This is a genomic window from Siphonobacter sp. BAB-5405 (assembly GCF_002872335.1).
Lineage (GTDB): Bacteria > Bacteroidota > Bacteroidia > Cytophagales > Spirosomataceae > Siphonobacter.
The window spans coordinates 288,358-346,028 of record NZ_NJAG01000007.1; the positions used below are offsets into that span (position 1 = coordinate 288,358).

Below are 57,671 nucleotides of genomic sequence, written 5' to 3' on the forward strand. Positions count from 1 at the left end.
GCCTGCGTGAAAACAGGCTCATTATACGACTCCCAAAAAAAGCCGCGTTCATCTTCAAAAATCCGGGGGAAAAGTTCAACTAATCCGGTTAGGTGACCAGGACGAAATTCCATGCAATGAGCGAAAGGGTTGCGAGTTTGAAAATAGCAAGACAATTTTGCCAGACAAAAATAGAAAAATCCTTAACCCAGCTGTGTTTTTCTTAACGAAAGTTTACGCAGCGGTTTGCTGAATGTATTGTCGGATTCCTGATGCTCAGCAAGGATCGCCATATCACCCTTTTTCATTTTCCCGTGACTCGTTCTGAACTTTTCGCTCAAATCAAAGCCAAGTCCTCCTACCTCTGCGTGGGTCTGGATACGGACATCCAGAAAATACCCGCTCACCTTCGTGCGGAACCCGATCCGATTTTTGCTTTTAACCGGGCTATCATCGAAGCTACGCAGGCGTACGCCGTCGCTTACAAGCCCAATCTGGCTTTTTACGAAGCTCTGGGTCCGAAAGGCTGGGAAAGTCTGCAAAAAACGTTGGAAATTATCCCGAAGGAATGCTTCACCATTGCGGATGCCAAGCGGGGCGATATTGGGAATACGTCCGGGCTGTACGCCCGGGCTTTTTTTGACAAATCGGCTTCCGGACTGGATTTTGATTCGGTAACCGTTGCTCCGTACATGGGCGAAGATTCCGTGAAACCTTTTCTGGACTTTCCGGGCAAATGGGTGATTCTACTTGCCCTGACTTCCAACGCCGGAAGTGCTGATTTCCAACGCCTCGAAGTCGTTAAAAATGTGGAAGCCCCGCATGCCCGAGCTTTATTTGAGCAGGTCTTGATGACCTCCCAAAACTGGGGCAGCCATGATCAGCTCATGTACGTAGTCGGAGCTACCCGTGCCGACCAACTCCAGCGGATTCGCGAGCTGGTTCCCGAGCATTTTCTGCTCGTTCCCGGTGTAGGAGCCCAGGGCGGTAGCCTGGAGGACGTGTCACGCTATGGCATGAATCGCCAGTGCGGCCTGCTGGTCAATTCTTCCCGAGCCATCATTTACGCCTCTTCGGGTGCTGATTTTGCCGAACGGGCCGCGGATGAAGCTCGTAAGGTACAACAGGAAATGGCTGGGTATTTAGAGGAATTTTTATAGGCGAATTTCTTAAATAATCTGGCGGATTACATTCTTGATATTCAACTCCACAATATCAACCATGCTGTTACACTTCAGATACAGTTTGTTTTGGTAGTAATCCGCCAGTCCTTTTTTCAAGGCTACAATATTTTCGGGCGTAGACAGCGGATTTCGGTTTGCTACGTCCCGTAAATGAGCCAGTCGGTGCCTTTCGCTGCGAATGCGGTGTACGAGCATGGACCGTTCCTCCTGTTGGTACTGCCAGACGGTCTTATCCGTCAGGTGCTCCATCGCCAGTTTCACGTACGGCAGGTTTTCCTTGAAAAACTGGGGCATGTATACCCGGCGATTCCCTTCATAGAATTGCTGATCGAAATCAATACAGCGAATCCGAAACTGAAAGTCATCATAATCAGGTGTAATCTGCCAGACGAAATTGTACGAACGCATGTCGCCCAGTAACATGATCAGGCAACGTTCGTTAAACTTCACAAACTCTTTGGCAATCCGGATCCGATTGTATTCGGTATTCTGCATGTATTTATGGTGAAAAATGTCACCCGGAATGCCCGCAATGTGTTCTTCAACCAGGGTCGTATGATCGACAAGGTAATTGACGTGGTTAGGCGAAAGCGTGTGTTCCAGTTCCAGCCCATAGATCCGGGAAGCGTCGGCCTTTTTGACGTAGAAGTAATCGTATACGTCGTTTAAGCGATTCACAATTCGAATCCGGAAGGGATGCGTGTTTCCAAAGGTACAGTAGTCAATCCGGTCAATGTATTTATGCTCGACGATATGAATATTTCCCGAAGTATTCAGCATGGCGTACATTTTCTTCAGGCCATTGTGAATCCGGTCGATGTCGTAGGGCGGATAGACAGGAGATTCCCAGAGGGTATCTTTTCCGTGTTTATCAATCACTGGAATCGTTTCCCGAAAATTCATCAGGTCGTTATAGCCAATGGGAAGCCGGACCTCCCGCTGATAGACATGCAGGTATTTATGCAGTTCCGCACTAATTGGGAAAATAGGCTTCTTCTTATGAATAATGACGTCCTGACTCATATCCTTTTTAAACAAAGATACTGTTTCTTCCAGCTTCAAACTAACTAACCGTAGCTAGGAATCATCCCTTTTCTATCGGTAATCAACAAATTCAACCTCTGACTTCCAAAATAAAAATTGACAAAAATCAATTTTTATTAACTTAATACAAACGTCTGATATTCAGTTATTTATTAAATAATTCAACCTTTATAATACGCTTTGATTATACAAAAATTAAAACTACGTTAAAACCATATTAAAATTATGTAGTTAGGTTAGCAATAGTTTAACAAATGTTAGTGCCCTGAACCCACACCGCCATTCCTCTATCGCTAACGCTTTCAAACTTCCTGCTAAACATGGTACATGCGTACAAAGGCATCCGCAAGGTCGGAGCCATCCTTACTCTGGCTTCCCTCGTCGCCCTGCAATCCTGTACAGATCACCGCACCCCACCAGACCCACTGCCTAATCAGAAGTTTTTTGGTCTTACTGCCGGCAATCAGTTGCTGGAACTCAACGTTCAGTCGCCCAACGCTCCTACGCGAACCCTGAGGATCGGCGTTCCGCAAAATGAACGAGTATTAGCCATCGATTTTCGTCCGGCCACGGGTCAATTGTACGCGGTAACCGACGCCAGCAAGCTCTATACCATCAACCTGACGGAAGGAGCTGCCGCCGGTACCGCTACACAGGTAGGTTCTCAGCCTTTTTCGCCCGCCCTCGATGGTACCGAAGTAGCCTTTGACTTTAACCCTACCGTCGATCGCATTCGTCTGGTTACGAACAAAGGTCAAAACCTGCGACTGCATCCCGAGACGGGAGCTACCGCAGCAGTAGACGGAATGATTAACGGCATTAGCGGAGCGACCATTACGGCGGCCGCCTATACCAATAGCAAATCAGGAGCCACGAGTACGGTTCTGTACGATATTGATCCCGCTACCAATCAGTTATATAAACAAGATCCGCCCAACAATGGGACGCTCGTTCCGGTAGGTCCCCTGGGACTGGACGTAGAAGCCGTGGGTGGCTTTGACATCGCTCCGGATAATTCCTTTACGCTGGCTTCCGTGAAAGTGGAAGGCAAATGGGAAATTACGCAGGTGGACGTAGGAAATGGCAGCCTGAAAAAACTGGGCGACCTGAGCCAGGAATTATTAGGTATTGCCCTTCCTCCACAGGCGGTAGCGTACGCAGTAGATGCTGCAAGTAATGAATTACTGATTTTCAACCCGATGGATGCCTCCTCCGTAGTGGCCAAACCGATCACGAATATTCAGCCCGGCGAGAAAATTCTGGGCATTGACTTCCGTCCGGCTACGGGTCAGTTATATGCCCTGGGTAGTACCAGTCGGGTTTATATTCTCAACACTTCATCGGGAGCCGCTGCATTAGCGGCCGGTACGGGTGAGCTAAGTGTGAAGCTAGAGGGTACGGATTTCGGCTTTGATTTTAATCCGGTAGCAGATCGCATCCGCATCATCAGCAATACGGGTCAGAACCTGCGGGTAAATCCAGCAGATCTGGTCGCTACCGTTGATGGAAAACTCAACCCCGGTACACCTACGGTGACCGCTTCGGCGTATACCAACAACTACGCCGGTACCACGGCTACGACGCTTTTCAACATTGATACCAATACCGATCAACTCACCCGGCAGGTACCCCCGAACGATGGTACGCAAGTAGCCGTAGGGGCCACGGGCGTAGACGCAACGGGTGCCAACGGTTTCGACATTGGCGGTACGACGGGCAATGCCTGGGCTCTGCTTCGTTCCGGTGGTAGCACGTCTCTGTATAAGGTAAACCTGACTTCGGGTCAGCTAACGCCAGCGATTCCCTTTAACCGCAGCGTAAGCGGCTTTGCGTTAGGACTTGGTTTTTAAGTTTTACGTCAAGAAAGTAAAAAGGTACGGATGCTTATCCGTACCTTTTTTTGTTAAGACAAATACATAATAACGGCCTGGTTTTGTTCGGCAGCTTTCGCGTAAAATTCTTTTAAATGTTGAAAAGCATTCAATACATAGTCGGCTTCAATTTCCTCCCAATAGCCCGGATAAATATCTAAGGCATTCATTTCTTCCGCATTGAAACGACTTCTTAAGACATCATCCGTCAGCAGGTTTAGAATTCCCAGTGATTCCTTTACATCCGCCGCGGTTAAAAACCGGGGTGAAACCATGGCATACTCTAAAGGCACATCTAGGCTATGTTTCCCACAGATATGAACGGTTAGCGGGTTCGAGAATGCTTCGCTTAAGGGTTTACCCGTTAATAAGTAAATAATTCCTTCCCAAGCCTTATCAACATCCGTTCGGGATTCTTCGGGCAAGTGTTCGTTAGGCTCATCCAGATCACTTTTCAGCAAGTTTTCTTCGCCCAATTTTTCATTAATCTGATACTGCCTCAATCGATGCTCACTGACGCGGAGAAACCAAAGTCCTAAACTCATACAAGTGTTTTATAAAATGATAATTAATTGGTGCGTATTTATAACGGAAGTCCCATCATCCGGGGACGTTCGCTTATCAAAATATACAGTGCTTTTCCTTTTACGTAAGCGTTAGAAAAAGGCCCAGTCATCCGACTATCCATGTAAACCATCCGATCATCGGATACCAGAAAAAGAGCACCTTTGGGTACAACCTGAGTAGCCTGATTAAAGGACGAATCCAAGGAAGCCAACACAGCCAGCCAGGGTTTTCGGGAAGCCATTACGTCAGAAATCAAGGGATACAGGATAGGTTATTCACTCGCACAAAAATAGTGGCTTCCTTTCCACGAAAGCCCGATTACGGAAGTCAATTTTTAGCAATACGGGATAACGTATAGGCCTTGTTTCTCATCAAATGAACGTTACCTCTGCCTTTTGTTTTCCATAAATGGTTTGGGAAATACCGCTTTCCTTAGCAATTTCGTTGGTTGTTTTACTGAGCTATCAACTAAACTATGAAACTTAAACAGTTGCCGCTAATGTTAACACTAACGGCTGGACCCCTGCTTGTGCAGGCTCAGGGTCCGAATGTTATTGTTAAGTCCGTACCTATGGAAGAGAACCCTCTGTTACAGGCATTTAATACGCCTTTTGAAACGCCTCCCTACGATAAAATCAAAGTAGAACATTTCCTCCCCGCCCTGAAAGAAGGGATGGCTCAGGGTCGGAAAGAAATCGATATTATTGTTCACAACGCCTCCAAACCCACCTTCCAGAATACGATTGTGGCTCTGGAAAATGCGGGCCAGCAACTCAGTCGGGTCACCCCCGTTCTGTTTCACCTGAACAGTGCCGAAACTTCGCCTGAATTACAGAAAGTAGTTCGTGAAACTTCTCCTCTACTGACCGAGTATGGCAATGATATCTCCCTGAACGAGAAGCTGTTTGCCCGCGTAAAGGCCGTTTGGGATGAACGCGACAAGCTGAAACTCAACAAAGAAGATCAGATGTTGCTGGAAAAAACCTACAAAGGTTTTGCCCGCAACGGAGCCAATCTGTCGGAAGCCGACAAGAACAAACTCCGGGCCATCAACAAGGATTTGTCGCAACTGTCGATTGAATTCAACGAACACAATCTGGCCGAAACGAATGAGTACAGCCTGGTAGTAACCGACGAAAAACAACTGTCGGGACTTCCTGATTTCGTTAAGGAAGCCGCGAAAGCCACGGCCAGGAAAATGAATAAGGAAGGCTGGGTATTCACGCTCCAGGCTCCGAGTTACGGTCCCTTCATGCAGTACGCCGATAATCGGGAACTGCGGAAGGAGCTTTGGCTGGCGTACAATAAACGCGGCTTCAAGGGTGATAAAAACGATAATCAGGAAATCATCCAGAAAATCGTGAAGCTGCGGTACGAAAAAGCCAAATTGCTGGGGTATAAAACCTGGGCGGACTACGTACTCGAAGAACGCATGGCGGAGAATCCGACGAAGGTACTCGAATTCGAGAAAAACCTATTGAGCTACGCCAAACCCGCCGCCGAGCGTGAAATCAAGGAACTGACGGACTTTGCCAAATCACAGGGCTATACCGAACCCGTGATGCAACGCTGGGATGCGGGTTACTACGCCGAAAAGCTCAAGAAGGAGAAATACGCCATCAACGACGAGTTACTGAAACCTTATTTCAAACTCGAAAACGTACTGGATGGTCTCTTTAAGCTGACCAACAAACTGTACGGTCTGACGTTTAAGGAACGCAAGGATATTCCGACCTGGAATGAAGAGGTAAAGACCTACGAAATTCTGGACGATAAGGGTAAACTGCTGGCGATCTGGTACGGTGATTACTTCCCCCGCCCCGGCAAACGGGCCGGTGCCTGGAACTCCGGTACGCGTTCCCAGCATTTCGAGAACGGTAAAGACATTCGTCCGCACGTACTGAACGTTTGTAACTTTACGCGTCCAACCGAAACGATGCCTTCATTGCTGACCTTCCGGGAAGTAGAAACCCTCTTCCACGAGTTCGGTCACGCCCTGCACGCCATGAGTTCACACGTAAAGTACGACGCCTTGAGCGGTACGAGCGTATCCTGGGATTTCGTGGAGTTGCCCAGTCAGTTCATGGAAAACTTCTGTCTGGAACCCGAAGTACTCAAGCTGTTTGCCAAGCATTATCAAACGGGCGAAGTGATTCCGCAGGAGTACATCGAAAAACTGAAAGCTTCGTCTAACTTCATGGCGGGCGTAGGTACGGCTCGTCAGATTAACCTGGGTCTGACGGATATGGCCTGGCACGGACAGGCTCCCACGGGTGAAAGCGTAGCTCAGGTGGAAGCCAAAGTAGCGGCCCAAACGGAAGTGTATCCGATTGTGGAAGGTACGGCGATGAGCCCGGCTTTTGCTCACATTTTCGCGGGTGGTTACTCGGCGGGTTATTACTCGTACATGTGGAGTGAAGTACTTGACGCCGATGCGTTTGATTTGTTCAAGCAAAAAGGCATCTTCAATAAGCAGGTAGCCAATTCATTCCGTGACAACATTCTGTCGAAAGGTGGTACGGAAAAACCCATGGAACTATACAAAAAATTCCGGGGCCGCGAACCGCAACCGGATGCGATGTTACGTCGCTCAGGTTTGATTGTTCAGTAAGCTTAATTACTTTATTTAAAAGCCGGTTTTCTGTAAAAAGAAAATCGGCTTTTTTTATACTTGTTCTTACACAATTCTCTACTTCATGGATGTTTTAATTTTTTAATGTATTGTGAATTTTAAAATAAACTTGCGAACGTTTCAAAGCAAATTGCATATTGCAACTTTAATCACTATAAACCCCTCCTAACATGTCCTTTTTACGTTCTGCTGTTGCGATTTTATGTATTTCAACGTTTGCATTTGTTAGTTGTTCAAAAGATGAAGACGATGCTTCAAATCCTATTAAAAGGTCTGATTTAGTTAACAAAACTTGGGTAGGCAATGGCGTTGATGTCAAAGTAGATAACAAAACGCATTCATTGGAAGGTGATTCTGAAATTTCTACAATTACTATGCTGTTTAAAGATAACGGCGAATATGCCGGTATGGAAGATGGCGAAGAATTATCTGGTAAATGGAGTCTTACAGACAATGTTTTAAAACTTAGTATCGATGGCCACGAAGAAAGCGTTAACATAACCAGCCTTGATGGAAAAAGTTTAAAACTAATGGTAGGTGAAAAATTGGATATTTCCAAAAATCCAGTAGAATATATGAATCTTGAGAATGAAGATTTTGTCGCTTACTTGTTGGGCTTTACAGTATTAGCAGAAAAAAAGGTTGACATCACTAAAGTTACCAACAAACAGATGGACGTTATTCTAGTGATGAAAGCTAAGTAATTTAAGCTTTCACTATTTCTCAAACGGCTCGCCTACCCGCGAGCCGTTTCTTTTTATACCCTCCGATCATTTTGTTCTCACCTACTTTTCATAGGTTTGGTACATGGAGGAACTGCAATCGCTCATACAATCCGTATCGGATGCGTCGTACGCTGAAAAGCTGGGAGCTTTTCTGGACAAACACTACGGAGATACCCAAACCCGTACCTATCACAACTGGGAACACATCCATCAGATGATGGCCTTATTCCGGACCCATCAGCCTCAGCTGCACGATCCCGAGGCGGTATTGCTCACGATCTATTTCCACGATGTGATCTATCAGCCGCTGTATACTAACAACGAACTGCAAAGTGCCGAACGGGCTCAGGAATGGCTGTCCAAAACGGACCTCCCCACGGAATCCATCCGCAAAGTATACGAGTACATTCTTTCCACGAAAACGCACGCCAACCACACTGAAGATCAGGATCTGGACTATCTGCTGGATTTTGATTTGTCCATTCTGGGTAGTGAGCCCGATCGTTATCGCCTGTATGCACAACAGATTCGACAAGAGTTTCACGAAGTTCCGGAGCTGATGTACCGCGAAGGTCGGAAACGCATTCTGGGCGTCTTTCTGGCCATGCCTTCCATTTTTAAAACGGAAGCTTTTCAGCATCAGTACGAACAACAGGCCCGCACCAATATTGAAGAAGAAATCAAGCATTTGAGCGAGGCGGCAATCTGAACCTTTCGCGGAAGGGTTTGTTGCTTTTACAGAAACCTTTCTTCTGATTTTTGAACATGGCAGATCATCAACTATACGACGTAGTCATCATTGGCGGCGGTCCGATTGGACTGGCCTGCGGACTGGAAGCTCAGAAAAAGGGGCTTCGATACGTGATTCTGGAAAAAGGCTGTCTGGTCAATTCCATTTATAATTACCCTGCCAACATGACGTTTTTCTCCACCAGCGACCGGCTGGAAGTGGGTGGCGTTCCTTTTGTATCCAACAACGCCAAACCGACACGATCGGAGGCTTTGGAGTATTACCGCCGCGTGGCGATGTCATATCAATTGAATATCCGGCTTTTTGAAAAAGTAGAAGCCATTGAAGACCATACACAAAGCATCGACGCGATTGAACATCGTCAGTATCTGGTGCGAACCAGCAAGGCCGCTTACCTCACGGCTAACGTGGTGATTGCCATTGGCTTTTACGATACGCCCAACCTCATGTACATTCCGGGCGAAGATTTACCGAAAGTAACGCACTACTACCAGGAACCGCACTTCTACGCGGGCATGAACGTACTGGTCGTTGGAGCCAATAATTCGTCCGTGGATGCGGCTTTGGAAACGTATCGCAAAGGAGCGAATGTGACGATGGTGATTCGGGCGGGTGAAATTGGTCGTCGGGTGAAATACTGGGTGAAACCGGACATTGAAAACCGAATTGCTGAGGGGTCCGTTAAAGCCTATTTCCACTCCAATCTGACGGAGATTCGGGAAACGGAAGTGGACATTCAGACGCCCGATGGTCTGGTCACCATTCCTAATGATTTTGTGGTAGCGGCAACGGGTTACCAGCCTAATTTCGATTTTCTGACGGGCTCCGGCATCGTACTTTCCGACGACGAAAAGCGGTATCCTTCCTACGATCCTGAGAACCAGGAAAGCAATAAACCCGGCGTTTATCTGGCGGGCGTTGTGTGCGGCGGCATGGATACACACGTCTGGTTCATCGAAAACTCCCGTATCCACGCGGAGAAGATTATCGAGAAAATCAGTGCGGAGCGGCTGGCTGTAAGTGCATGAAATAAGGAGTGAATGACAGAATGAGCGAATGGAGAGGAGACGTCATTGATTCCGCAGATAATGGACTCTTTTATGGCTCGGATCCGTATTTCAACACTCATTCTATCATTGCTTCTCCTAGCCCCGGATTGAAATCCGAGGCTGGTATATGGGTCAGTCCTACGGACTTTTTTCGTAGAGGTTTGGTAACCTTCCTTAGATTTGAAGATGGGGGTTAGGACTGAGGAGCTCGCCTCAACAACGACCAACGATCACTATTAACCATCAACTACCAACGATCCATGTCCGTCCTTTCCAAGCTGATTGATCATGCCCTGCTGCACCCTACCCTGACGGATGCCGAACTGGAAGCCGGTTGTCGGCTGGCGGTTCAATACGACGTGGCCACGGTTTGCATTAAGCCTTATGCCGTTTCCAGTGCAGCCCAATGGTTAGCGGGTAGCCGTGTAGGCGTCTGTACGGTAATTGGTTTTCCGCACGGCAGTAATGCCATGGCGATAAAAGTAGCCGAAACCATCCAGGCTTGTCGGGACGGTGCTACGGAAATTGATATGGTGGTGAATATCGGAAAAGTACTGAGTGAAGACTGGACCTACGTTCGGCAGGAAATTCAGGCCGTTCAGGAGGCCTGTCAGCAACAGGAAGCCCTTTTAAAGGTCATTTTTGAAAATGATTTTCTTCCAGCCGATGCCTATAAAATCAAACTCTGCGAAATCTGTACGGAAATCGGCGTAGCCTTTGTTAAAACTTCTACCGGTTTCGGATACGTCAAACAACCCGATGGTTCGTTCCAGTCACAGGGAGCCACGCTGGCAGACTTACAACTTATGCTTGATCACATCGGCCCGAACGTCGCCGTTAAAGCTTCGGGGGGTATCCGCACGCTGGAGCAGGTACGCCATTTACAGGCCATGGGCGTGCAACGCATCGGCACCAGCTCGACGAGTTCAATTTTGAATGAAGGAATGATGGAATGAATGAGTAAGTGTAAATCTCGACTACTCTTTTTATTGCTCACTCAGTCCATCAACTTACAACGATAAACCAACAACTAACGAATGCTCGACCTCGGCTTTGTATCGGCTATTTTGCCGGATTATAACCTCGAAAACGTCTTAAAATTTGCCTCCCAGCACGAGTTCAAATGTGTGGAAATCATGTGCTGGCCAAAGGAAAATTCCGAAGCCCGCCGATACGCGGGCGTCACCCACATTGATGTAGACGATCTGAACGACCAAACCATCGCTACGATCCGCAACCGTACCAAGGAATACGGCGTTTCGATCTCCGGTCTGGGCTACTACCCCAACCCACTCGATCCTGATCCGGAAAAAGCGGAGTTCTACCGGGAACATATCAAGAAAATCATTCGGGCGGCAGCTCAGTTGCGTATTCCCGTAGTAAACACGTTCATTGGGCGAAACCCGAAGCTGACGATCACGGAAAACCTGAAGCTCTTTGCCGAACACTGGCCCGCGATTGTGAAAGTGGCCGAAGAACACAACGTCAAGATTGGTATCGAAAACTGTCCGATGTGGTATACCGACGACGAGTGGCCCGGCGGCAAAAACCTGGCGACGACACCAGCCATCTGGGATCGGATGTTTGAGATTATTCCATCCCCTATTCTGGGACTGAACTACGATCCAAGCCATTTGATCTGGCAGATGATGGACGAGATTCGTCCCATTTACGATTACAAAGACCGCCTGCACCACATTCACCTCAAGGATGTGAAAGTATATCGTGAAAAACTCAATCGGGTGGGTATTATGGCCAATCCTTCCGAGTACCATTCGCCGAAATTACCCGGCCTGGGCGACGTAAACTGGCGGGGCTTTTTCGCGGCTCTCACCGACGTTCGGTACCGTGGTCCGGTGGTGATTGAGGTGGAAGATAAAGCCTACGAAGGCAGTTTGAAAGATGTACAAACGGCTATTCTGACTTCCCGAAATTACGTACGGCAGTTTCTGGGTTAGTGAATGGCCACAAAGGCACGAAGTTTCACTACGAATGATTCTATTTTACTACGTTTTAGCAAGCTGTCTTTTACCTTAATTTCTTAGTGAACCTTCGTGCCTTACGTGCCTTCGTGGCTAAACGCCCGATTGCAACGCCAGATATTCCGCCACCAACGCCAGCGAATGTGCCGGACATTCCCAGTTGATATGGCTCAGTTTCCAGGAGGCCAGCCAGCGGGTTTGAGGATAATAATTCAGTAGCGGGGCAATGGAAAAATAATGGTTCCGGCTTTTCTGAATCAGCGTTTTCAGGGACCAATCGGCGGGAATAAGTGCCGGTACCGTTTCGCCCAGTCGCAGCAATGTCGTCGCCAGCATGATCTGGTCCATGAACGTACGGCATTGATACGCTTTCATATCCTGAATCAGGCGTTCCCGGCAATCTGGCAGTACGGGCACCTCTGCCAGCAGTCGGCCTACGTGATACATAATCAGCGGCGTAGTGGCATAGTATGCCGACAGTTCCAGCGGATTTTTCAGGTACTCCCCCGAGCGGATGCTGTAGTCAATAAACACCAGTACATCCTCATCAAACGCATCGAGTGGTAAGTGTTGGCGAAAGACCCAGAGCAGTACGTTCGAAAGCGTGCTGGTATCGAAGTCAATCGGCATGTTTTCGCCAAACCAGGTCGAGTAGATTTTTTTCTTCCGAAAGGCCTGCGGTCCCGTTTCGGCCCAACCCTTGACCGTATTCGCGTGAGCCCGTAACTTGGCCTTCAGCCATTGGTTTTCTTCCGGCGTTCGGGGCGTAATCAGGTAAATCATGACCGTATCATCTACATCGTCGGGCAACTTAAAGTGCCGCGTCCGGTGCATAAGTCTACCGTTTGGGAAGTGGCGGGACGGTTGGGTTTGGTAGAAATTATACGTCGCCAGCCCATCTTTGTTTTGGTAGAGCGGGTACGTAGCAGCGGCTTGGGTCGTTATGGTATCGACGCATTGCTGACTTTCGGGTGAAAGCCGGGTACGGATTTCCTGAAGTGTAAAAACCGTAATGGCCGTAAAGAAGATATTGGAATCTTCACGGCGGTATCCGAGTTCTGTTTTGAGTCGCTGACTCGGAAAAAGTCCGGCGGGGTAATACGCGTCGCCTTGGGATTGAAGCGACAAAAGGTGTTTTAGTATAGCATCAAGCAAAGCCCTCATACGGTACAAAGAAACGGGTTACCGCTCACATGTACCCGGCTCTGCTGAAATTCATCCCAAAATCTCCGGATGAGTGATCCGGGAATTTACCGCTGATCCCATCCGGTTTCGTTCCATCCGGGGCTCGTACCATTTTTGTAGAATATTCCGGAACATCTTAACCTGCTACGCTAGCGTTAAACTCGTACTTAACATTATATCTATGACACCCACCAAAAAAGGAACCTTTGTTCGTAAAGCGAAAGACATCACAATTGGCGGTACTCTAACGCTCGCTCTGCTCACCGGAGCGATCACTTTACAAAGCTGCGGAAATAATTCAGAGGAACGGCAGTACGAAACCCGCGAGGAAACCACTTTCGGTAAGGGCGTACGTACCTACATCACCGAAACCAGTCCGGGCGAATTTAAAATTACAGATGAAGTATCCGTAGCTGCCGATAGTGCTCAGGCCATTGTTCGGTACTACGACGGCCACCGCGATACGCTGACGGCTCAGGCTGCCAAGGCACTCATTGACAAGGAAGTCATTAACAATCAGCAGTATCACGCCGGACATAGCGGCTTGGGTAGTGCTCTGCTTTGGGGGGGTATGGGCTATTTCCTGGCCAATTCGCTCAACAACCGACGGTATCAGCAATTCCAGACGCAGTACGGCGATCAGCAACGTTCCCGGTTTTACACGAATCCGGCGGTCTTCAGCCGTTCAAACAACGTGCGTCAGGAAGTACAAAGCTCCCGCCGGACCCAAACGGTACGCACATCCCGTCCATCGGGTGGCCGTAGCGGATTCTTTGGCGGTAGCCGCAGCCGTAGTTATGGTGGCTAAGCGTACGTATCTATTGAATACTTGTTGAAGAATATCCCCTCAATCGAATGAAAATTAAAACCTTACCTACGGCTCCAGAAGCCCCGCTTCGTCAAATTGGCTGGGACTGGATGCTGGGTTCCGATACACTGCCTTACCTGACTCATGAGTTGGTAAGTATTAACCAGACCGAGGCTCAGGCGTATTATGACGCGGCCAATGATTTGTACGAACTATTCGTAGAAGCCGGACAAGCCGTGATTGATCAGGAACGTTTTGCGGAACTGGGCATTCCCAAAAACCTGATTGAACTGATCAAACTCTCCTGGAACGACGACCGCCATTTACACCTGTACGGTCGCTTCGATCTGGCGGGAGGCATTGACAGTAAGCCCATTAAACTGATTGAATTCAATGCCGATACGGCTACCTGCATCCCCGAGACGGGCATTGTGCAGTGGGCCCACCTGAAGGCCAACGGCCTCGACGAAGCCGCTCAGTTTAATACCTTGTACGAATCGCTGGTGGAGAACTTTGAAATTCTACGGAATCTCAACTCTGACCTGACACCTACCCTACTGGTGTCGGCCATGCGGGATACACCCGAAGACGACGCCAACGTACAGGTGATTGGCGAAGCGGCCAAAGAGGCCGGTTTTGATGTAGAGTATGCCTACGTGGATGAAGTGGAATTTTCGCCAAGTGAAGGCCTCTTTCGCCAAAATCCGCAAAATGGCACATTTGAACGCTTTGATTTCTGGTTCAAGCTCGTTCCCTGGGAGTACATTGCCTGGGAAGAACCGGATCTGGCGGATATTCTGACGCAGGTGGTTAAAAACCGGAAAACGGTAATTATCAACCCCGCATATACTCTGCTATTCCAGTCCAAGGCTATTTTGAAAGTTCTCTGGGAATTGAACCCCAATCATCCGCTTCTGCTGCAAACGCAGGCCCAACCCTTAGCGGGCAAGGCTTCGGTTCGGAAAGTACTCTTTGGTCGGGAGGGGGCCAATGTGGAAATCCTTGATCCGCAGGGAAAAGCTACCGACCAGGCCGAGGGTGAATACGGAGAGCAGGATTCCGTCTATCAGGAATACGTAGAATTTCCGGTGGATTCACAGGGTAATCGCTATCAGGCGGGGGTTTTCTTCGCGGGAGAAGGTTGTGGGTTGGGTTTTCGTCGGGGCGGGAAAATTCTGGATAACTCCGCTCAGTTCTCGGGCCATCTGGTGGAGTAATTCGTTTTCTGTTGTCCGTTTGCTGTTTTCAGTTTTTGCCACAAGGCATTACGTTTCACAAAGACATTCCTGCCACACGCTTGCACCAATTTAAAACCGTCATGGAATGATTGCTGCAGCAATGGTTCAGCGTCTCCGACGCGAAATATCACAAAATCACTTTTTTTAAGACCACAATACGAAACCCCAGCATTATTCGGAATAAGCTTCCTAAATAACGCCGGGGTTTCCTTACGCCATCCCACTGAAAACAGTAAACTAAACTACTCGTGGTGACTCATTTTGCTGTCTTTTTTGCAGCAGGCGGGCAGTTTTTCGTAACCTTTCGCGTCGGCGGGTACGGTGTCGGCGTCGTAACCCGTTTTCGTGATCGTTTCCTTAATCTGCTCTTCGTTCGTTTTCTTGGGGTCGTACGTTACCGTTACGACTTTATCTTTTAAATCCAAATTGGATTCTTTAACTCCTTTCGAAAAGGCCAGATTCTTTTCAATCCGGGCTTTACACATGCCACAAATAGCTGAAGTTTTGATTTTTACGGTTTTGGGTTCGTCCTTCGCCCAAACCAGTCCGCTCAGCAAGAGGCAGCAGGTGAATACGAGTGATTTTAACATAAGCGTTGTGTTGATTAAGTGATAAACAAAGAGGGTTTTCAAATCATTCCGTCATTTTTCCTTTTGTTATTTCATTCGTAAAAATGACGGCATCCCGACTGGTTTGAAGCCAGTCGGGATACACTATTAAGCGGCAACCATGCCTTCGCATACTTCCGCACAGTGGCGGCAGGCTTCGGCACAGCGTGCACAGACTTCGTCGCCGTGCTGGGCGTGCTTTTCGCATTCGGCTGCACAGGCTTTACATACTTCTGCACAGAGTTTACACAGATTCATGGCAAACTGAGAATCCCGGGCACACAACCGGGCACAGGTCGTACAAATTTCGGCACAGTCCCGGCATAACTGAATACACTGGGTACGGTCCATGTGATGATCCATCTTCGTTACACAATTCGTAACGCAGGCTTCGCAGGTTTTCACGCAGGCCAGACAGGCCTCGATACAAGCTTCCCTATTCATAAGCAATCAAGGTTTGGTTGGTATACGGTTTGAAATGTAAGCGTTGAAGGAGGTTTGATCCTTTTTACATCTTCAGGCGGGTTGGCGTGAGTCGCACATACACTTGACCCGATACGGGCGTACTTCCGTATAAGTTGTTCAACGCCTGATCTTTCAAGAAAACCGTACCCTGCACCCCAGCGACCAGCCACAACTTACCAACCTGAGCCACCTGATGATTGTACCCCAGACTCAGGGCATGAATATTATACAGGGCATTGCCGGGTATCACTAACTCTTCAGCCGATTTCTGTACCCATTCGTACCGACCGTACAAGGCCCAGGTGGCGTGCTGCCAGTTGGATTCCAGTAATACTGAATGTTCCTGATGATGGTCGCCCGCGTCGTTGTAACCCCAGGAAGCCGTGGTACCCAGCCAGCTCGTTTTGCCCAGGGTTTTCAGGTGCTGTACGGACGCAGTCGTTCGATTCACATTTTCGCTGGGATGAAGTGATTCCGGGGAATGAATGTAAGCTCTCGAAGCCTGTAGAGACCAGTCCATGGAAGGATTCCAGGAAACCCGGTAGCTGTACGAATCAAAGCGGGGACGATCGAAATTGTACCGATTTTCGCCGGGTTCGCGGCCCGTAAAGCTCGATCCTTCCAGTTTCACCTGCCCTACCCGTACGCCCAGCGTTGCTACTCCGTACGTAATGTGCGTCGCATCTTGCCAGTGGTGACTCAGGGTAGCGTCCGGATTATTCCAGGCCGAAAAACGGTGCATGAAGGCGACGGGCCCTAATGCCGGTTCGCCCGGATAACCGACGTAGGCCGACACATCTACCTTCTTACTCAATCGTTGCGTATAGCCGATGGTCAGTCCGGAAATCAGATCGTGCGGGTGTTGCCGATCAATCAAGGGTCGATTATTCCAGCTTTCCCCCGTCTGAAATAAGAGTGGATACCCATTCCCGCCTTCCGTCAAGGGATCGAGCGAAACCATCAGCGTAGCCGCAAAAAGTCCGTTTTTACCCACCTGCCGCTGAGCCATCCCCATCACCCAGTTCGGTGCCGAGATTCGGTTATCCTGCCCTCTCTTTCCGGAATTCGTGAAATTCTGGGCGGTATACCGCAGGAAAACACTTCCGTGAACCATGTACATCCACTTCGACCGATGGGCCATCCAGGCGTACAAAGGTGTCGCATCGGGTTGCCAGCCCGTACCCGAACCATTCCGGTTCATGGGCAGGCTCAGCGAGTACAAATGCGTCATGGTATGCTCGTGCATACGTCCATGAGCCGTGGAATCATGGTGAACCATCGGCTTTTGCGTACTGTCGGCGTGCATGTGGTGCTGCTCATGTTGAGCCCAGACCGAGCTTGATACGGTCAGCAATCCAATAATGAGGTAACTTTTCATGGCTTTGTAGGGAAAAACTGGGTTCGTTTTCCGGATTCAACAAAAGTACTTACGCACCGTATCACCCTTTTTACAGGATTCTGGATGGCTTTTGTACCATTTGGTCAGATCTGATCGAGTGATTGTCGGCTTACGTCCTCGCTACTACGAAACTGACTGGGCGTTACTCCCGTCACTTTTTTGAACTGATTCGATAAATGAGCGACGCTGCTGTATCCCAGTTCATCGGCAATTTCACTAAGGTTGCGTTCCCGATAGCTGAGTAATTCCTTCGCCTTCTCGATTTTCAGTCGAATCACGTACTGCTCGATGGTTTGCTGTTCACTTTCCGAAAACAGCTTACTCAACGCACTGTACTCGCGGTTAAGCTGCTCAGCCAGATAGTCCGACAGGTTCTGCCGGGCGGGCTGGTTGATATACGCCAACACCAGCCGTTTGATCTGGGTGACGAGCTGCTTGCGTTTGTCTTCCAGGAGTTCAAAGCCCAGTTGTTCCAGTCGCTGTTGCAGGCGGGACCAGTCCGGCACGTCACCGTTCACTTCCACTTCACCCAGCTCCACCCCTTCGGGCGTCATGCCCAGGTCTTCAAAGGTTTGCCGAACCACCATCCTGCAGCGATCACAAACCATGTTTTTGATATATAATTTCATTGTTTCAGTTGTCGGTTTGCGGTTGACGGTTTTCAATTAAAATGGCTGTCAAAACCATACCCTTTCAAAACGGCAGCTCTCAAAACTTTATGTGAATCGTAGTTCATTGAAAACTGAAAACCGTCAATTGAAAACTACTTTACTCCCCAATCTTATACCGAAACCCCACGTAGATCATTCTTCCAATGACGGGACCCCAGACCATGGAGGCGTCGAAGTTTTTTCCGAACGGATCGTTTGCTCCGATAATTGGATTTTTCTGAGTGAAATTAGCCAGGTTTTCACCCCCTACATACAAGGCCCAGGTTCGGAAATTCTTGGTTACCTGAGCATTAAAATTGGAGAAAGCCGGAGCGTATACGGAGGTCAGTGTACCGTCGTGACTATGATCGGTATTTGGAATCCGTCGCCGACCGTTCCACTGCCAGGTAAAGTCTACTTTCCATTTTTCGTATTTGTCACTCGCCCAACCCACGTTGAACAACACCCGATCCCGGTTGACGAACATCTTGGGTAAGAGTACCGTTTCGCCGCCGGGCGTTTGTACGCTTTGCTGAACGTCGAACCAGCGATACGCCAGTTTGACTTCCGTACGCGGTAGCGGCTCGATGTTCCATTCTACCTGAAAACTATTGGCGAAACTTGCTCCCCGCAGGTTGTACACCGAAATCCGGTCCGCCGTTTCCATATCAATAATGAGCTGGTTCTGGAAGTCCGTTCGATAAAAATCCAGCGTGAAGTTTCCCTTGCGGCCAAACCATGACAAGTCTTTCGTCAAGCCCGCTCCGTAGTTCCAGCTTTCTTCCGGGTTCAGCCGCCGATCCAGTACCGACCACGTGCGGGAGTTGACGAGCATCCCGTAGTTTTCGGCTACGGCATTCGCTACCCGCCAGCCTTTTCCGGCACTCAGTCGTAGATCAAATTCAGCGGGCAGGTGGTACAATAGGTGTACTCGCGGCGTAAACCGGGTTCCGTACAGATTGTGAAAGTCCACCCGGCCACCCGCTACCAGCGTTAGTTTCTCGGGAATGGTGTAGGTATACTCGCCGTATAGGCCCGGTACGAGTTCTTTCCGCGTAAACGTTGAATCCTGGAAACGCTCGTTGTAATCATCCAGCATGAAACTGGCTCCGGCCTTGTATGTATGCCGCGTATCGCCGATGATATTCTGATAAATCAGGTTTCCGTACAAAGTCTGCTGGATACCCGAATAATTTCGCAATCCAAACCGGGCCGACGCATCGTGGTAGACGCCATTCAGAATTAACGCCACCCCTTTGTAAGGTTTGGAAGGAAACAATTGGGCAGTCTTGCTGAACACTTCCACGCGACGGGTCCGGTTGCCGAACTCGTACACGCCGGGACGATCTTTTCCGGCTTGTGTCTGTCCACCCGTCCGATCTTCGTACAAAGCCTTCACGCCAAATTGCGTCATCCAGCGGTCGGACTGATACTTCCAGCGATTGATCACATTGGCCTGCGAGTACAGCGGCACATCCAGAAAGCCGTCGCCGTTTTTGTCAATGCGGTTTTGCAGCGTACTGCCATGACTCAGTAAACCCACCGACCATTTTTCGTTGAGTTTGCGAGCCAGATTCAGATTCAGTTCACCCCGACCAAAGCTGTTGACGTAGCCGTTCAGAAAAAGCTGGTCCGGCCCGTCGGGTTTGGCCAGCTCGATATTAATGGCTCCGGTCATGGCTTCATAACCATTCACGACGCTACCCACGCCCTTGGATACATCGATGGAGCTGATCCAGGTGCCCGGCGTATAATTCAAACCGAACGTCGTATTCAGGCCCCGGATGTTGGGAATATTTTCGGTATTGATCTGGACGTAATTTCCGGCCAGTCCGAGCAGTTGAATCTGCTTGGCTCCGGTTACGGCATCCCCGTAGTTGACTGATACGGAAGCATTGGTTTCAAAGCTTTCCGAGAGGTTACAGCAGGCGGCTTTTGCCAAAGCTTTGCTTGGTGATAATTTCCGTTTGAATGGGATTGAGGCGGTCGATACTGGTAGCCGAACTCGTGACGGTTACTTCCTGTAACTGGTTCGTCGATTTCAGATAAATTGTTATCGAAGTCAGCGAATCAATCGTTAAAGTATCGCTTTGGTAACCCACCAGCGAGACTACCAGTCGGCGTTGATCGGCAGTTTTTGGAATGGAAAAGGCTCCCTCCGGATCGGTTTGCGTATGAATGGACGTACCGAGCCAGTAGACGTTCGCTCCGGCCAGCGGCTCGTTTTTACTGTCGGCCTCGGCTACTTTTCCCGTTAACGTTTGAGCAAAAGCAGCCGAAACACTCCACAGGAGCACTACTCCAGTGAATCGTATTCGCTGAAAAAACATAACAATGATGGCTTTGTTGAACAAGAAGGATTCGTCTTCGAAGCCAGGCTCCGAAGGTTACGATCAACCAGCCGTACTCAAATCAGGAAAGATTGGACAAAGGAAAGCAGGGTACGCCCCGCCAGCGGGACCGCCGCCCGGGCCGAAGCCGTGCCGTAGAGCAGTGACTGAATGGCTTCAGTCAGTAACTGAAAGAACGTAAACGCAAAATGAGCCGTAAACTCTACGACCATTTTCACGAATTTGGCCGCCAGCTTGGTTAGCGACGAAGTATACGGAACGTGTTCGTACCGTACTTCTTCTTCACAGCATTTCTGCTTTTTGAAGGTCTGGTGTGTCGGCGTTGAACTGCCTTGCTTCGTACAGGCAGGGCAGCTCTTTTTTTCCATCGACACCAGCGATACTTTCTTCTTGTTCCGGATATGGCACGTGTGCTCCACCAGGCCGAAACCAGTAGAACTGATCAGGACGATCAGCACCATAAAGACGTTAAACAAGCGGAAAAGTAACGACGGTTTCATGCCGTAGATGATTTAGGTACAAAGGTAGATTGTATTTCCGTATCTCGCTGATTTTTCAATCGTTTTGTAAACAATCTCCAGAATTATGTAAATCCTCGCTAAGCTTTTCTCTCTAGCTCTTTCATTCTTTGGATAATCCTGTACTAATCTAAAAATACGAATAATTAAGGGACAAAGGCTAGTTTATAAGTCAGGAGGTCTATTTTTGTCAGTCAAAGCATTCTAAAACCGCTCTTCATGGCTCATTCTACACTAGCCGCATCGGAACAAAAAGCAAAGTTTACCGAGAAGAAATACCTCGTCACACTCGTTTTTGTTACTTCTTTATTTATGCTCTGGGGCTTTGCAATCTCCATGGGCGATGTGCTCAATAAACACTTTCAGAACGTTCTGCACGTATCCAAGGCTGACTCCGGACTGGTCCAGTTTTCCATTTTTGGAGCGTATGCCATTATGAGTGTACCCGCCGGTTTGTTCATGAAAAAATTCGGCTATAAAAACGGCGTACTGCTGGGTCTGATTCTGTACTCGTGCGGGGCCTTTTTGTTCATTCCGGCGGCGAGTTCGGAATCATTCGGGTTTTTCCGGATTGCCCTGTTCATTTTGGCCTGCGGACTGGCGACGCTTGAAACCGTAGCCCACCCCTTCGTGGCGGGTCTGGGCGACGAACGTACGAGTGACCAGCGAATCAACTTCGCCCAGTCTTTCAACGGTCTCGGTACCATCATTGGACCCCTCGTTGGTACGTATCTTCTGTTACGGGAAGGCAGTGAAAGCCACGATCTTGAATCGGTGAAATCTCTGTATTTGATTATTGGTTTTGTGATTGCCGGGATTGCCGTGCTGTTTTCGTTTGTGAAAGTTCCGGTATTTCAGGATGCTCACGCCGTATCGCCCGAGGCGTACGCAGCCCATCCCGAAGCCTTTAAAAGTGAGAAAAAGCTTTTTCAACACCGTCATTTTGTGTGGGCGGCCATTGCTCAGTTTTTCAACGCCGCGGCTCAGGGCGGTACCTGGGCGTACTTTATCAATTACGGTCACGAGAAAATGGGCTTCTCTGATGAAACGGCTGGTTACTACTTCGCCTTTAGTATGGTGATGATGACCGTAGGTCGTTTTGTAGGAACCTTCCTGATGAAATACATTGCTCCGAATAAACTGCTGGCTGCCTTTGCACTAGGTAATATTCTGATGTGTCTGATCGTGGCTCAAAGCTTTGGCTGGCCGTCGTTTATCGCTCTGCTGATGCTGAACTTCTTCTTTAGTATCATGTTCCCCACGATCTTCAGTCTTGGATTGAAGGATCTGGGTCGCCATACGCAACAGGGGTCTTCATTCATTTCGATGGGTGTGGTTGGTGGAGCTTTCTTTCCCTACATCATGGGAACGATTGCTAACACGGACGTAGCTTCGGCGTATTATCTGCCCATCATCTGTTACGCGGTAATCTTTATTTTTGGTGCGAAATTCGCCAAACCAACGGCTTAATTTTGCTGTAAATCACTGCGAAAAAGGCCCTCCGGTTTAAACCGGAGGGCCTTTTTCATTTCGTACAAGGGAGTTGGAAACTGCCCTAGGGTGGGTACAGGTTTGGAAACCTGCACCAGTATACCTAATGTATGCAAGCCCGCAACCCCGGAGGGGTTCAATCTGAATAGCCCCGTATGCAATGCGGGGAACGACCAGCCCGGTAGGCTCAGCCTATCAACGTTTACATCCGTAGCGAATGCTACGGGCAACCCATCGCTGTTTTCCTAACTACTCCTCCCCAAACAGTCCCATCCCTTTCAACCTTTTTATTAACGGATCTTCCCAGATATTTCCAACATTGACCTTCTATTTTCGCTCCGTCAATCCTTACAGAAAAGCTATGAAAATGTTGGTGGTGGAAGATGAACAGGGCCTGGCCGAAAGTATTTCGGCTTATTTATCGCGGGAAGGATACCGCTGTGAAATGGCCGCTACCTACGCCGAAGCCGATGAAAAAATGTATTTGTATGAATACGACTGCGTCATCGTAGACCTGACGCTACCCGGCGGTGATGGCCTGCAACTCATCGAAACGCTCAAAAAGCGAACGGCCTCGACGGGGATCATCATCATTTCGGCCCGTAATGCTCTGGAAGATCGAATTAAAGGGCTGGAAGTAGGCTCAGATGACTATTTGACCAAACCCTTTCACCTTTCCGAACTCAATGCCCGCGTAAAATCCCTGATCCGGCGGCGAAATTTTGGCGGCCACAACGAAATTCAGTACCGTGAAATTCTGGTACAGGTTCAGGCTCGTAAAGTGTTTGTGAATCAGCAGGAAACGGTGCTTTCCCGCAAAGAATACGATCTGTTACTCTACTTTCTGGCGAATATTGACGTAGCTCTCACCAAAGCTTCCATTGCCGAGCACCTCTGGGGCGACCACATCGACTCCGCCGATTCGTTGGATATGGTGTATTCGCACATTAAAAACCTGCGTCGCAAGCTCGTCGAAAAAGGAAGTGGCGATTATATTCGATCCATCTACGGCATTGGCTACAAATTTGGAACGGCATGAGATTGCTCGAAAAAACCAACCGGATCTATCTGCTCTTTTCGGTGATCCTGTATCTGGCTACGGCTCTGGCGTTCTACGGAATTATCAAGTGGCTCATTTACGATGAAGTAGAAAACCGGCTGCTGGTGGAGAAACGGGATTTCCAACTCTACATCCAGCATTACGGCTGGACGGCTAACTCGTACTTCGTCGAAAACAAAATCGAAGTAGAGTTAGGCTCTGTACCCTCGGGCTTTAAGGAATCGTTTAAGGATACCCTGATTGAAGATCGGTATACGCAAAAGCTGGTCCCCTTTCGGCAACTGACGTTCTACGAATCCATTAAAGGCGTTGAGCATCGGGTGGCCATTCGCAAATCCATGATTCAGTCGTACCGGCTGATGGAGGCGATCACGTTCACGATGGCCACGGTACTGGCTCTACTACTCGCGGGAACGTACTGGTTCCAGGATCGCCTCTCGGGACGCATCTGGCAGCCTTTTTACGAGACGCTATCCCGCATCAAGCAATTTGATTTAGTACGCGGACAACACTTGCAGCTGGATCAGCCCGACATCATCGAATTCAGGGAACTCAATGAAGTGTTACAGAAAATGTCCGATCAGATTCTGCACGATTATCTGCATTTGAAGGAATTCACCGAAAACGCTTCCCACGAATTACAAACTCCTCTGGCCCTGATTACGGCCAAAGTAGAAGAATTGATTCAATCCGAGCATCTGACGGAAAACCAGACCCGCTGGATTCAAACCATTTACGAAGCATCCCTACGCATGTCACGACTGTATCAGGGCTTGCTATTACTGGCCAGGATTGAAAACCGACAGTTTGCCAATGAACAACCCATCAATCTCAGTGATCAACTACTGGAGAGATTGCGGGACATGGAAGAGTTGTTTCAGTACAAGGGCATTCGGCTGCATACGAATATAGACGCTCCGTTTTGGGTTAACCTGCCCCCCGTACTGGCCGAAAACCTGATTACCAATCTGGTGAGTAATGCCTTACGCCATAACGTGCCACAGGGAGAAATCTGGCTGTACGCCACCGATTCTGACTTGTGCCTGAGCAATACGGGGCATCCCCTGCAAAATGCCCCTAAGGATTTGTTTTCCCGCTTTAAAAAAGAAGGGGTTTCTTCGGAATCGGTGGGTCTGGGTTTATCGATTGTAAAAGAAATCTGCGATCAGTATGGTCTGCAGATTCACTATACCGAACAGGAAGGCATTCACAAGTTCTGCCTGAGTAACAAGACGGTCGTTGCATAAAAAAGGTCCCGATGATGATTCACCGGGACCTTTACTAACCGATCTGTTATTACTGTTGTACGATTTTCACTACGACAAAATCTTCTCTGCCCGCATCCGCTGCCAGAAAACTTCCGACGTCCAGCCGAACAATGTCAACACCCGCCCGGGTAAGATAGGCCTTGATACTATTGGCTTGTTTGAATGCGTTTTTCTTGTTGGCAGCCTGCCGCGTTACGCCCGTAAACTTGAGCTGCAAACTGGGATACTTCTTCATTAGTGCAACCAAACCATCCATCGCCGGCGTGGATTGGGGCGTTAGTTCGTTCGTTAGCGGATCAAAAGAGATGCCTTCAAAAACAAACGTTTTCCCTGCTTTACTAAGCGGGTTGTTCAAATGCTGCGTCAGCTTTTCGGCTAATGATTCACCGGCAGGCGTCGTGACGGGCGTTGCATTGGGTGTCGTGGCGACCTGCGTTGTATCCGGGTATCGGGCCGTCGAATCCGTGGGCAAGGCCACTTCTTCGGTAGCCGTCGTATCCTGCAGGGCCGCCGACTGTACCGTGTCACCGTAGTGTTGCCAGGCGTAGTAACCGCCACCGAGTACGGCCAGCAAAGCTACCCCGCCTACAATCGCCTTCCAGGGAAAGGTGGGATTCTCGGTCAGATCCGCGTAAGGATTATCAGTTTGGGGACGACTTCGGGTACGCGATACAACTTCGGCTTCGGCTTCTTCCGTGGGCGTTACGTAACCAATGCGTTCCATATCTTCAATGGAAAGCGTCGTTACGACTTTGTCCAGTAATTCGGGATCGGCCTCTTTGGTCAGGTAATCTTTCTGCGTACGCAGGATCATAGCCAGTCCAACCGGGTCCAGATTTTGATCTTTTACCTGTTTGCCCAGAATATCCAGGGTCAGGTACGACAATGCACCCAGCACGCTGGTTGCCGAGGAACTACGAATGCGGGCATGGCTGGCAATCATAGCGATAAGAATGCTCCGTTTATCGGGCAATAAGTGGCTGAACAGATTACTTCCTTTCTGGATAATCTGACTAGCCTGATCCCGATCCCGAAATTGAGCAGACAGGGGTCCTAAGTGATTGCCATAGAGGTTTTCCCGCTCAATGGCTTTGTACATGGCCTTTGCCCCACTCTCGGTCGATGACCTTTTCAAAAAAGCAGCTACTACGGACAAAGCCGTTACCTCCGCTGCCTGCCGGGTTTTTCCGGCATCTTCATTAATATGGGAAGCCATAGCCTCCACCAGATCGGCGGAGAGATAGTCTTTCAGGTACGAAAAAATGTTCATCGGTAGTAATTAGGAGGTTCGGTTTCTCATTCCCAGCCATCATCCGATTTCGGCTTGGGCTTCGCTACAGTCTTTTTCTGAGCAACGGCAGTTTTTCCTCCTCCCACTGAAGTAATGGGTTGATCTTTTTCAGCCCGTGTGAAAACTCTACTTACGATTTTCCAGTCGTTTCCGATTTTCATCAGCGACAAAAAGTCAACAAATTTAAAAGACTCCAGCTGCATTTCCAGTACGGCCGAACCCGCCGTACCCAAATAACTGTAGGATACAATCCGACCCGTCCAGTTGGCTCCACTTTTGGGCGTACGACCAATAAACTCCTTTACGGGCGTGCTCGTGACGCGGCCATTGGCCAGACTACGCAGGTTTGCCGTGGGGTAAAATGCCCGGTTCAGACTGGCCGTATCGCCGGTTGCTCCGCCATCAATATAGTTTTGGAGGGTTTCCTTAATCGCAGCATCTTCGCTTTGAGCCTGAGCCGTAAAGCTTGCCACAACAAGCGTGAGAATGGGTAAGAGCGTCTTCATGAGTGGTTGTATCTGTTAGCCTGGAATAATGGCAAAACAATATTTTTTTTAGCGTAGTAAAAAGCTTTCGTTAAACAGTTTTTGGTTCCTGCTGTACTTTCAGTAGTTGCTCAGCAATTCGCTGAACACTCGCTTCCAGCGAATGAAATTGAAAATTCAGGCTTTGTTCCAGTTTGGTACTGGGGTAGAAAAAGTGTAATTGTGAAGTACGGGCCGTCTCTTTGGTTACTAACGGTTGCTTCTGGGTGAACACGGCTTTGAAGGCTTCCCACCGCCACGCTACCTCGGCCAGCAAGGGTGTAACGCCGTAGCGGGGGGCATTCTTGCCCATGTACTGAGCAATTAATTCAAAAAAATGTTTGTAGGATGTTTTGCCGCCATTTACGATGAATCGTTCATCCTGAATGTCGCTTTGCAGTAGCTGGTAGATCGCTTCGGCTACATCCAGTACATCGACGTAATTCAGCGTACCATTCGTGTAGAATGGCTTTTCATCGTATACGTACTTAAACAGAGCGGTACTACTCCGGTGCCAGTCGCCCTCGCCAATCACCACGCTGGGGTTGACGATGACGGCCGGTAGGCCTTCGGAAATTCCCCGCCATACTTCCAGTTCAGCCTGGTATTTCGAGATGGCGTAATGGGAGTTCAGCGGCGAATCTTCCCATTTCTGGTTTTCGTTTACGACCGTGGGCCGATCCGGATTCGTACTCTGTTGAGCGGGTCGGCCCAAGGCAGCCACCGAACTGATGTAAGCCAGTTTCTGAATTCCGGCGTGCAGACAGGCATTAACGACGTTAGCCGTACCTTCCACGTTAACCTGATATAATTTTGCTTTTTCTTTCGGCGAAAAGGATACCATTGCCGCGGCGTGTACGACCTGCGTACAACCCTGAAGGGCAATTTCGAGCGAAGATACGTCCAGTACATCGCCCTCCACCCACTCGATTTCTGATTCCACGTCCTGTACCAACGACAGGTCACTACCAGCCCGGCGAATGGCCCGTACGGAAATCCCTTCCGCAAGAAATTTTTTAGCTATAAAACTACCAATCAGGCCATTAGCCCCGGTGAGAAGAATCATTCGATTAAGCAGAAACGATACTACTGTCAAGAAGAGCCGGAGCCCGGTCAGCGGAAATTGGTTCGGTATTTGACCGCCCTTCCGTACTGATGAGTCAAAAGTACGCATTTTTGGGAATTGCTGAACTTCGTGGCTCGTATCTATTCGCTGAACGGAGTCCTTTAAAAATGTTTACTTTTGCGGCTCTAATGACCCTTTTTTCATGTCTGAGAAGAAATTTAATCGAACCACCGTCACCGCGGCTCTCATCTACGCCAATGGTCCCATTCACATCGGGCACCTGGCGGGATGCTACGTGCCGGCTGACGTATATGTACGCTACCTGCGAGCCAAAGGCCAGGAGGTAGCCTTTATTTCGGGCACCGACGAACACGGCGTCCCCATCACGATTCGGGCCCAGAAAGAAGGAATTACGCCTCAGGAAGTTGTTGATAAGTATTACACCCAGATCAGTAAATCGTTCGCGGATTTCGGGATCAACTTTGACATTTATTCCCGTACCTCCAAGCCGGTACACCACGAAATGTCGCAGGATATTTTCCTGCAACTGTACAACCAGGGCAAATTCGTGGAGGAAGTTACCGAGCAGTACTACGATGAAAAAGCGGGTCAGTTTCTGGCCGATCGCTATATCGTGGGAACCTGCCCCGTATGCGGCAACGAAAACGCCTACGGTGACCAGTGCGAACGTTGTGGCAGTACGCTGAGTCCTCGGGAACTGATCAATCCCCGCTCGATGCTGTCGGGTGAAACGCCGATTCTGAAAGCGACCAAGAACTGGAACCTTCCCCTCGACGCCATGCAGCCCGAATTGGAAGCCTACGTGGCCAGTCACCCCGAATGGAAAACCAACGTAGCTGGACAGGTACGCTCCTGGCTCAACGAAGGTCTGAAGCCCCGAGCGATGACGCGGGATCTGGACTGGGGCATCAAGGTACCCTTACCCGATGCGGAAGGTAAAGTGATGTACGTCTGGTTTGATGCTCCCATTGGTTACATCACCTTTACGAAAGAACTGAAAGGGGATGATTGGGAAAAATGGTGGAAAGCCGACGATACGCGACTGGTTCACTTCATCGGAAAAGATAACATTGTCTTCCATTGCCTGATTTTCCCGGCGATGCTGATGGCCGATGGACGGTTTATTCCTGGTGCGGATAATGTACCGGCCAATGAGTTCATGAACCTGGAAGGCGATAAAATCTCGACCTCCCGAAACTGGGCCGTCTGGCTGCACGAGTACCTGGAAGATATGCCCGGCAAGCAGGATGTACTTCGCTATGTACTGATTGCCAATGCTCCCGAAACGAAAGATTCAGAGTTTACCTGGAAAGATTACCAGACCCGGAACAACTCCGAGCTGGTAGGAATCCTGGGTAACTTTGTGAACCGTGCCCTGGTACTCACAGAAAAGAACTTCGGACCGGCCGTACCCGCTCGGGGCGAGCTGACCGAAGTGGATCAGAAAATGCTGGACGATCTGGCTCAGTACCCCGCCCGCATCGCCGATTCGCTGGAAAACTTCCGCCTCCGCGAAGGGTTGAGTCTGTTTATGGAAGTAGCCCGATTGGGCAATCAGTATTTAGCGGCAACTGAGCCCTGGAAAGTACTGAAAGAAAACCCGGAACGGGCCGCTACGATTTTAAACCTGAGCCTGCAATTGACGGCTACCCTGGCGATTCTGGCGGAACCCTTCCTGCCCTTCACGGCGGAAAAACTGCGGACTACGCTACATTTCACCGAGGCGGATTGGTCCAAAGCGGGTCAGCTAAACTTGCTGGCTGAGGGACATGTCATTGAAAATACGGGTCTTCTGTTCGAAAAAATCGAAGATGCTGTGATTGAAGCTCAGGTTCAGAAATTATTGAATACGAAGAAAATGAACGAACTGGCCTCCAAAACGCCTGCTCCCGCGAAAGAACCGGTTACTTACGACGACTTCGCCAAACTCGATATTCGCGTGGCTACGATTACAGCCGCTGAAGCCGTCCCCAAATCCAAAAAATTACTGAAGCTAACGCTCGATACGGGACTGGATACGCGAACGGTTGTGAGTGGTATTGCCGAACATTTTTCACCCGAGGCCATCGTTGGTCAGCAGGTGTCGCTGCTGGCGAACCTGGCTCCGCGTAAGATGATGGGCATTGAATCCCAGGGAATGATTCTGATGGCAGAAGACCGGGATGGTAAATTACAGTTTATCCGTCCGGGCGAACCCGTATGGAACGGTGGTACCATCTCCTAACGTACTGAAGGTATGAAGCCGATTAAAATAGGAATCATTAATGTTTCGGACCGGGCCAGTGCGGGTATTTACGAAGACATTCCGGGGAAAGCTATTCTCTCGACGCTGACGGAGTATCTGGTTAATGACTGGGAACCCGTATACCGAGTCATTCCCGATGAACAGGAGCTTATTTCCCAGACGCTCATCGAACTGGCGGATCAGGAAGGCTGCTGTCTGGTGGTTACCTCGGGGGGTACGGGTCCCGCTCCCCGCGACGTAACGCCGGAAGCTACCGAAGCCGTTTGTCAGAAAATGATGCCCGGCTTTGGGGAACTGATGCGGAAAGTAAGTCTGGAATACGTACCGACGGCTATCCTTTCCCGGCAAACGGCGGGTATTCGTGGGGCGTGTCTGATCGTCAATTTGCCCGGCAAGCCCTCGGCCATTCGGCAATGTCTGGATGCGGTATTTCCCGCCATTCCGTATTGCATTGATCTGATCGGCGGCCCGTTTCTGCAAACGAATGAAACGGTAATGAAAGCCTTTCGCCCGAAATCAGCATAATAAAAACGGCCTCAGATTTGTGAATCTGAGGCGTTTTTATTGTCTATTGCCTAAGCCCTATAATCGGCTTATGCGTTCTGACTGCGTGTAGGAATCGCGTTGCGGGGTTTCGTTATTTTGGTCTTCACCTTCGTACTCACCCGTGCCAACGCCACCATTACCGGCACCACGGCCACTTTGATTGCCACTGCCCCGATTGGGTTCAGCTCCCTGCTGTGACTGGTTTTGACCCGCCTGCTGGGCTTGCTGATTGCCCTGATTTTGGTTACGATTCATTTGATTCTCGTCAGAACCTTGTTGCTGACCAGATTGATTTTGTTGATTTTCCATAGTCTTTTCAGGTTAATGAGATCCGAACGAATTTGATCGTTACACACCTCTTACTACTATGATTCATGTCAAAAATACTATTCCATCTACGTTTTGTGTAAAACACAATGAACGTAAATGTTTTAATTTTTAGAGATATGATCCCTTACCGTCTATTTACGCTGGTGTATGTTGACCTTCCGCGATTTCTTCAATCATTTTTGCATTGAATGCAGGAATGTCATCGGGTTTACGGCTGGTTACCAGACCATTGTCCGTCACTACTTCTTCGTCTACCCATTCGGCACCAGCGTTGATCAGGTCCGTTTTCAAGGAGGGATAGGAAGTCAGCTTCCGGCCTTCTACTACGTCTGCTTCAATCAGCATAATCGGAGCGTGACAAATAGCAGCTACTGGTTTACCACTTTCAAAGAAGTGTTCGACAAATGCTACCGCATCCGTTTCCATCCGCAGTGAGTCCGGATTCATGACCCCACCGGGTAATAACAGGGCATCGTAATCTTCGGGGTTAGCTTCCGACAGCGGTACATCTACGTTAAACGTATCGCCCCAATCGGTATGATCCCATCCTTTCACTTCTTTGTCTTTCGGAGAATGATTTTAGTTTCAGCCCCGGCATCAATCAGTGCTTGTTGGGGTTCCGTTAATTCTACTTGCTCGAAGCCATCCGTTACCAGGATCGCTACTTTCTTACCTTGCAGCTTCTGTTCCATGTTTTTAGTTTATTACGTTGGGTTGTACCCTTTTTGTTGAAAAAGCCATACCTCAAGTGAGCCAAAATTCTTCAAACGTTTAGCCAGAAATGGAAACTTCATTTACGTAACTCACTGAAAAACAGCATATCATTTAAAATACAATGTTTCCATGAAGCTCCAATCGTTTGAAAATACGTATCCGCTGAGTCGTTATCAGGTATAGAAATTCCGCCCACTAGTGCGGCAAGCCCACCTCATCCGACCCTAGTTTAGACAAAACGATTAGTCTACGCTTGCATAAATAAACAAACGTTCATTTATTCGCGAATGAAATGAGGTATAAAGACGAAACCAAAGAACAGGCCATTCGGGAAAAGGCCATCACCATGATTGTGGAAAGCGGACTGGATGGCTTGAGTATGCAACGACTGGCTAAGGCCGCTAACGTCTCCCCGGCAACACTGTACATTTACTTTCAGGATCGCGATGATCTGATTGTCCAGCTGAGCGTGGAAGAAAACCGTCGCATGATGATCGCTACGCTGGAGAACTTCGATCCCGACATGTCTTTTGCGGAAGGGTTACGGATTCAATGGCTGAACCGGGCCCGCTTTTGTCTGGAAAACCCGATAGCCTCGCTGTTTATGGAACAAATTCGTCATTCGCCCTACCACCAGCGGGCCAGCGAATTAGTAGGATCGGAATTCCATCAAACGCTGGGCCTGTTTGTACGAAACAATATTGCCCGCAATGAACTGGTGAGTCTCCCATTCGAAGTCTACTGGTCAGTAGCTTTTTCACCCTTGTATCAACTGGTAAAATTTCATGTTCAGGGTCGTAGCTTCCCTAACCGCCCGGCGTTTCAGCTCACGGAGCCGGTTATTCTACAGGCTCTGGAATTAGTTTTAAAAGCACTTAAACCGTAGGGTTATGCGGGTGTCGTTCGCGTAGAACTACTCCTGTAAACCATTATCCCTATTCTCTTCCTAACTCAATTCATGGCATCTTCCGCACGTTTTACCCGCTACGAAGGCTTCGTCATCGCCGTACTGGCCATTCTACAGTTTACCATTATTCTGGATTTCATGGTTCTTTCGCCGCTCGGAGCCATCCTGATGCCGACCTTACACATCACCCCCGTACAGTTTGGCTGGGTGGTATCGGCATACGCGTTCAGTGCCGGAGCTTCGGGATTACTGGCGGCGGGCTTCGCCGACAATTTTGACCGAAAAAAACTGCTTCTGTTTTTCTATACGGGTTTTACGCTTGGTACCTTTTTGTGCAGCATCGCGACAGATTATCACTTTCTGCTCTTTGCCCGCATTTTTACGGGTTTGTTCGGCGGCGTGATCGGTTCGATTTGCTCGGCTATTATTACCGATTTGTTTGCCCTTGAGGTACGGGGTCGCGTGATGGGTTTTGTACAGATGGCCTTTGCCACCAGTCAGGTACTGGGCATCCCCATTGGCCTGTACCTAGCCAATGAATTTGGCTGGCATTCGCCCTTTACGATGATTGTACTTTTCTGTATCGTCATTGGTATTCTGATTCTGGTGTACCTCAAACCCATCGACAAACACCTGGGACTCAATACGGAGCACAATGCCTTCAAGCACCTGGGCCAAACGCTTTCGCAGTCCAACTACCTGCTGGCTTTTGCTACGACGACCTTGCTGGCGATGGGTGGCTACATGTTAATGCCCTTTGGCAGTGCGTTCAGTGTACATAACCTGAAAATTCCGTTTGATAAACTTCCGATGGTCTACATCGTAACGGGGATCAGCTCAATGATTGCCGGGCCGCTTCTTGGGAAGTACAGCGATGTGATTGGCAAGTATCGTCTGTTTGTAATGGGATCGATTCTGTCAATGATCATGACGGGGATTTACGGAAACCTGGGCCCTACCCCGATCTGGATTGTCATTGTTATCAACGTCTTTCTTTTCATGGGCATCACGTCCCGTATCATTTCTTCCTCAGCTCTGATGACGGCCATTCCCAAACCGCAGGACCGCGGAGCATTTATGAGTATCAACGCATCAGTTCAGCAAATGGCTGGTGGATTGGCCGCCGCTGCCGCCGGATTCATTGTCTCGGAAACGCCCTCGGGCTACATCGAGCATTACGACCGACTGAGCTACGTGGTCATTGCCGGTTCCATGCTGGCCATTGTGATGATGTACTTCGTCAATCAGATGGTGCAACGAAAACTGGCCACGCCGGCCGTACCCGTGTAGAATCGGCCTGGCTTTGAATTTTAAAAACTTCCCGGATGCTCACAAACGTTCGGGAAGTTTCATTTTTACAAAACCGTAGCTTCGTCAAGCAGTACTTTCGTTCTGGCATCACCAACACTTAGACTCTTTATTCACCATGGCATTCAAACTAAACGGCCGCATCTGGATTGAAGGCGAAGACCGTTTTATCGGCATTGGCAAGTTGCATTTACTGGAACAAATCGAACGAACGGGCTCCATTTCGGCCTCAGCCAAAGCCCTGGGGATGTCGTACAAACGAGCCTGGGATCTGATTCAGTCTGTCAACAAGCAGGCTCCTAATCCACTGGTGAGTACGCAAGCGGGCGGCGAACGCGGCGGCGGGGCGGTGCTGACCGAAGAAGGCAAACGCTGGGTAGGAATTTATCAAAACATCCAGGAACGTTTCCAGGAATTTCTGAATCTGGAAAGCGAGAAACTGGCAAGCTTCTAAGTTTTCTTCACCGAAGCAGAGTTATTCGGTTCCTGTCGTCACTATCTCATACAGAAGGAAACCCTTTAAACCTAGGTATGAAAAAAATAGTCTTCACGCTGGCCGGCCTGCTATCGCTGGCTGGTGCTCTCCAGGCCCAGACCGAACGTCTGCACCGCATTCAGGAAAACATTCAAACCGTCTTCTACGACCCAGCTTCGGGTTTATACAAGGAGACCAACGACGCGGCTCATAATGAAAAGCCGCATTCGTACCTGTGGCCCTTATGTGCTCTGGTTCAGGCCGCCAATGAAATGGAAGTACTGGAGCCGAAACAGTCCTACCTCGGTCCAGTCCTGAAAACGATCCAGCAGTATTACAACGAAAATCCGCCCGCACCGGGGTACCAGGCTTACGTGACCAAGGAGAAGATCGATACGCGGTTTTTCGATGATAATCAATGGATTGCCATTGCCTGTCTGGATGCGTATCAGCGAACCAAACAGAAATCCTATCTCGATACGGCCGAGTTGATTTATCGCTTTATGATGACGGGCTACGATCAGGCCGGTGGCGGCGGTATCTACTGGAAAGAAGACGATAAAACGACCAAAAACACCTGCTCCAACGGACCGGGCGTCCTGATTGCCCTGCAACTCTACAAAATCAAAAAAGATCGGAAGTACCTCGATACAGCTCTGGATCTGTACCGCTGGACGAATACGCATTTACAGGCTCCTTCGGGTGTATACTACGACGCGGTAAAATTGCCCAGTATGAAGATCGATTCTGCGATATACACCTACAATACGGGGACCATGCTCCAGTCGAGTGTACTGCTGTATGAACTTACCAAAGAGAAGAAATACCTGCAGGAAGCTCAACGGGTAGCCAAGGCCGCTCGCCAGCATTTTTTCCGGAAACAGAAATTTCCGGATCACTACTGGTTTAATGTAGTCTTGCTACGGGGGTATATTGAATTGTATCAGGTTGATGCGGACCCTCAATACCTGAAACTCTTCAAACAGGATGCGGAACGAATCTGGAAAGAAGAAAAAGACGCAAACGATCTGATCGGTAAAAAGCCCTGGAAAACGTTGATTGACCAGGCGGCCATGCTGGAAATGTACGCTCGCTTACAAACCCTCAAGCTATGAGCTACGAGCCATAATGATGAGGGCTAGCCCTACGACATAAGATGCTCCCATCAGCCAGAGGTATCGATTCGCTTTGGCGGGAGCATCTTTAAATTCTTTCCAGGCGAATAGACCCCACAGTACGGAAACTACGGTTGCCCCCTGGCTAAGGCCGTACGAAATAGCATCACCCGCTTCCTGCGAACCTAACAAGAGGGTAATCATCCCTACGCACCACAACAGGCCACTTGCCAACCCCAGCAGGTGCTCCCGACGAGGTACCTCTTTGTAAGGCGTCTCGTTGTCATCGCCCGTGAGTTTGAGTCGTTCGAGAATGCGTTCCAATACCGGATTACTCAGCAAAATGCCGAACGCAAAGAGTACGAGACCCGTGTACGGCGTCAGTTTATCTTTCTGCGGAAAGGATAGTTCTTCGATGATCGAACTGGTAATCACCAGAAAGAAAAAACCCGAAACCAGTCCACCCGCCAGAGCTACCCAAATTCCTTTATTGTCGGATTTTTCCTCGCTATCTTCTTCCCGGGCCAGATACGCCAGGGCACACATGCCGATGGAAACCAGTACCAGTCCGCCGCCGATGGCCAATAAGGTCAAATCCCCATCAGGTTTGGCAATGTAGTTGACGATAATACCCAGAGCCATCGAAAGCCCCGTACCGACGGGCATGGCAATGGCGATTCCGGAGAGATTGATTCCGACCGTTAACAGCGTATTGCCAATATTAAACAGAATTCCACCCGCCAAAGCCAGAGCCAGATTTTGAAGCGTTGCCTGCTGAATGTCTTCCAGAAAGGGCCGACCTTCTTCACCGAAACTCCCCAGGGTAAAAGCCAGAATCAGCGATAGAAGTACAATTCCGTATACATAATCCCGGTAGAATACCTGTAAGGGGGCCGATTGCGTAACAATCTTTTGCCCGTTACTCCAGGAACCCCAACAAAGCATTGTAATCAAACAGAAAAATACGGCCAGTGTAGGCTGATCGACAATAAACATAGTTTGCAGAGGTTTAGATACCTATGCTGGACCTTCAATAAAAGCGGACCAGCCCCTTTACAAACGAAAAGAGACGCTCTTGTGCAGAGCGTCTCTTTTGCCTATATGTTTGTCAGGCTTATCGACGGGAGGACGTAAACCGACCCGTACTGGGCTGGTAGCGGCCCAGGGGAAAACTTACCCCCAGGTTGATACCAATGTTCCGGTTGTTGATGTCGCCGCTGCCATATACGGGCTTGGCTACATTTACCAAACCCAGGCCGTAGCGAGCGTCGAAGTTAAGCCATACGCGGTCGCTCAGACGGTAATTAAAGCCTGCTCCCAGGTGCAGACCGGCATCAGCCGCCGTGTAACGATCCTTGTTTGCGTTGATGTTATCCCCATTTTCATTACGGGCTCCCAGAAGAAATCCAACGTAAGGACCTGCGAAAATTTTAGGACGGAAGGCTGCTCCCCGATCGTTCAGGTAGAAGGTAGCCAGAATCGGAATTTGCAGGTAATTCAAGCGTACTTCCGTAGGCAGACCACCAAACTTGCTGCCCAGTTGCGTATACAGAGCCTGTCCACCTACACCAAAGCGTTCGTTGATGCTGTAGTTGATGAATAGGCCGCCCGTCCCGCCGGTTTTAAAATTGGCGTTACCTGCTCCACCGCCGCCAAACTTGGCGATTGAGACACCACCCATAAGGCCCCAGGACAAATTATCCTGTGCCTGAACTCCCTGGATCATAGCCATTGCCAGGAAAGCAGCAAAAATGTACTTTTTCATGATTGAAGTGAGAGTAAAAAATGTGAACCGTAAGTGAAAAATAGCGTTCCTGCATACCTACGTAGGAAAATGTGCAGAAAGTTTTCTACAGTTCAATATTTTTCACTCTGTCACAAATAGTACATTTCGCTGAAGCCCTTCGTATTTAGCACGCTTCAGAGGTGATTTTTTAAAGACGCGGCGGAAGGTCTCTTCGGTAAGTTCCTGCCAATCACGGGCTTGGAAAGTTTTGAGTTCGTCGGGTAAGTGAAAAGCGGATTCCCGGTGGGGTTGGGAAAAACGATTCCAGGGACAAACGTCCTGACAAATGTCACAGCCAAACACCCAGTTTTTCGTGTGTCCTTTAAATGATTCAGGAATAGATTCTTTTAATTCGATGGTCAGGTAACTGATGCAACGGCTACCGTCTACGCCATAGGGTTCGGAGATAGCATCCGTAGGACAGGCATCGATGCAGCGGGTGCAGGTGCCGCAGTAATCCGCCATGGGGCCGTCGGGTTGCAGGTCAAGATCAATGATGAGTTCGGCGATAAAAAAGAAACTACCGCCCTTGCGGGTAATCAGGTTACTGTTTTTACCGATCCAGCCCAAACCCGCCTGTTTGGCCCAGGCTTTTTCCATCACGGGAGCCGAATCGACAAAGCAACGTCCGTCTACTGCCCCGATTTCTTCCTGAATCCGGCTTAAAAAATCCTTGAGTTTATCTTTGATGACAAAGTGGTAATCGACGCCGTACGCGTACTTGGCGATCTTCAGATCTTCGTCGCCTTCGGGTAAGGTTTCTTCGGGATAATAATTGTACAGCAGCGATACGACCGATTTAGCTCCCTCGACCAGCAGGCGGGGATCCAGCCGTTTGTCGAAGTGGTTTTCCATGTACTGCATTTTCCCGTGACGGCCCAGCCGCAGCCATTTTTCCAGGCGGGGGGCTTCCTCTTCCAGAAAATCCGCCCGCGAGATCCCGCAGAAATCGAAGCCCAGATCCCGGGCGATTTCTTTGATACGCAACGCGTTTTCTTGCTGGATGATGTCGGAAACGGTCATAGAAAGTGATGAAGCCTTTACTTGCTCCTGCAAAAGTACGTTCTTCCCTGTAAACTGCTGATGGGCTCAATTCATTCCAGCGATGTGTCTTTTCAGTTTACCGCTTCTAGCCTACTGATCTACAGAACGTCTTACGACGTAAGTTTTCCGTTTTGTCGGTTTACTTTTCTGACTTTCTAAAGTAAAATGTCATTCTGTCAGCGAAAACCGCATTGGCAAGCTAATTTTGCGAAACTTTACTGGTAAAAAAGTACATAAGACATGACGAATCCGGAATTTACGCAACCCGAAGAGAACGAACAAACTCCCCAGGCTGACAACGTTGCTGAGACCAATGGATCAGCAGCTGAAACGACGGATCAGCCGTCTGCAGAGCAGAAACTACAGTCTGAGAATGCAGAGCTAAAAGATAAATACATTCGCCTGGTCGCTGAATTCGACAATTTCCGTAAGCGTACGCTGCGGGAAAAAGACGAACTGGTAAAAACGGCTTCCGAGAATGTAATCAAAGCCATTTTACCCGTACTGGACGATATTGAGCGGGCCCAGGCCACCTACGGTGAAGATGGTAAAGTGGATACCCAAGGCATTGAGCTGATCTTCAATAAACTGACCAAAGCCGTAGCCGGTAAAGGATTGAAGCCGATGGAATCGAAAGGTCAGGCCTTCGATCCCGATCTGCACGAAAGCATCACCCAGTTCCCCGCTCCTTCGGAAGACCTGAAAGGAAAAGTAATTGATGAGGTAGAAAAAGGATATTACCTGGGCGACAAAGTGATTCGCTTTGCGAAGGTTGTGGTCGGGGTATAATCATAGTTCGAATGAGCGAATGATCGATTCTTCCCCACTTCATTCTCTTCCTCATTCGCTCATTTCTTGATTGAAAAAAGATGGCACAAAAGCGTGACTATTACGAAATATTAGGCGTCTCCAAGTCTTCGACCGAAGAGGAGATTAAGAAAGCATACCGGAAACTGGCGATTAAGTATCACCCCGATAAAAATCCCGACAACCCGGAAGCGGAAGATAAATTCAAAGAGGCGGCAGAAGCCTACGAAGTACTTTCTGATCCCAACAAAAAAGCCCGGTACGACCAGTTCGGTCACGCGGGTATGGGTGGCGGGTACTCGGGTCCGCAAAATGCCGAGGATATTTTCTCTCAATTCGGCGATATTTTTGGTGAAGGCAGTCCCTTTGGCAGCTTCTTCGGTGGTGGTTTTGGGGGCGGTGGCCGTCAGCAACAACGCGTTCGGAAAGGCTCGGATTTACGTATCAAGCTCAAACTTGATTTACAGGAAGTAGCCAACGGAGTTGAGAAAAAAATCAAAGTAAAACGCCACGTCAGCTGTAATGCCTGTGGAGGTAACGGTTCGAAAAACGGTACATCCTTACGTACCTGTCCGACCTGTAACGGTCAGGGACAGGTACGCCGGGTACAGCAGACCATGCTGGGTCAGATGGTGACAGCCAGCACCTGTTCGACCTGTAACGGAGAAGGAAAGATTGTAGATTCCAAGTGCGATGTGTGTATGGGCGAAGGCCGTACGCTGGCCGAAGAGGTAATCTCGATCAAGATTCCGGCAGGCGTAGCGGAAGGCATGCAACTGTCGATGGGCGGCAAGGGTAACGTTCCGCCCCGGGGTGGTATTCCCGGTGACCTGCTCATTGTAGTAGAGGAAGAAGAAAATGCCGACCTGAAACGTGATGGAAACAACGTTGTGCATGAGTTATACGTCAATTTTGTAGACGCGGCCCTGGGTACCTCCCTGGAAGTACCAACGATTGAAGGCCGGGCCAAAATTACGCTGGAACCCGGTACACAAAGCGGTAAGATTTTACGGATGAAGGGCAAGGGTATTCCCCAGCTGAACAGCTACGGCCGGGGTGACCAGTTGATTTACGTAAACGTCTGGACGCCCCGCGTACTCTCCGCGGAAGAACGAGGCATACTGGAACGACTGCGGACCTCGCCGAACTTCCAGCCCCGTCCAACGAAAAATGATAAATCGTTCTTCGAAAAAATGAAGGACTTCTTTAGTTAAAAAAAGAGAGGCGTTTCCAGAATCTGGAAACGCCTCTCTTTTTTATTGGTTGTTGGTTATTCGTTGCTAGTTGTTCATTGACTTTCGTAATTGTGTATTAGAAACTAACAACTATCAGCCATAGACTAATTCAGTTCCGTAATAAACTGATCTTTTGGCTTCCGTACTTTCTTCATTGGAGCCAGCCAGTCGCCTGATTCGTCGCGGTAGCCCAGGGGCAGTAAGGTTACACTGCGTAAGCCTTTTTCTTTCAGATTCAGTAACTCATCCAACGCAGCGGCGTTGAAGCCTTCCATCGGTGTCGCATCTACGCGTTGCTCAGCGGCGGCAGCGATGGCAATACCAAAAGCGATATACGCCTGACGGGCAGTAGCCTGGAAGTTCTCTTCGGCAGTTTTGGCTCCGTACATGGCTAATAACATGTTTTTGTAGCTGTCCATCCGATCGTCGGGTAAACCGCGTTCGCGAGTTGTATGCAGAAACATGTCATTGATGCGTTGAGCATCCAGGTCATCCCAGGCCGCAAAAACCAGTACGTGTGAAGCATCCACAATCTGGCTTTGGTTATTGGCAATCGGAAGGATTTGTTCTTTCAATGCCTGGTTCGTGATGACCAGGATTTCAAAGGGCTGCAAACCCGAAGACGTCGGAGCCAGACGGGCCGCTTCCAGAATAATATCAACCTTTTCCTGAGGAACAGGCACGCCGTTCATTTTTTTGGTAGCGTAACGCCACTCTAAATCACTGATGAGACTCATAAAAATATTTTGTTAAAGACGATTCGATTCAGGTATAGTTTCCACGGCTTTTGCAATACCCGTACAAACATATATGTATATACATGCAAATTAAAATAGTTGTGAAATAGTTTACGGGATCGGAAAAAATATTTACAGGAAATACAAATTATAGTTTTAATGACCTGATTATCAGATATTAATTCAAAAGCAATCTCACTCACGGGTACAGGTTTGGAGACCTGCACCCGTTATTTATTTTACCACAGAAGCCAAACTCCGGAGGGGTTCAATGGGATGCCTCCCGTATGACATGCGGGGGGCATCCGCTTACTAAAAAAGAGGCTACCTCCTCAGAGATAGCCTCTTTTACTCATCATTCCAAGACTTACTTCACCTCCGTCAGCTCGATAATCACGCTGGTCCGATTCAGGTTCACGGCAGGATTAAAGCCTGCTGTCATTAGGAAATCTCCCGTGTAAACGGCCTCTTTCGTAATTTTTGATTGCGTGCCGGGGTATAAGTTGATCTCTTTCAAGGCGTACTTCTTCTTCGGATCAAGCCCTTTTAAGGGTACTGCCCGACCAGAACCCGCTCCAAATCGACTACTTACCATGTAGTTGAACCACACCGAACGACTCTTGTCTCCATTCACGAACATGAGCGAAGCAAAGTCATTTTCGCGGGGATTCACCATCCGGTACAGGTCGCCGTGCCAGACCACATCGCTAATGGAGCGGTACGTTGCTACGGACTGCTGGCTGAATTGCAGATCTTTTTCGTCGAGCTTGCTTACTACGATATCATATCCCATTTTACCCATCATGGCCACATCCGTACGGTACTTGAGGGGTTGTTTGCCCCAGTCGGTGACGTGGTCGCAGTGAGCGATCGTCGGATAGAAATACGAGTATTCCCACTGCATGAAGATGCGTTCCAGCGGATCGGTATTATCACTTGGCCAGAATTCGGTGAAGTATTTCAGGGCTTCGTAATCCACGCGGCCACCGCCCCCCGAGCAGAGCATCATTGGCACTTTCGGATACTTGGCCCGTACGCGTTCGAGTACTTTGTAAAGTCCCAGTACGTAATCCACGTACAGCTTCGACTCGGCCTGTTTGGCACTTTTCAGATACTCTGAATGAGCGTTATAGATTACCGCATTACAGTCCCACTTGATGAACGCCAGATCCGGATTTTTCGTAAACAGATCATCCAGGATGCCAAAAACAAAGTCCTGTACTTTTGGATTTGATAAATCCAGTACCAGCTGATTACGGAAATAATGTTCCGGACGAGCGGGCTGTTTGATCACCCACTCCGGGTGTTTCTCGTACAACTCACTCTTGGGATTCACCATTTCCGGCTCTACCCAAATTCCGAACTTTACCCCCGCTTTCTGGGCTTCTTTAACCAGGTAACCGATTCCATGCGGCAATTTCTTGGCGTTTTCTTTCCAATCACCTAAACCCGCATTGTCACCATTTCGGGGATACTTGTTGGCGAACCAGCCATCGTCAAGCAGGAATAAATCGACACCAAGTTTCTTACCGTCCGCAAATAAGCCCGTTAGTTTCTGCTCGTTGAAATCGAAATACGTCGCTTCCCAGTTGTTCAGCAGCGTCAGCCGGGAGCCTTCTCCGTCGAGAATCCGGTACTTGCGAGCCCAGCGGTGCAGATTGCGGCTGGCCTCACCCTTTCCGTGATCTGAATACGTATAGATGAACGAAGGCGTTTTAAACTCCTGCCCCGCCGTTAGCGGATACTCCGACGCGTGGGGATTGATGCCCGCAATCAGACGAAGGTTGTTGTACGTATCCGTTTCAAAGTCAATCTTGAAATTACCCGACCAGCCCAGCGTTCCAAGCAGTACTTTGCCTTCTTCTTCCGAAGCGGGTTTATCGAAAGAAAGCATAAACGTAGGCGGCTGAAACAGGTTTGCCCGCGTACCCAGTTTGGAATCCAGCGAAAGAATACCGGCTTTTAACTGCGTTTCTTCGGGATTCATTTCGTGAGCCCAGCCCCCGTGGTAATGCGTCAGGTGAAACTGCTTACCCACGAAGTACAGGTTCGCCGAAGCGTATTTGTGCAGGGTGATGGTACCTTTTTCCTGGTTGCGAATCGTACTCCATTGCTCCACTACATTTTCCTTTGCGTAGGTTTTGTAATACAGCGTAACCTCAACCGCGTACGCCGGATCTTTCAGTATTACCGTCGTCAGGCTTACATTATCGTCCTGCTTTTGCGTCTGATGGCTTTGGTACTGTAATTCGAGCGAGGTATTGCCATCGGCATGCGTAATGCGAATAGCGGGCTCGCACAAACTCCAGGAACCACTGGGTGTATACGCCGAGTTGAAAATGCCCGCATTTTCGTCCTGCTGGCGACTCTCCTTAATAATTGAGCCATATTCAGCGGTTTGCTGCAGGCGAGGACCGAAATAGCTAATGCCTACTCGCTTACTGGCGTCCGTTTGCAGGACCAATGCATTTTGCTGCGTTTCGATGGGAATAACCTGTCCGTATAGAATAGAGGTGGTTAGCAGGGAGACGAACAGCGTCCACTGCGTAGTAAAGCGGTTAGACATGGAAGAGCGTTGACTAATGAACCCTTAAAATTAACAGAAGAAACGAATGGGCGGGCAGAAAAAAAGACAGCTGTGATCAGCTGTCCCGAATAGGATTGGAAAATGATAAAATCCCATTAAAAGCTTATTTCACGCAATTGACTTTTTTCAGTGTAAGGCCATTCGTAAAGGTAATGTCCTTGTGATTTTGAAAGACTACTTTTCCCTCTTTGTCGTGTACTGGACCAAAACCTTCGACCCACGTCTCTCCTTTTTTGATGAAAACCACTTCGCGTACGGAAGAGCGGCCTTCGGAATTAAAGGTATATTCGGCTAAAAGCGTATCCCCCTTCATTTTTCCCTGAATACTCCCCCGATTCGCGTCCTTTTCGTGAAGTTGGTACGTTAGATCGCCCGTCACCCGTGGACGCGTTGCCGTCAGGTGCAGAAAAACGGTATCCTGATTCATGGTATACGCATAACAGGCTTCCTCATCCTGGTCACTGGCATTCATCGCTGACGTTTTGGTAAAGGTAAGTTCCCGACCATCTTCGTCTTCTACCACCAGCGTATTGTCTTTCAAAGAAAGGATCTTGAAACTGTTGGTATACGGTTCTTCTGATTTTGTACCGTGGAGAACCAGATTACTGCCTACCTGTTCCCAGGTTTTGTACTGAACGCCCTTAACGGGCAAAGCTGTAGCGATTCCCTCTTTATCCAATACAAAGCCCCAGGCCTCGGGATTCTGGCCACTCGTCATCCACTTACCCACCAGCGAGTCGGCGTCTTTATTTTTGCAAGCTATAAAACTGATGATTAATAAGACATAGATGAAAGGTTTCATACGTTTTCAGACTTGGGTTTAATGGTTGATTTATTCATTCGGCATTTGTCACTGCAATACACGATCTCTTCCCAATTCCGTTCCCATTTCTTACGCCAGCTAAACGGTAACTGACAAACCGGACAGATTTTTGTGGGCAGATAGGGCTTGCGATGTGACATATGATTGAACTATGGAATCGCAGAAAATCTAAATAAACTGTACCACTACCGGTTGTAGGGATATTCACTAATCCAGTGAAACCCGCGACCTGTCAACGTATAATCCTCTATTTTTCTCCGACGGAAGCTGGCCTGCAAGGGCTTTCCCTCCCACTCTCCCCTGAGCTGAAATGTATCTTTTGCCCAGACGTAGTTTAGCGTATACCGCTGCGTTGAATCATGCATATTGGTGAAGCGAATGGTTTTCTTCTGCTCATCGATTTTAGTGTTATAGTATTCCTGTTTGTTATTCATGCGTAATAAAATTCCGTAACTATTCTCAATCAGCAGCTTCTGCCAGCGAATACTATCCGTGGTGAGGGGCGGCAGCGTATCGGTACCCAGGACAAAGGTTTCGGCTTTATAGGTACCCCGCAGAGCAATATCAGCATCAGGAAAAGGCTTGAAGTTGCCACTGGTTTTCATGATTAGAAACAGGATCACCAGCGTTTTACCGATCAGGTGCGTGAGACGTTGCCCCTTCCCGGATAAAGCCAATGACGACTGCTTCAACTGAGCCGGTTGTTGTAACAGAAACAGTCGCACCAAGGCAGGAATATCCGGAGCTAATACAAAAAAAGCCAACAAGAGCAGATAACTCGAAAATAACTTGACCGGAATATCGTAGGCAAAATTCAGCATGACCACATTGGTCATCACGGCCACAATCAGGAGGGCTCCCAGAGTCTTGGTTCGCCGGAAAAAGAGCAGTAGCCCTCCGATTACTTCGCCTAATCCTCCAAAAACGGCATACGCTTTGGACAATCCCATCATTACCCAGACGATGCCCATGGGTGAAGAATTACCATAGGTTTGCTCCAGCGAAACGAGTGGTGGCGAAATAAACTGACCTTCAAACACTTTGGCAAACCCGTAAAAGAGCATAAAGTACGCCAAGTAATAGCGAACAAAGGTTTGCGTAAGTACGTAAAACAACGTGTAGTTTCGGCGGGGACCAACCACTGCCGCCAGCAGAACCGCCATGCCTAAGCAAAACGAACTGAGTACAAACAGGTACGCATAGGAAAAAGAGGTATCGCCACTGCCCGTATTCCATATTTTTTTTGCATTATCCAGATGTAGCACCTGTGGGCCTACCCATTCCGTCAACTCAATAATCGCCTCCATATCGGTAAGTGGGAGCGTATACAGAATCGTATAAAGGGCAACGAACCAAAGAGCGGTACGACGCAGGTAATGCCAGCGGATCGGCTGGCTGACAGGCAGGTAATTCATCAGGTAAGAGGTTAGGTACGCATGGGTACTGCGACTCACCAAAGATTTCCCCTGAAACGAAGAAAACCAACCCAAAGGCTGGTTTTTTCTTCGTTAGAAATTCATCTCATCCGCACTGGGCCCGTAACTACCCGGAATCGGTATGTTCAGCAGACGTAGGAACACCCCTAGCTGAGCCCGATGGTGGACGATCTGGTTGTAGGCCATCCGGATGACTTCGTGTTTGGGCCGGATACTGTAGATGGTTTCACCGTCTCGTAACGTCCAGGGTTCGTTGAGGATACCTTCGTTTTCGGATACTAACTGTGTTTTCCCATTCTCCAGACTTTTTTCGAAAAACGCCATAAGATCTGCATTCGTATGGATCTCCTGTTTCTGATAAGGATTGGAAGCAAAGTCCAGTTCATCCGTCGTTAATGTCATCGTCACCCAGGTAGGTAGTTCGGCAATATGCGTTGCCAGAGTCCGCATTTTCATGCTTCGTTCGTGCGGGGCCCAGTCCAATTTATCATCGGGTACACGGGATAACATCTTACGGGTCGTTTGAGCTTCCTGCTCCATTTCTTTTAAAAACATCGGAATCAGTTCCATCGTCTCAGCTGGTTTGTGGTTCGGATGTAAAAGTAGAAGGGCCCGATGACAGCCCTATGTCAGCAGGAATTGGGAAATTTTAGTTTGTATGGGGAAGTAAAATCAGGTATGATCTGTTAATCAAATCGGTTGTAGGAAAATGCTAGTTCTAAGTCTAACCCAACCTTAAAAAGATGCTGGAGACCATCTAATTGGTGCGAATTTCCAAACCTACATCAGTCGCCCTTTTCCAATCATACCCAACCCTTAAGAGGTTCACTCTAAATAACCCCTTATACCATAGGTGGAATTCAATGCGATGCTAACCATGAGTTGCACCCATGGCTAATCAAATCCCCCCCTCCGGGGTTAAACGGCCACACCTCCCCGAGTTCATTCAGGCTTGCTTTCCGACCCGCCAACCCCGAAGGGGTTCACTATCATTAGCCCCGTATGACATGCGGGGAATCGTCCAGCCCGGTAGGCACAGCCTACCCATTTTTGCGTCCGTAGCAAATGCTACGGACAACCCGTCCCGCTATCTTTACCGGGTTTTACCTAAAAAACTGGAAACTGGAAACTGGAAACTGGAAACTGGAAACTGGAAACTGGAAACTGGAAACTGGAAACTGGAAACGAAAAAAGGCCAGCCTCTAGCAGAGACTGACCTTTTTTGTTAACGCTAGCAAATGATACTAATCAATCAGTACGCATACGCCACGTTTCACGTCTTCTTCTACTTTCTTGAACTTCACATCCCGCTCTACGCGGCCATCCATGTACTGAACCGATACCCGTTGGTTAGGTTCAATCTTCTGAACACGAATGGGTTGCTGACGAGGCCGTTCCATCGCAGGAGCAATTTCTTCAAGCTCTTCTACGCTCGGTCCACTTCCGCCCGTCAGTCCAGATACATCGTCTTTACTCGTCTGTAGTTGGGGCTGTGGTTCAGGGCGACGCGGCGGCTGAGGTACCTGCGGCTGATCAACGAATAGCTCAGGCACATCATAACGCATGAGTAACTGAACAATGTCAAAGTTGACTTTATTGATGAACTGCTTGAACAGGTCAACCGATTCGAACTTGTAAATCAGCAAGGGATCTTTTTGCTCGAATACGGCATTCTGTACCGATTGCTTCAGGTCATCCATATCGCGGAGGTGTTCTTTCCATTCCTGGTCAATCACCGTCAGAGCGATATTCTTTTCAATTTCACGCGTCACTTCCCGGCCTTCAGAATTCAGTGCTTTCAGGAAATTTACCTGGAAGCCCATCACATGCTCTCCATCAGTAAAGGGCAGTCCAATGACCGATTGCTCGTTCACATTGCCCTGGTTCGCTTCGAACAGATCCTGGAAGAACGTACGCATCCGTTGAGCAATGTCCGCACCTTTTGCCTGATAATGAGCTTCAGCAGCTGCGTGCAATTGGTGGGTACGCTGCTCAGGCTTCATCCGCAGGAATTCATCCCGAGTGAAGGGCAACTGAATAGCAAGGGTCTCAATCACCCGCAATTCAAGTTCTTCGAAGCTTGGATTATTGTTGACCAGTTCTTCGCAGACGTCGTACGTGATATTGGCAATATCCAGGGCCAGACGGTCACCAAACAACGCATTTTTCCGGCGTTTGTAAATGGCTTCCCGCTGGTAGTTCATCACGTCGTCGTATTCCAACAGACGCTTCCGGATACCAAAGTTATTTTCCTCAACTTTCTTCTGAGCCCGCTCAATCGAAGACGTAATCATTGAGTGCTGGATTACCTCTCCTTCTTCCATACCCATGCGGTCCATCACCTTGGCAATCCGCTCGGAACCGAACAGACGCATCAGGTTATCTTCCAGCGATACGAAGAATTGAGACGATCCGGGGTCACCCTGACGACCCGCCCGACCGCGTAACTGACGGTCAACCCGCCGCGATTCGTGACGTTCCGTACCAATAATCGCCAAACCACCGGATCCTTTCGATTCAGGCGTCAGCTTAATATCCGTACCCCGACCGGCCATGTTGGTCGCAATGGTTACATTACGCGAATGACCCGCTGATGCTACGATTTCAGCCTCGCGTTGGTGTTGCTTGGCGTTCAGTACTTGGTGCTGAATACCCCGCATCCGCAGCAAACGGCTCAGGATTTCCGAGTTTTCAACCGAAGTTGTACCCACCAGTACCGGACGACCGGCTTTCACCAGCTCATCAATTTCCTGAACAACGGCATTGTATTTCTCCCGGACGGTTTTGTATACCTTATCCTCTTCGTCCTTCCGAACAATCTTCAGGTTGGTTGGGATGGCTACTACGTCGAGTTTGTAAATCTGCCAGAACTCACCCGCTTCCGTCTCGGCTGTACCCGTCATACCCGAAAGTTTGTGGTACATCCGGAAGTAGTTTTGCAGCGTAACCGTCGCGTAGGTTTGCGTGGCGTCTTCCACTTTAACGCGTTCCTTGGCTTCAATGGCCTGGTGCAGACCGTCGGAGTACCGACGACCTTCCATAATCCGGCCCGTCTGCTCATCGACGATCTTGATCTTTCCATCCATGATCACGTATTCCACGTCAATTTCAAAAAGCGTATGAGCCTTCAGCAATTGATTAACCGTGTGAATCCGTTGTGTCTTGATGGAGTAATCGCGGATAATCTCGTCTTTCTTGTGGATTTTATCCGCTTCAGAAAGATCTGATTTTTCAACTTGGTTCAGGACTACCGACAAATCCGGCAGAATGAAGAAATTAGCATCTTCATTCTTCGTGGTCATCACGTCGATACCCTTTTCCGTTAATTCTACGGAGTTATTTTTCTCTTCAATGACGAAGTACAGCGGAGCATCGGCTTCGGGCATCCGTTTGCCTTGTTCCTGCAGGTAGTCATTTTCAGTAGCCCGCATGATGGCCTGATTGCCCTGCTCACTGAGGTATTTGATCAGCGGCTTGTATTTCGGCAATCCCCGATGTGCCCGGAACAGAGCCAGTCCACCCTCTTTCGTATTACCCGCAGCGATCAGCCGGCGAGCTTCCGTTAGAAAGCCCTGTACGAGTTTTTGCTGCTCATCCACCAGACGCTCAATCCGGGGATTTAACATTTCAAATTCCTGTACGTCATTGTCTTTCACCATCGGCCCACTGATGATCAGGGGCGTACGGGCGTCGTCAATCAGTACGGAATCGACCTCATCGACCATGGCGTAATGGTGTTTCCGCTGCACCAGTTCTTCCGGTGTGCGAGCCATGTTATCGCGGAGGTAGTCGAAACCAAATTCGTTGTTGGTACCGTAGGTAATATCAGCCTGATACGCCTGACGACGCGAATGCGTGTTGGGCTCGTGCCGGTCGATACAGTCTACGTTCATCCCGTGAAACTCGAACAGCGGAGCATTCCACTCGGAGTCACGCTTGGCCAGGTAATCGTTGACCGTTACAATGTGTACGCCTTTTCCACCCAGGGCATTCAGGAACGCAGGTAGCGTTGATACCAGCGTTTTACCTTCCCCGGTAGCCATCTCGGAAATTTTACCCTGATGCAGTACCACTCCACCAATCAGCTGTACATCGTAGTGTACCATGTTCCAGGTGATGGGCTGACCCATGACATTCCAGGTATTTTTCCAGATCGCTTTGTCTCCGTCAATAATGACGTTCGACTTTCTGGAAGCTACAAAACGGTCATGTAGGTTAGCCGTAACTACCAACTGACCATTTTCAGTATAGCGACGTCCCGTTTCTTTCACAATCGCGAAAGCCCGGGGCAGGATTTCAAGTAATACATCTTCCAGCTTCTGGTCTGATTGTACTTCCAGAGCATCAATCTGCTTGAAGAGCGAATCTTTTTCATTGATATCCATATCCGGATTCGCATCGATACGCTGACGAATCGCTTCGGATTGTTGATCAATGGGAGCAAGTCTTTCTTTGATGACTGCCTTCAAATCAGCGGTTTGCTGACGAAGCTCGTCATCCGAAAGATCTTTTAATTTGGCAAATTCGGTATTGACTTTTCCGACGTAAGGATAGAGTTCTTTTAAATCCCGATCGGATTTTGTACCGAAAATTTTGGTGATGAGTTTAAGCATAGCTATGTGCTAAAGCACCGTTATTCGTGGTTAGTCAGCCCGTACACGGGCTGATTTCATAATCAAGTCGGTTCAGTGGACTTAAAATGAAACCCCCAACCTGGGGTCGTTAAACAATAGGTAGAACACAAATTTACTCGATTCTTTCCACCCAAGAGCAAAAAAACAATTCCTAAATCACGGTTTCAGTTCAAAAGTGGACAAAAGGTTTAATGAATCGGACAAATTGACAGCAGTCCCATCACTTCCGATGCTTTTGGCTTACGAATAGAACCAGTTGTTTTAAACCGGAAACCATTACTTTTGCAGGTATAACGCCCGAATTGGCAAAATCTTTTCCTACTGGTTGTCCCTTTTATACTTGGGAAATTATCCTCCTGGATTGAAACGGATTCGAGCGAATCTACGTTCTAAAACCAGCACTGAATCTTTTCACTATGAGCAATACACCACAGGAAAACCCCTACTATCGCCCCGTGCACCGCGAACGGGCCAAGCTGAAAATTCCAGGTTTTGGCGGGGGTAGTACGAGCGGCGGTGGCAAAAGATCCAGAGAGAAGCGTAGTGATACGGATATATACGTTAAACTGTTGCCTCTGATCATTGTGGCCATCGTAGGTTACGGCATTTATGATACGCTTTCGGCTTTCAAAGGCAAAAAACGCAATCTGATCGACGATCCACAGGTTATCCAGGAAATGACCTGGAAACAGGAAAAAGTATTTAAAAAGTTTGCAGATCTATCGCCGCGATCCAAGCATTACTATTTGGTTATCGGACAGGAAGGCCATACAAAAACCATTGACTTTGGTCGCGAAAAGACGGAATTCTGGGACAAAGTAGATACGTACAATCACCTGACCAAGGATGCGGGTAGCTTAAACGTGTCTATTGATGCCTACGACAACAGTCGGGATCGGGTTGTGACGTTGCAATTTGAGTAAGCACAAACCAATAGCTCCCAGCCCAGGGCATACCAGAAAAGGCCGATGATTGTTCATCGGCCTTTTCGTTTGTAAAAACCTGCCAGTCAATAGGCTTATGCCTCTACCAGCATTGCACCGTACGAATATCCACCACCGAACGTAGTAACGACGATGTGATCGCCTTTCTGGAAGCGGTACTTGTTCTCATCCAGGCCAATGGCACAACCGGCACAACCGGTGTTCCCTAAGTACTGAATATTAGATAAAAGTTTTTCCATCGGTAAGCCCAGTTCTTCCATTACTTTTTTGCTGATCCGGAAATTGGCCTGATGCGGCAGCACCCAGTCTACTTCCTCCAGCGTAAGTCCATTACGACCCAGAATCTGACGGCTGGCTCGGGGCATGTACTGCACCGCGTGAATAAATACATCGCGGCCGTTGGGCATTACAAACCCTTCGTCGTTAGGCTTCAGGACAACCCCTTCCAGGGCTTTGCCTACCGTGGCTGCCCCGCCGGTTAGAATATCAACAATTTTCAGATCCGAATCCGATACCCGTTCGTTGGACAGGAACAGAGCCGCTGCTCCGTCGCCCCACAAGTGTCCGGCTATTTTATCCGATTCGTTGCTGTAAGCAGTGTTGTTATCCGACACGACAACCAGAGCTTTGGTCGCTTTCTTCATGCAGAAATACCCCTGAACGACTTCCAGGGCATTCAATAACGAAGAGCAGGCCGTTGACACGGACAGTACCGGAATATCCGGAATTTGAAGATCATGCTGAACCGCATGAGCTAACGATACAATTGTATCGTAAGGGGTGTAGGTAGCTCCTACAATGAGGTCAATCTCCTGAACAGGGTATGGTAACAGGGCTAGCCCCTGACGAACGGCTTCCACAGCCATCGTGTTCGTATTTTCATGGGGGGCAGCTTTCCGACGTTCTCGGATGCCCGTCCTCTCCACAATCCACTGGTCAGACAATCCATTCAGTCGGGCGAAGTGTTCATTCGTAACAACTTGCTCCGGCAAATAGCTACTTATCGCGTTGATATACATAAGGGTCAAGCGGTACAGCTCGTATTTTGTACTTTGCCGTGCTTTTTTGCACTATGCAAAGAATAGTTATCTTCTCGAACTTACCAAATTTATAATAGAATAATTCAATAAGACATTGGATAAGTACCAGATAAATTTGCAAATCCTTAATCTTCTTTACTTCGGACGCTTAAAATGCGGCGTTAGACAAGTACTTTTAAGTCTCAAAAAGTTCATACCGTTTCCAAAAAATAATATGGTATGGTAGCATACTAAATTCTGGATCAGAAGGCGTGTTCGATGCGGTCTGATCCAGACTAAGATGGTTACGAGGAATAGCTAATAACATCAGATTTTTATGTCTCCTGTTACCGCACTTTTCTGTTCAAACTAAAATCGAAACCAGCAGAGTCGACTATAATTTATTATAAATCAGCTACTTATTTCCTACTTTAGTACTGAAGATTATACAAATCCAGTAATTGGCCTTCTGTGAACCCTCTTCAACGCTTATAAACGTCTGCATCGGTCTATCTATTAACGCTTACTTGCTTGATTAGGTTATGCGTGCTTTTGCCCGGTACTGGCAGCTGTTTTATTGAAAGATCATTTTTATCAGGGAAGACTTAACAATTTATTCATCCGTTTAACAGCTTTTTAGCTGGCAATTAGGTCGAATTTTGCAGCGTATTCACTTCCTTTTTTCCCTTAAGTACTATGCATCGTTACCTTCTTTTGTGTGCCGGTCTCCTGGCGGGCTGCCTGTCGGTACAGGCTCAGCAAACGCCCAAGCGTCCCAAAAACGTAATCTTGTTGATTGGTGACGGGATGGGCGTCAATCAGGTATACGCCGCTCAGATTGCCAACAAAGGTCCGCTTCATCTGAATCGTTTTCCATACCTTGGTCTTTCTACCACGCACCCCGTCAAAGATTTTATTACCGATTCTGGAGCGGGTGGTACGGCTCTGTCTACGGGTGTAAAAACGAAAAACGGAGCTGTTGCGGTAGACTCTGCCAATCGACCCCAGGTAACCTTGGCCGAATTGGCTAAAAAGCGGAAACTCTCTACCGGTATCGTTACTACCTGCGACATTACGGACGCTACCCCAGCAGATTTTTATGCTCACCAGGCCTCCCGCTCGCAACACGAAGCCATTGCCGAACAAATGGTCAATGCGGATCTTGATGTAGTGATTGGTGGCGGTATGCGGTATTTCTTTCAACGGAAAGACGGCAAAAACCTACTCGAAGATTTTAAGAAGAAAGGCTATACGGTAGCCGATACTTCCCAGGATTTTACGGCAGCAACGGGTAAGAAGCTGGTTGCTTTCAATGCCGGCATGAATCCAATCAAGGTTAAAGAAGGTCGTGGCCCTATTCTTCGTCAGGAAGTAGAAAAAGCTTTGAGCATTCTCTCTGAGAACAAAAATGGGTTTTTCCTCATGGCGGAAGGTTCGCAGATTGACTGGGCCGGTCACGCCAACGACATGGAATATATGGTGACTGAAACGCTGGATTTCGATAAAGCGGTAGGAGCTGCTCTCGACTTTGCAGAAAAGAACGGCGAGACACTCGTCATCGTAACGGCCGATCACGAAACAGGAGGCTTGAGCCTGACGGGTGGTGACTGGAGAAATGGCGTTGTCGAAGGAAAATTTATCTGGATGAATCACTCGGCTAACCCCGTGCCCGTGTTTGCGTACGGCCCTGGTTCTGAGATATTTCGGGGTATTTTCCCCAACGTGGAAGTAAACAAAAAAATTCAACAGGCCTGGTGGGGCGAAACCATCCTGAGCCGTAAATAGTTTTAGGTTACGTTGTTCGTTCTCAATAGATAGAAACGTAATTTTTTCTACGCATGGTCAGACCTTGTGGAATCGTTTTAGAAAATACCTTCTAACCCAACACGGCTTACTGTAAACTTGAAACTGACAACTCAATAAGTCGCTAGCTCAAGTAAATCAGGAATGTTGAGAGGCTGTCTACGTCAGACAGCCTCTTTTGTTGATTCAACTCAGCAATTACTCCGTTTCATTGACCGCCTCCCTGCCAACGGTCTCAGGTCATCTACAATAACCAGCCAGCCCCACTGTCATCACCCGTTTTTACCCCGCTGTTCCAGTCCCTGATCTGAACATTACCTACAGTATATTTGTCAGCCATGAGACTCCAAATTCGAAAGACCCGCTTCCACCAGACCAGCCAACTCCGGAGGGGTTCAATATGCTTAGCCCCGTATGCAATGCGAGGAACGGGCAGCCCGGTAGGCACAGCCTACCAACTAGAAAATCCGTAGCAAATGCTACGGACAACCCGTCCCGCTATCTTTACTGGGTTTTACCTAAAAAACTGGAAACTGGAAACTGGAAACTGGAAACTGGAAACTGGAAACTGGAAACTGGAAACTGGAAACTCTAAACCAAAAACTCAAAACTCACCACCTGCTTCAAATCCGGATGCAGACTTTCAGCTACCGGGCAGGTAAGAGCCGCGTTTTCCAGTTTCTTCCGCCGGGTTTCCGTCAACGGTTGATTAGTTTTGATTTTCAGTTTTACTTCCAGTTGGCCAATCCGTCGGGGGCTTTCCGCCATACTTTTCGTTACTTCTACTTCTGTACCCGTAATGTCAATTCCATCGCGTTGGGCCACAATACCCATGATTGTAAGCATACATGATCCCAGAGCGGATGCCACCAGATCCGTAGGTGAAAACGCTTCTCCTTTGCCGTGATTGTCTACGGGAGCGTCCGTTAAGATTTCTGAACCTGATTTAAGGTGGACGCCTTGCGTGCGGAGCTGTCCTAAGTACGTAATTTTTGCAGTTGCCATAGATACTGAATTAAAACTTCAAAAGTAAACCCAAGAACTAAATCCGCTACAGGTATTCAAAGATTTACGGATGAAACATCCGTAAAAAGGCATTTCTTCTCCGAAAAGCCCCCGCTCCCAACCATTAACCGGGTTTACCTTAAAATCCGTGTTCAAAGCAACTTTTTCTACGCATTCCCGGTTAGCTCATTACCTTTGTATTTACGTTGATAAACCCATTGTTTGTCAAATCAGCAATTGATATTGGGATGATCGAGCTACCCGTTATTACGAAAACTGAACCGGCTGGTTTAAACAGACCGGGTTCTTCTACCCGTAAACCCGAATGGTTGCGAGTAAAACTCCCGACGGGTCCGGAATACCGCAATGTGCGGCAGGTGGTGGATGAATACAAGCTTCACACCATTTGTCAGTCGGGCAATTGTCCCAACATGGGCGAATGCTGGGGAGCGGGTACGGCCACGTTCATGATTTTAGGCAATGTCTGTACGCGTTCCTGTACCTTCTGTGCCGTAGCGACGGGCCGTCCAAACGAATATGACGCTGACGAACCCCGACGCGTGGCTGAGGCCATTAAAATCATGGGTGTGAAACACGCCGTGATTACGTCCGTCAACCGTGACGAACTGAAAGACCGGGGAGCAGAAATCTGGTATGATACGGTTCGTCTGACGAAAGAATTGAGTCCGAGTACGACGATTGAAACCCTGATTCCGGATACGAAAGGAAACTGGCCCGCTTTGGAACGCATGATTTCAGCCGGCCAGGAAGTGGTTTCACACAATATGGAAACCGTGGAGCGGCTATACCGTCCCGTTCGTCCACAGGCTAAATACAGCCGCAGTCTGGAGCAGATTCAGCGTACGAAAGCATTCGGTAAGCGTACCAAAACTGGCATTATGCTGGGCCTGGGCGAAACGCAGGAAGAAGTTTTTAAAGCGATGGATGATCTGGTTGAAAACGGACTGGATATTCTGACGCTGGGTCAGTACCTGCAACCGACCAAAATGCACCACGAAGTCATCGAATGGATTCACCCCGATACCTTCGCGATGTACAAGGAAGAAGGCGAAAAACGCGGTATCAAGTACGTAGAAGCGGGACCACTGGTTCGTTCCAGCTACCACGCCGAACGTCACGTGCACGTGTAACGGATGAATTAACATTACGTATGTAGTACATTAGATAGCCTCGCTTGTTATAAGCGAGGCTGTTTGTATTTCAGGACTTTCGTATAGAGTAAATGTATTTCGGACAAACAAGTACCCTTGATTTTGGGTTGTATCCTCACAATTTCCCCTGATTTGCCTTGAAGTACGACATCATCATTACGGGCGGAGGGATGGCCGGGCTGAGCCTGGCCTATTACCTCAATCACAGCACCTTACGTCATAAGCAGATCCTGATTATTGACCGGGAACCCAAAACCCGTAACGACCGCACCTGGGCCTTCTGGCAGGCGGGCGAAGGAGCGTTTGAATCCATTCTGTATCGACACTGGAATAAGCTCTGGTTTCACGGAACGGAGGGGTTTTCCCACCAATTAGACCTTGGCCAGCACCAGTATAAGCTCCTTCGCGGAAAAGATTTTTACGCTTCGATCCGGGCTGATCTTTCCCGTAACCCCAATATCCAGTACCTGTTCGCGGATTTACATTCGGTGGAAACGTCCGCGGGTTCAGCTTTGGTTCAAACCTCGAAAGGCGAGTATCGGGCTCAGTGGTGCTTCGACAGTACCGTTCCCATGCAGGCCATTCGAATGCTGACGGCAGAGCCCGCTTCGCTCCCAGCCCCTCGCTGGCAGGAACTCCTACAGCATTTCAAGGGCTGGGTGGTTCGTACCGAAAAACCGGTATTCGATCCCGAAACGCCGATCATGATGGACTTCCGGATCGAACAGAAAAACGAGTGTCGGTTTGTATACGTCATGCCTTTCTCGGCAACAGAAGCTCTCGTTGAGTTCACGCTCTTCACGCCTACTCTACTGACGCCAGACGAATACGACGAGGCTTTACGAGCCTATCTGAAGGATTTTTTCAGTCTGGAAACCTACGAGATTACCGAAGAGGAAACGGGCATTATTCCGATGAGTGACGAACCGATGCCCGAACAACCTTCGCCGCACGTCATCCGGATTGGGACCGCCGGGGGATACACCCGGGCCAGTACGGGTTACACGTTTACGCGTACGCAAAAGCGACTACAGGGCTTAGTACGTCAACTGGAAAAGAACTTCTCCCAGTCTCCGGTCACCAACCGACCCATCTCGGCTCAGTACCGTTTTTATGATCAGGTACTTCTAAATGTATTCCTGAAAAATCGGTATTCAGCGGCAACGGTTTTTACCGATTTGTTCCGCAAGAACCCTGCTCACCTGATTTTTCGCTTTCTGGATGAGGAAACGTCGCTTCGGGAAGACCTGGGCGTTCTGTATTCAGTACCCG

The 57,671-nt window shown here is 48.7% G+C and carries 53 protein-coding genes and 1 pseudogene (2 of these 54 only partly in view); 25 read left to right on the forward strand and 29 right to left on the reverse strand.

Annotated features, from left to right (window positions below; all coding sequences use genetic code 11):
* Positions 1-113, reverse strand: partial view of a dTDP-4-dehydrorhamnose 3,5-epimerase gene (gene rfbC, locus BWI97_RS07710; protein WP_094808171.1) — the beginning only. The gene continues 457 nt to the left of window position 1, outside the view; the window shows 113 of its 570 coding nt (coding positions 1-113); its start codon is at positions 111-113; its stop codon lies off the left edge, out of view.
* A gap of 180 nt (positions 114-293) precedes the next feature.
* Here rfbC and pyrF point away from each other — a divergent pair, with 180 nt between their 5' ends.
* On the forward strand, positions 294-1,139 hold the full coding sequence (gene pyrF / locus BWI97_RS07715) for an orotidine-5'-phosphate decarboxylase (RefSeq protein ID WP_102200765.1): 846 nt from the start codon (positions 294-296) through the stop codon (positions 1,137-1,139).
* A gap of 9 nt (positions 1,140-1,148) precedes the next feature.
* On the opposite strand, the gene BWI97_RS07720 is transcribed toward pyrF, so the two are convergent.
* The gene (locus BWI97_RS07720) at positions 1,149-2,186 is read right to left on the reverse strand and encodes a hypothetical protein (protein WP_102200766.1); all 1,038 of its coding nucleotides are present in this window, start codon (positions 2,184-2,186) and stop codon (positions 1,149-1,151) included.
* A gap of 341 nt (positions 2,187-2,527) precedes the next feature.
* Between BWI97_RS07720 and BWI97_RS07725 the strand changes: the two genes are divergently transcribed.
* Entirely contained in the window at positions 2,528-4,057 is a 1,530-nt protein-coding gene (locus BWI97_RS07725) for a DUF4394 domain-containing protein (RefSeq protein WP_102200599.1), read from the forward strand.
* Positions 4,058-4,110: 53 nt separating this feature from the next.
* Here BWI97_RS07725 and BWI97_RS07730 read toward each other — a convergent pair whose 3' ends face one another.
* Both BWI97_RS07730 and BWI97_RS07735 read right to left on the reverse strand, forming a co-directional pair.
* Positions 4,111-4,623, reverse strand: coding sequence for a YfbM family protein (locus BWI97_RS07730; RefSeq protein WP_094808169.1), 513 nt, complete (start codon positions 4,621-4,623; stop codon positions 4,111-4,113).
* A 38-nt stretch (positions 4,624-4,661) separates the two neighbouring features.
* A complete protein-coding gene (locus BWI97_RS07735; RefSeq protein ID WP_146010892.1) occupies positions 4,662-4,901 on the reverse strand; it encodes a S26 family signal peptidase in 240 nt (79 codons plus the stop codon).
* A gap of 219 nt (positions 4,902-5,120) precedes the next feature.
* Here BWI97_RS07735 and BWI97_RS07740 point away from each other — a divergent pair, with 219 nt between their 5' ends.
* The 6 genes from BWI97_RS07740 (at position 5,121) to BWI97_RS07765 (ending at position 11,760) form a co-directional block, all read left to right on the forward strand.
* A complete protein-coding gene (locus BWI97_RS07740) occupies positions 5,121-7,256 on the forward strand; it encodes a M3 family metallopeptidase (protein ID WP_094808167.1) in 2,136 nt (711 codons plus the stop codon).
* Between the two features lie 191 nt (positions 7,257-7,447).
* Entirely contained in the window at positions 7,448-7,981 is a 534-nt protein-coding gene (locus BWI97_RS07745) for a hypothetical protein (protein ID WP_094808166.1), read from the forward strand.
* Positions 7,982-8,084: 103 nt separating this feature from the next.
* Entirely contained in the window at positions 8,085-8,711 is a 627-nt protein-coding gene (locus BWI97_RS07750; RefSeq protein WP_102200601.1) for a metal-dependent hydrolase, read from the forward strand.
* Between the two features lie 56 nt (positions 8,712-8,767).
* Positions 8,768-9,781, forward strand: a complete 1,014-nt coding sequence (locus BWI97_RS07755) for a YpdA family putative bacillithiol disulfide reductase (RefSeq protein ID WP_102200602.1) — start codon at positions 8,768-8,770, stop codon at positions 9,779-9,781.
* A 281-nt stretch (positions 9,782-10,062) separates the two neighbouring features.
* Positions 10,063-10,758 (forward strand): deoxyribose-phosphate aldolase, encoded by a 696-nt coding sequence (gene deoC / locus BWI97_RS07760; RefSeq protein ID WP_102200603.1) that lies wholly within the window; start codon positions 10,063-10,065, stop codon positions 10,756-10,758.
* A gap of 81 nt (positions 10,759-10,839) precedes the next feature.
* The gene (locus BWI97_RS07765; RefSeq protein WP_094808163.1) at positions 10,840-11,760 is read left to right on the forward strand and encodes a sugar phosphate isomerase/epimerase; all 921 of its coding nucleotides are present in this window, start codon (positions 10,840-10,842) and stop codon (positions 11,758-11,760) included.
* Positions 11,761-11,877: 117 nt separating this feature from the next.
* Here BWI97_RS07765 and BWI97_RS07770 read toward each other — a convergent pair whose 3' ends face one another.
* Positions 11,878-12,948, reverse strand: coding sequence for a hypothetical protein (locus BWI97_RS07770; RefSeq protein ID WP_233207776.1), 1,071 nt, complete (start codon positions 12,946-12,948; stop codon positions 11,878-11,880).
* A 202-nt stretch (positions 12,949-13,150) separates the two neighbouring features.
* Between BWI97_RS07770 and BWI97_RS07775 the strand changes: the two genes are divergently transcribed.
* Together BWI97_RS07775 and BWI97_RS07780 are read left to right on the forward strand one after the other, a co-directional pair.
* The gene (locus BWI97_RS07775; protein ID WP_102200605.1) at positions 13,151-13,777 is read left to right on the forward strand and encodes a hypothetical protein; all 627 of its coding nucleotides are present in this window, start codon (positions 13,151-13,153) and stop codon (positions 13,775-13,777) included.
* Between the two features lie 47 nt (positions 13,778-13,824).
* Positions 13,825-14,994 (forward strand): glutathionylspermidine synthase family protein, encoded by a 1,170-nt coding sequence (locus tag BWI97_RS07780; RefSeq protein ID WP_102200606.1) that lies wholly within the window; start codon positions 13,825-13,827, stop codon positions 14,992-14,994.
* A 263-nt stretch (positions 14,995-15,257) separates the two neighbouring features.
* On the opposite strand, the gene BWI97_RS07785 is transcribed toward BWI97_RS07780, so the two are convergent.
* The 7 genes from BWI97_RS07785 to BWI97_RS07810 all read right to left on the reverse strand — a co-directional run bounded on the left by BWI97_RS07785 (position 15,258) and on the right by BWI97_RS07810 (position 20,988).
* Entirely contained in the window at positions 15,258-15,605 is a 348-nt protein-coding gene (locus BWI97_RS07785) for a heavy-metal-associated domain-containing protein (RefSeq protein WP_094808159.1), read from the reverse strand.
* Between the two features lie 126 nt (positions 15,606-15,731).
* Complete coding sequence (locus BWI97_RS07790) at positions 15,732-16,067, reverse strand: four-helix bundle copper-binding protein (protein ID WP_102200607.1); 336 nt, start codon at positions 16,065-16,067, stop codon at positions 15,732-15,734.
* A 64-nt stretch (positions 16,068-16,131) separates the two neighbouring features.
* Positions 16,132-17,466, reverse strand: coding sequence for a hypothetical protein (locus tag BWI97_RS07795; RefSeq protein ID WP_102200608.1), 1,335 nt, complete (start codon positions 17,464-17,466; stop codon positions 16,132-16,134).
* Positions 17,467-17,570: 104 nt separating this feature from the next.
* Positions 17,571-18,116: an AraC family transcriptional regulator gene (locus tag BWI97_RS07800; protein WP_102200609.1), complete on the reverse strand. Its 546-nt coding sequence runs from the start codon at positions 18,114-18,116 to the stop codon at positions 17,571-17,573.
* 139 nt (positions 18,117-18,255) lie between these two features.
* Positions 18,256-20,079 (reverse strand): TonB-dependent siderophore receptor, encoded by a 1,824-nt coding sequence (locus BWI97_RS07805; protein WP_233207777.1) that lies wholly within the window; start codon positions 20,077-20,079, stop codon positions 18,256-18,258.
* Positions 20,057-20,467 (reverse strand): carboxypeptidase-like regulatory domain-containing protein, encoded by a 411-nt coding sequence (locus BWI97_RS28265; protein WP_233207778.1) that lies wholly within the window; start codon positions 20,465-20,467, stop codon positions 20,057-20,059. The genes BWI97_RS07805 and BWI97_RS28265 overlap by 23 nt, the downstream gene beginning before the upstream one ends.
* Before the next feature lie 77 nt (positions 20,468-20,544).
* On the reverse strand, positions 20,545-20,988 hold the full coding sequence (locus tag BWI97_RS07810) for a hypothetical protein (RefSeq protein WP_146010893.1): 444 nt from the start codon (positions 20,986-20,988) through the stop codon (positions 20,545-20,547).
* 237 nt (positions 20,989-21,225) lie between these two features.
* On the opposite strand from BWI97_RS07810, the gene BWI97_RS07815 reads away from it, so the two are divergent.
* The 3 genes from BWI97_RS07815 to BWI97_RS07830 all read left to right on the forward strand — a co-directional run bounded on the left by BWI97_RS07815 (position 21,226) and on the right by BWI97_RS07830 (position 24,804).
* Positions 21,226-22,476: a sugar MFS transporter gene (locus BWI97_RS07815; protein ID WP_102200611.1), complete on the forward strand. Its 1,251-nt coding sequence runs from the start codon at positions 21,226-21,228 to the stop codon at positions 22,474-22,476.
* A gap of 382 nt (positions 22,477-22,858) precedes the next feature.
* The gene (locus BWI97_RS07825; RefSeq protein WP_094813868.1) at positions 22,859-23,536 is read left to right on the forward strand and encodes a response regulator transcription factor; all 678 of its coding nucleotides are present in this window, start codon (positions 22,859-22,861) and stop codon (positions 23,534-23,536) included.
* Positions 23,533-24,804 carry a HAMP domain-containing sensor histidine kinase gene (locus BWI97_RS07830; RefSeq protein ID WP_102200613.1) on the forward strand — a complete coding sequence of 424 codons (1,272 nt, stop codon included), beginning with the start codon at positions 23,533-23,535 and terminating at the stop codon, positions 24,802-24,804. Before BWI97_RS07825 ends, BWI97_RS07830 begins: the two co-directional genes overlap by 4 nt.
* Positions 24,805-24,853: 49 nt before the next feature.
* Here the strand turns inward: BWI97_RS07830 and BWI97_RS07835 are convergent, their stop codons facing one another.
* The 3 genes from BWI97_RS07835 to BWI97_RS07845 all read right to left on the reverse strand — a co-directional run bounded on the left by BWI97_RS07835 (position 24,854) and on the right by BWI97_RS07845 (position 27,706).
* Positions 24,854-26,095 carry a DUF937 domain-containing protein gene (locus BWI97_RS07835; protein WP_102200614.1) on the reverse strand — a complete coding sequence of 414 codons (1,242 nt, stop codon included), beginning with the start codon at positions 26,093-26,095 and terminating at the stop codon, positions 24,854-24,856.
* Positions 26,096-26,121: 26 nt separating this feature from the next.
* Positions 26,122-26,622 carry a nuclear transport factor 2 family protein gene (locus BWI97_RS07840; protein WP_102200615.1) on the reverse strand — a complete coding sequence of 167 codons (501 nt, stop codon included), beginning with the start codon at positions 26,620-26,622 and terminating at the stop codon, positions 26,122-26,124.
* Positions 26,623-26,692: 70 nt separating this feature from the next.
* Entirely contained in the window at positions 26,693-27,706 is a 1,014-nt protein-coding gene (locus BWI97_RS07845; RefSeq protein WP_094813870.1) for an NAD-dependent epimerase/dehydratase family protein, read from the reverse strand.
* Positions 27,707-27,908: 202 nt separating this feature from the next.
* Between BWI97_RS07845 and metG the strand changes: the two genes are divergently transcribed.
* Positions 27,909-29,951, forward strand: a complete 2,043-nt coding sequence (gene metG / locus BWI97_RS07850) for a methionine--tRNA ligase (RefSeq protein ID WP_102200616.1) — start codon at positions 27,909-27,911, stop codon at positions 29,949-29,951.
* Between the two features lie 12 nt (positions 29,952-29,963).
* Complete coding sequence (gene mog, locus BWI97_RS07855; RefSeq protein WP_102200617.1) at positions 29,964-30,497, forward strand: molybdopterin adenylyltransferase; 534 nt, start codon at positions 29,964-29,966, stop codon at positions 30,495-30,497.
* Between the two features lie 57 nt (positions 30,498-30,554).
* Here mog and BWI97_RS07860 read toward each other — a convergent pair whose 3' ends face one another.
* Both BWI97_RS07860 and BWI97_RS07865 read right to left on the reverse strand, forming a co-directional pair.
* Positions 30,555-30,827 (reverse strand): hypothetical protein, encoded by a 273-nt coding sequence (locus BWI97_RS07860; RefSeq protein WP_102200618.1) that lies wholly within the window; start codon positions 30,825-30,827, stop codon positions 30,555-30,557.
* A gap of 156 nt (positions 30,828-30,983) precedes the next feature.
* Positions 30,984-31,540, reverse strand: a pseudogene (locus BWI97_RS07865) (type 1 glutamine amidotransferase domain-containing protein).
* 314 nt (positions 31,541-31,854) lie between these two features.
* On the opposite strand from BWI97_RS07865, the gene BWI97_RS07870 reads away from it, so the two are divergent.
* From BWI97_RS07870 to BWI97_RS07885, 4 genes are all read left to right on the forward strand, one after another.
* Entirely contained in the window at positions 31,855-32,448 is a 594-nt protein-coding gene (locus tag BWI97_RS07870) for a TetR/AcrR family transcriptional regulator (RefSeq protein ID WP_102200619.1), read from the forward strand.
* A gap of 72 nt (positions 32,449-32,520) precedes the next feature.
* Positions 32,521-33,759 (forward strand): MFS transporter, encoded by a 1,239-nt coding sequence (locus BWI97_RS07875; RefSeq protein WP_102200620.1) that lies wholly within the window; start codon positions 32,521-32,523, stop codon positions 33,757-33,759.
* A 136-nt stretch (positions 33,760-33,895) separates the two neighbouring features.
* Positions 33,896-34,231, forward strand: coding sequence for a winged helix-turn-helix domain-containing protein (locus tag BWI97_RS07880; protein WP_094813846.1), 336 nt, complete (start codon positions 33,896-33,898; stop codon positions 34,229-34,231).
* Between the two features lie 77 nt (positions 34,232-34,308).
* Complete coding sequence (locus tag BWI97_RS07885) at positions 34,309-35,367, forward strand: glycoside hydrolase family 76 protein (RefSeq protein ID WP_094813844.1); 1,059 nt, start codon at positions 34,309-34,311, stop codon at positions 35,365-35,367.
* Here the strand turns inward: BWI97_RS07885 and BWI97_RS07890 are convergent.
* The 3 genes from BWI97_RS07890 to queG all read right to left on the reverse strand — a co-directional run bounded on the left by BWI97_RS07890 (position 35,362) and on the right by queG (position 38,176).
* Positions 35,362-36,363 (reverse strand): GRP family sugar transporter, encoded by a 1,002-nt coding sequence (locus BWI97_RS07890; protein WP_102200621.1) that lies wholly within the window; start codon positions 36,361-36,363, stop codon positions 35,362-35,364. The two genes, BWI97_RS07885 and BWI97_RS07890, sit on opposite strands and share 6 nt — an antisense overlap.
* 118 nt (positions 36,364-36,481) lie before the next feature.
* Complete coding sequence (locus tag BWI97_RS07895) at positions 36,482-37,132, reverse strand: porin family protein (RefSeq protein WP_094813842.1); 651 nt, start codon at positions 37,130-37,132, stop codon at positions 36,482-36,484.
* A gap of 102 nt (positions 37,133-37,234) precedes the next feature.
* On the reverse strand, positions 37,235-38,176 hold the full coding sequence (gene queG, locus BWI97_RS07900) for a tRNA epoxyqueuosine(34) reductase QueG (protein WP_102200622.1): 942 nt from the start codon (positions 38,174-38,176) through the stop codon (positions 37,235-37,237).
* 261 nt (positions 38,177-38,437) lie between these two features.
* Here queG and BWI97_RS07905 point away from each other — a divergent pair, with 261 nt between their 5' ends.
* Both BWI97_RS07905 and dnaJ read left to right on the forward strand, forming a co-directional pair.
* Positions 38,438-38,986 carry a nucleotide exchange factor GrpE gene (locus BWI97_RS07905; RefSeq protein ID WP_102200623.1) on the forward strand — a complete coding sequence of 183 codons (549 nt, stop codon included), beginning with the start codon at positions 38,438-38,440 and terminating at the stop codon, positions 38,984-38,986.
* Between the two features lie 80 nt (positions 38,987-39,066).
* Complete coding sequence (gene dnaJ, locus BWI97_RS07910) at positions 39,067-40,218, forward strand: molecular chaperone DnaJ (RefSeq protein WP_094813836.1); 1,152 nt, start codon at positions 39,067-39,069, stop codon at positions 40,216-40,218.
* Between the two features lie 125 nt (positions 40,219-40,343).
* Here the strand turns inward: dnaJ and BWI97_RS07915 are convergent, their stop codons facing one another.
* From BWI97_RS07915 to secA, 7 genes are all read right to left on the reverse strand, one after another.
* A complete protein-coding gene (locus BWI97_RS07915) occupies positions 40,344-40,976 on the reverse strand; it encodes a nitroreductase family protein (protein WP_102200624.1) in 633 nt (210 codons plus the stop codon).
* Positions 40,977-41,343: 367 nt separating this feature from the next.
* Entirely contained in the window at positions 41,344-43,542 is a 2,199-nt protein-coding gene (locus tag BWI97_RS07920; protein WP_102200625.1) for an alpha-galactosidase, read from the reverse strand.
* Positions 43,543-43,666: 124 nt separating this feature from the next.
* Positions 43,667-44,365: a lipocalin family protein gene (locus tag BWI97_RS07925; protein WP_102200626.1), complete on the reverse strand. Its 699-nt coding sequence runs from the start codon at positions 44,363-44,365 to the stop codon at positions 43,667-43,669.
* Positions 44,362-44,526: a DUF2256 domain-containing protein gene (locus BWI97_RS07930; RefSeq protein WP_102200627.1), complete on the reverse strand. Its 165-nt coding sequence runs from the start codon at positions 44,524-44,526 to the stop codon at positions 44,362-44,364. The genes BWI97_RS07925 and BWI97_RS07930 overlap by 4 nt, the downstream gene beginning before the upstream one ends.
* Positions 44,527-44,571: 45 nt before the next feature.
* Complete coding sequence (locus BWI97_RS07935; RefSeq protein ID WP_146010894.1) at positions 44,572-45,801, reverse strand: hypothetical protein; 1,230 nt, start codon at positions 45,799-45,801, stop codon at positions 44,572-44,574.
* A 93-nt stretch (positions 45,802-45,894) separates the two neighbouring features.
* Positions 45,895-46,392, reverse strand: a complete 498-nt coding sequence (locus tag BWI97_RS07940) for a DinB family protein (protein ID WP_102200629.1) — start codon at positions 46,390-46,392, stop codon at positions 45,895-45,897.
* Positions 46,393-47,066: 674 nt separating this feature from the next.
* Positions 47,067-50,435, reverse strand: a complete 3,369-nt coding sequence (secA, locus tag BWI97_RS07950; protein WP_094816584.1) for a preprotein translocase subunit SecA — start codon at positions 50,433-50,435, stop codon at positions 47,067-47,069.
* 437 nt (positions 50,436-50,872) lie between these two features.
* Between secA and BWI97_RS07955 the strand changes: the two genes are divergently transcribed.
* Complete coding sequence (locus BWI97_RS07955; RefSeq protein ID WP_094816582.1) at positions 50,873-51,379, forward strand: hypothetical protein; 507 nt, start codon at positions 50,873-50,875, stop codon at positions 51,377-51,379.
* Positions 51,380-51,474: 95 nt separating this feature from the next.
* On the opposite strand, the gene BWI97_RS07960 is transcribed toward BWI97_RS07955, so the two are convergent.
* Positions 51,475-52,419 (reverse strand): 3-oxoacyl-ACP synthase III family protein, encoded by a 945-nt coding sequence (locus BWI97_RS07960; protein WP_102200630.1) that lies wholly within the window; start codon positions 52,417-52,419, stop codon positions 51,475-51,477.
* Between the two features lie 696 nt (positions 52,420-53,115).
* Here BWI97_RS07960 and BWI97_RS07965 point away from each other — a divergent pair.
* Positions 53,116-54,204 (forward strand): alkaline phosphatase, encoded by a 1,089-nt coding sequence (locus BWI97_RS07965; RefSeq protein ID WP_102200631.1) that lies wholly within the window; start codon positions 53,116-53,118, stop codon positions 54,202-54,204.
* A 609-nt stretch (positions 54,205-54,813) separates the two neighbouring features.
* Here the strand turns inward: BWI97_RS07965 and BWI97_RS07975 are convergent.
* Positions 54,814-55,227: an OsmC family protein gene (locus tag BWI97_RS07975; RefSeq protein ID WP_094816907.1), complete on the reverse strand. Its 414-nt coding sequence runs from the start codon at positions 55,225-55,227 to the stop codon at positions 54,814-54,816.
* A gap of 248 nt (positions 55,228-55,475) precedes the next feature.
* On the opposite strand from BWI97_RS07975, the gene lipA reads away from it, so the two are divergent.
* Together lipA and BWI97_RS07985 are read left to right on the forward strand one after the other, a co-directional pair.
* Entirely contained in the window at positions 55,476-56,378 is a 903-nt protein-coding gene (gene lipA, locus BWI97_RS07980; RefSeq protein WP_102200632.1) for a lipoyl synthase, read from the forward strand.
* A gap of 158 nt (positions 56,379-56,536) precedes the next feature.
* Positions 56,537-57,671, forward strand: the 5' portion of a protein-coding gene (locus BWI97_RS07985) for a lycopene cyclase family protein (protein ID WP_233207779.1). The gene runs 68 nt beyond the window's last position; only the first 1,135 of its 1,203 coding nucleotides appear in the window; it begins with the start codon at positions 56,537-56,539; its stop codon lies off the right edge, out of view.

What these genes read in the sequence shown, in the direction of transcription:
- BWI97_RS07720 (WP_102200766.1), bottom strand. Translation starts at nt 2,186, where the DNA reads ATGAGTCAGGACGTCATTATTCATAAGAAGAAGCCTATTTTCCCAATT.
- BWI97_RS07725 (WP_102200599.1), top strand. Translation starts at nt 2,528, where the DNA reads ATGGTACATGCGTACAAAGGCATCCGCAAGGTCGGAGCCATCCTTACT.
- BWI97_RS07730 (WP_094808169.1), bottom strand. Translation starts at nt 4,623, where the DNA reads ATGAGTTTAGGACTTTGGTTTCTCCGCGTCAGTGAGCATCGATTGAGG.
- BWI97_RS07740 (WP_094808167.1), top strand. Translation starts at nt 5,121, where the DNA reads ATGAAACTTAAACAGTTGCCGCTAATGTTAACACTAACGGCTGGACCC.
- BWI97_RS07745 (WP_094808166.1), top strand. Translation starts at nt 7,448, where the DNA reads ATGTCCTTTTTACGTTCTGCTGTTGCGATTTTATGTATTTCAACGTTT.
- BWI97_RS07750 (WP_102200601.1), top strand. Translation starts at nt 8,085, where the DNA reads ATGGAGGAACTGCAATCGCTCATACAATCCGTATCGGATGCGTCGTAC.
- BWI97_RS07755 (WP_102200602.1), top strand. Translation starts at nt 8,768, where the DNA reads ATGGCAGATCATCAACTATACGACGTAGTCATCATTGGCGGCGGTCCG.
- deoC (WP_102200603.1), top strand. Translation starts at nt 10,063, where the DNA reads ATGTCCGTCCTTTCCAAGCTGATTGATCATGCCCTGCTGCACCCTACC.
- BWI97_RS07765 (WP_094808163.1), top strand. Translation starts at nt 10,840, where the DNA reads ATGCTCGACCTCGGCTTTGTATCGGCTATTTTGCCGGATTATAACCTC.
- BWI97_RS07770 (WP_233207776.1), bottom strand. Translation starts at nt 12,948, where the DNA reads ATGAGGGCTTTGCTTGATGCTATACTAAAACACCTTTTGTCGCTTCAA.
- BWI97_RS07775 (WP_102200605.1), top strand. Translation starts at nt 13,151, where the DNA reads ATGACACCCACCAAAAAAGGAACCTTTGTTCGTAAAGCGAAAGACATC.
- BWI97_RS07780 (WP_102200606.1), top strand. Translation starts at nt 13,825, where the DNA reads ATGAAAATTAAAACCTTACCTACGGCTCCAGAAGCCCCGCTTCGTCAA.
- BWI97_RS07785 (WP_094808159.1), bottom strand. Translation starts at nt 15,605, where the DNA reads ATGTTAAAATCACTCGTATTCACCTGCTGCCTCTTGCTGAGCGGACTG.
- BWI97_RS07790 (WP_102200607.1), bottom strand. Translation starts at nt 16,067, where the DNA reads ATGAATAGGGAAGCTTGTATCGAGGCCTGTCTGGCCTGCGTGAAAACC.
- BWI97_RS07795 (WP_102200608.1), bottom strand. Translation starts at nt 17,466, where the DNA reads ATGAAAAGTTACCTCATTATTGGATTGCTGACCGTATCAAGCTCGGTC.
- BWI97_RS07800 (WP_102200609.1), bottom strand. Translation starts at nt 18,116, where the DNA reads ATGAAATTATATATCAAAAACATGGTTTGTGATCGCTGCAGGATGGTG.
- BWI97_RS28265 (WP_233207778.1), bottom strand. Translation starts at nt 20,467, where the DNA reads ATGTTTTTTCAGCGAATACGATTCACTGGAGTAGTGCTCCTGTGGAGT.
- BWI97_RS07810 (WP_146010893.1), bottom strand. Translation starts at nt 20,988, where the DNA reads ATGAAACCGTCGTTACTTTTCCGCTTGTTTAACGTCTTTATGGTGCTG.
- BWI97_RS07815 (WP_102200611.1), top strand. Translation starts at nt 21,226, where the DNA reads ATGGCTCATTCTACACTAGCCGCATCGGAACAAAAAGCAAAGTTTACC.
- BWI97_RS07825 (WP_094813868.1), top strand. Translation starts at nt 22,859, where the DNA reads ATGAAAATGTTGGTGGTGGAAGATGAACAGGGCCTGGCCGAAAGTATT.
- BWI97_RS07830 (WP_102200613.1), top strand. Translation starts at nt 23,533, where the DNA reads ATGAGATTGCTCGAAAAAACCAACCGGATCTATCTGCTCTTTTCGGTG.
- BWI97_RS07835 (WP_102200614.1), bottom strand. Translation starts at nt 26,095, where the DNA reads ATGAACATTTTTTCGTACCTGAAAGACTATCTCTCCGCCGATCTGGTG.
- BWI97_RS07840 (WP_102200615.1), bottom strand. Translation starts at nt 26,622, where the DNA reads ATGAAGACGCTCTTACCCATTCTCACGCTTGTTGTGGCAAGCTTTACG.
- BWI97_RS07845 (WP_094813870.1), bottom strand. Translation starts at nt 27,706, where the DNA reads ATGATTCTTCTCACCGGGGCTAATGGCCTGATTGGTAGTTTTATAGCT.
- metG (WP_102200616.1), top strand. Translation starts at nt 27,909, where the DNA reads ATGTCTGAGAAGAAATTTAATCGAACCACCGTCACCGCGGCTCTCATC.
- mog (WP_102200617.1), top strand. Translation starts at nt 29,964, where the DNA reads ATGAAGCCGATTAAAATAGGAATCATTAATGTTTCGGACCGGGCCAGT.
- BWI97_RS07860 (WP_102200618.1), bottom strand. Translation starts at nt 30,827, where the DNA reads ATGGAAAATCAACAAAATCAATCTGGTCAGCAACAAGGTTCTGACGAG.
- BWI97_RS07870 (WP_102200619.1), top strand. Translation starts at nt 31,855, where the DNA reads ATGAGGTATAAAGACGAAACCAAAGAACAGGCCATTCGGGAAAAGGCC.
- BWI97_RS07875 (WP_102200620.1), top strand. Translation starts at nt 32,521, where the DNA reads ATGGCATCTTCCGCACGTTTTACCCGCTACGAAGGCTTCGTCATCGCC.
- BWI97_RS07880 (WP_094813846.1), top strand. Translation starts at nt 33,896, where the DNA reads ATGGCATTCAAACTAAACGGCCGCATCTGGATTGAAGGCGAAGACCGT.
- BWI97_RS07885 (WP_094813844.1), top strand. Translation starts at nt 34,309, where the DNA reads ATGAAAAAAATAGTCTTCACGCTGGCCGGCCTGCTATCGCTGGCTGGT.
- BWI97_RS07890 (WP_102200621.1), bottom strand. Translation starts at nt 36,363, where the DNA reads ATGTTTATTGTCGATCAGCCTACACTGGCCGTATTTTTCTGTTTGATT.
- BWI97_RS07895 (WP_094813842.1), bottom strand. Translation starts at nt 37,132, where the DNA reads ATGAAAAAGTACATTTTTGCTGCTTTCCTGGCAATGGCTATGATCCAG.
- queG (WP_102200622.1), bottom strand. Translation starts at nt 38,176, where the DNA reads ATGACCGTTTCCGACATCATCCAGCAAGAAAACGCGTTGCGTATCAAA.
- BWI97_RS07905 (WP_102200623.1), top strand. Translation starts at nt 38,438, where the DNA reads ATGACGAATCCGGAATTTACGCAACCCGAAGAGAACGAACAAACTCCC.
- dnaJ (WP_094813836.1), top strand. Translation starts at nt 39,067, where the DNA reads ATGGCACAAAAGCGTGACTATTACGAAATATTAGGCGTCTCCAAGTCT.
- BWI97_RS07915 (WP_102200624.1), bottom strand. Translation starts at nt 40,976, where the DNA reads ATGAGTCTCATCAGTGATTTAGAGTGGCGTTACGCTACCAAAAAAATG.
- BWI97_RS07920 (WP_102200625.1), bottom strand. Translation starts at nt 43,542, where the DNA reads ATGTCTAACCGCTTTACTACGCAGTGGACGCTGTTCGTCTCCCTGCTA.
- BWI97_RS07925 (WP_102200626.1), bottom strand. Translation starts at nt 44,365, where the DNA reads ATGAAACCTTTCATCTATGTCTTATTAATCATCAGTTTTATAGCTTGC.
- BWI97_RS07930 (WP_102200627.1), bottom strand. Translation starts at nt 44,526, where the DNA reads ATGTCACATCGCAAGCCCTATCTGCCCACAAAAATCTGTCCGGTTTGT.
- BWI97_RS07935 (WP_146010894.1), bottom strand. Translation starts at nt 45,801, where the DNA reads ATGAATTACCTGCCTGTCAGCCAGCCGATCCGCTGGCATTACCTGCGT.
- BWI97_RS07940 (WP_102200629.1), bottom strand. Translation starts at nt 46,392, where the DNA reads ATGGAACTGATTCCGATGTTTTTAAAAGAAATGGAGCAGGAAGCTCAA.
- secA (WP_094816584.1), bottom strand. Translation starts at nt 50,435, where the DNA reads ATGCTTAAACTCATCACCAAAATTTTCGGTACAAAATCCGATCGGGAT.
- BWI97_RS07955 (WP_094816582.1), top strand. Translation starts at nt 50,873, where the DNA reads ATGAGCAATACACCACAGGAAAACCCCTACTATCGCCCCGTGCACCGC.
- BWI97_RS07960 (WP_102200630.1), bottom strand. Translation starts at nt 52,419, where the DNA reads ATGTATATCAACGCGATAAGTAGCTATTTGCCGGAGCAAGTTGTTACG.
- BWI97_RS07965 (WP_102200631.1), top strand. Translation starts at nt 53,116, where the DNA reads ATGCATCGTTACCTTCTTTTGTGTGCCGGTCTCCTGGCGGGCTGCCTG.
- BWI97_RS07975 (WP_094816907.1), bottom strand. Translation starts at nt 55,227, where the DNA reads ATGGCAACTGCAAAAATTACGTACTTAGGACAGCTCCGCACGCAAGGC.
- lipA (WP_102200632.1), top strand. Translation starts at nt 55,476, where the DNA reads ATGATCGAGCTACCCGTTATTACGAAAACTGAACCGGCTGGTTTAAAC.